General features: G+C 39.3%; 50 protein-coding genes, 10 tRNA genes and 1 pseudogene (1 of these 61 running past the window's edge). 33 read left to right on the top strand and 28 right to left on the bottom strand.

Annotated elements, in window-relative coordinates; all coding sequences use genetic code 11:
• Positions 1-608: the 3' portion of a M48 family metallopeptidase gene (locus A7967_RS18435; RefSeq protein ID WP_054206441.1), read on the top strand. The gene continues 430 nt to the left of window position 1, outside the view; the window shows 608 of its 1,038 coding nt (coding positions 431-1,038); the start codon falls outside the window, past its left edge; it ends in the stop codon at positions 606-608.
• Positions 605-898: a hypothetical protein gene (locus tag A7967_RS18430; protein ID WP_054206442.1), complete on the top strand. Its 294-nt coding sequence runs from the start codon at positions 605-607 to the stop codon at positions 896-898. Before A7967_RS18435 ends, A7967_RS18430 begins: the two co-directional genes overlap by 4 nt.
• Positions 899-1,002: 104 nt before the next feature.
• Here A7967_RS18430 and A7967_RS18425 read toward each other — a convergent pair whose 3' ends face one another.
• The 4 genes from A7967_RS18425 to A7967_RS18410 form a co-directional block, all read right to left on the bottom strand.
• A complete protein-coding gene (locus A7967_RS18425; RefSeq protein WP_054206443.1) occupies positions 1,003-1,374 on the bottom strand; it encodes a hypothetical protein in 372 nt (123 codons plus the stop codon).
• A 153-nt stretch (positions 1,375-1,527) separates the two neighbouring features.
• Entirely contained in the window at positions 1,528-2,451 is a 924-nt protein-coding gene (speB, locus tag A7967_RS18420) for an agmatinase (RefSeq protein ID WP_054206444.1), read from the bottom strand.
• A 1-nt stretch (position 2,452) separates the two neighbouring features.
• A complete protein-coding gene (speA, locus tag A7967_RS18415; protein WP_054206445.1) occupies positions 2,453-4,369 on the bottom strand; it encodes a biosynthetic arginine decarboxylase in 1,917 nt (638 codons plus the stop codon).
• A 621-nt stretch (positions 4,370-4,990) separates the two neighbouring features.
• Positions 4,991-5,458 (bottom strand): GNAT family N-acetyltransferase, encoded by a 468-nt coding sequence (locus A7967_RS18410; protein ID WP_054206446.1) that lies wholly within the window; start codon positions 5,456-5,458, stop codon positions 4,991-4,993.
• Positions 5,459-5,711: 253 nt separating this feature from the next.
• Between A7967_RS18410 and A7967_RS18405 the strand changes: the two genes are divergently transcribed.
• Positions 5,712-7,112: a hypothetical protein gene (locus A7967_RS18405; protein ID WP_054206447.1), complete on the top strand. Its 1,401-nt coding sequence runs from the start codon at positions 5,712-5,714 to the stop codon at positions 7,110-7,112.
• A gap of 6 nt (positions 7,113-7,118) precedes the next feature.
• On the opposite strand, the gene A7967_RS18400 is transcribed toward A7967_RS18405, so the two are convergent.
• Positions 7,119-7,748, bottom strand: a complete 630-nt coding sequence (locus A7967_RS18400) for a sulfotransferase (RefSeq protein ID WP_082379070.1) — start codon at positions 7,746-7,748, stop codon at positions 7,119-7,121.
• 75 nt (positions 7,749-7,823) lie between these two features.
• Positions 7,824-8,057 (bottom strand): hypothetical protein, encoded by a 234-nt coding sequence (locus A7967_RS18395; protein ID WP_099459000.1) that lies wholly within the window; start codon positions 8,055-8,057, stop codon positions 7,824-7,826.
• A gap of 244 nt (positions 8,058-8,301) precedes the next feature.
• On the opposite strand from A7967_RS18395, the gene cysZ reads away from it, so the two are divergent.
• Positions 8,302-9,009: a sulfate transporter CysZ gene (gene cysZ, locus A7967_RS18390; protein ID WP_211842031.1), complete on the top strand. Its 708-nt coding sequence runs from the start codon at positions 8,302-8,304 to the stop codon at positions 9,007-9,009.
• 44 nt (positions 9,010-9,053) lie between these two features.
• On the opposite strand, the gene A7967_RS18385 is transcribed toward cysZ, so the two are convergent.
• From A7967_RS18385 to hemA, 13 genes are all read right to left on the bottom strand, one after another.
• On the bottom strand, positions 9,054-9,407 hold the full coding sequence (locus A7967_RS18385) for a YkgJ family cysteine cluster protein (RefSeq protein ID WP_054206450.1): 354 nt from the start codon (positions 9,405-9,407) through the stop codon (positions 9,054-9,056).
• Between the two features lie 280 nt (positions 9,408-9,687).
• A complete protein-coding gene (gene rlmM / locus A7967_RS18380; protein ID WP_054206451.1) occupies positions 9,688-10,773 on the bottom strand; it encodes a 23S rRNA (cytidine(2498)-2'-O)-methyltransferase RlmM in 1,086 nt (361 codons plus the stop codon).
• A gap of 64 nt (positions 10,774-10,837) precedes the next feature.
• Complete coding sequence (locus A7967_RS18375) at positions 10,838-11,206, bottom strand: DUF423 domain-containing protein (protein ID WP_054206452.1); 369 nt, start codon at positions 11,204-11,206, stop codon at positions 10,838-10,840.
• Between the two features lie 33 nt (positions 11,207-11,239).
• Positions 11,240-11,875 (bottom strand): alpha/beta family hydrolase, encoded by a 636-nt coding sequence (locus tag A7967_RS18370; protein ID WP_054206453.1) that lies wholly within the window; start codon positions 11,873-11,875, stop codon positions 11,240-11,242.
• Between the two features lies 1 nt (position 11,876).
• Positions 11,877-12,773: a transcriptional regulator GcvA gene (locus A7967_RS18365; protein WP_054206454.1), complete on the bottom strand. Its 897-nt coding sequence runs from the start codon at positions 12,771-12,773 to the stop codon at positions 11,877-11,879.
• Between the two features lie 121 nt (positions 12,774-12,894).
• The gene (gene kdsA / locus A7967_RS18360; protein ID WP_054206455.1) at positions 12,895-13,749 is read right to left on the bottom strand and encodes a 3-deoxy-8-phosphooctulonate synthase; all 855 of its coding nucleotides are present in this window, start codon (positions 13,747-13,749) and stop codon (positions 12,895-12,897) included.
• A gap of 9 nt (positions 13,750-13,758) precedes the next feature.
• The gene (locus A7967_RS18355) at positions 13,759-15,012 is read right to left on the bottom strand and encodes a DUF819 family protein (protein WP_054206456.1); all 1,254 of its coding nucleotides are present in this window, start codon (positions 15,010-15,012) and stop codon (positions 13,759-13,761) included.
• Positions 15,013-15,027: 15 nt separating this feature from the next.
• Positions 15,028-15,855, bottom strand: a complete 828-nt coding sequence (locus tag A7967_RS18350; RefSeq protein WP_054206457.1) for a tetratricopeptide repeat protein — start codon at positions 15,853-15,855, stop codon at positions 15,028-15,030.
• 176 nt (positions 15,856-16,031) lie between these two features.
• The gene (locus tag A7967_RS18345) at positions 16,032-16,406 is read right to left on the bottom strand and encodes a SirB2 family protein (RefSeq protein ID WP_054206458.1); all 375 of its coding nucleotides are present in this window, start codon (positions 16,404-16,406) and stop codon (positions 16,032-16,034) included.
• A gap of 43 nt (positions 16,407-16,449) precedes the next feature.
• Entirely contained in the window at positions 16,450-17,988 is a 1,539-nt protein-coding gene (locus A7967_RS18340) for a response regulator (protein WP_054206459.1), read from the bottom strand.
• A 53-nt stretch (positions 17,989-18,041) separates the two neighbouring features.
• Positions 18,042-18,884: a peptide chain release factor N(5)-glutamine methyltransferase gene (prmC, locus tag A7967_RS18335; protein WP_054206460.1), complete on the bottom strand. Its 843-nt coding sequence runs from the start codon at positions 18,882-18,884 to the stop codon at positions 18,042-18,044.
• Positions 18,885-18,886: 2 nt separating this feature from the next.
• A complete protein-coding gene (prfA, locus tag A7967_RS18330; protein WP_054206461.1) occupies positions 18,887-19,972 on the bottom strand; it encodes a peptide chain release factor 1 in 1,086 nt (361 codons plus the stop codon).
• A 7-nt stretch (positions 19,973-19,979) separates the two neighbouring features.
• Positions 19,980-21,236 carry a glutamyl-tRNA reductase gene (gene hemA / locus A7967_RS18325; RefSeq protein ID WP_054206462.1) on the bottom strand — a complete coding sequence of 419 codons (1,257 nt, stop codon included), beginning with the start codon at positions 21,234-21,236 and terminating at the stop codon, positions 19,980-19,982.
• An 83-nt stretch (positions 21,237-21,319) separates the two neighbouring features.
• Between hemA and lolB the strand changes: the two genes are divergently transcribed.
• The 16 genes from lolB (at position 21,320) to A7967_RS18245 (ending at position 27,916) form a co-directional block, all read left to right on the top strand.
• Positions 21,320-21,907: a lipoprotein insertase outer membrane protein LolB gene (lolB, locus tag A7967_RS18320; RefSeq protein WP_054206463.1), complete on the top strand. Its 588-nt coding sequence runs from the start codon at positions 21,320-21,322 to the stop codon at positions 21,905-21,907.
• Between the two features lies 1 nt (position 21,908).
• A complete protein-coding gene (gene ispE / locus A7967_RS18315) occupies positions 21,909-22,766 on the top strand; it encodes a 4-(cytidine 5'-diphospho)-2-C-methyl-D-erythritol kinase (RefSeq protein ID WP_231659103.1) in 858 nt (285 codons plus the stop codon).
• A gap of 99 nt (positions 22,767-22,865) precedes the next feature.
• Positions 22,866-23,813: a ribose-phosphate pyrophosphokinase gene (locus tag A7967_RS18310; protein ID WP_054206464.1), complete on the top strand. Its 948-nt coding sequence runs from the start codon at positions 22,866-22,868 to the stop codon at positions 23,811-23,813.
• 160 nt (positions 23,814-23,973) lie between these two features.
• Complete coding sequence (locus A7967_RS18305) at positions 23,974-24,579, top strand: 50S ribosomal protein L25/general stress protein Ctc (RefSeq protein ID WP_054206465.1); 606 nt, start codon at positions 23,974-23,976, stop codon at positions 24,577-24,579.
• A 16-nt stretch (positions 24,580-24,595) separates the two neighbouring features.
• Positions 24,596-25,180: an aminoacyl-tRNA hydrolase gene (pth, locus tag A7967_RS18300; protein ID WP_054206466.1), complete on the top strand. Its 585-nt coding sequence runs from the start codon at positions 24,596-24,598 to the stop codon at positions 25,178-25,180.
• Positions 25,181-25,234: 54 nt separating this feature from the next.
• On the top strand, positions 25,235-26,326 hold the full coding sequence (gene ychF / locus A7967_RS18295) for a redox-regulated ATPase YchF (RefSeq protein ID WP_054206467.1): 1,092 nt from the start codon (positions 25,235-25,237) through the stop codon (positions 26,324-26,326).
• Between the two features lie 398 nt (positions 26,327-26,724).
• Positions 26,725-26,801, top strand: a tRNA-Met gene (locus tag A7967_RS18290).
• 64 nt (positions 26,802-26,865) lie between these two features.
• Positions 26,866-26,950: transfer RNA gene (locus tag A7967_RS18285), tRNA-Leu, on the top strand.
• A 38-nt stretch (positions 26,951-26,988) separates the two neighbouring features.
• Positions 26,989-27,063 (top strand) — tRNA-Gln (locus tag A7967_RS18280).
• A 5-nt stretch (positions 27,064-27,068) separates the two neighbouring features.
• Positions 27,069-27,145: transfer RNA gene (locus A7967_RS18275), tRNA-Met, on the top strand.
• Between the two features lie 87 nt (positions 27,146-27,232).
• Positions 27,233-27,317, top strand: a tRNA-Leu gene (locus A7967_RS18270).
• Between the two features lie 40 nt (positions 27,318-27,357).
• Positions 27,358-27,432 (top strand) — tRNA-Gln (locus A7967_RS18265).
• Between the two features lie 44 nt (positions 27,433-27,476).
• Positions 27,477-27,561 (top strand) — tRNA-Leu (locus tag A7967_RS18260).
• A 40-nt stretch (positions 27,562-27,601) separates the two neighbouring features.
• Positions 27,602-27,676, top strand: a tRNA-Gln gene (locus A7967_RS18255).
• A gap of 42 nt (positions 27,677-27,718) precedes the next feature.
• Positions 27,719-27,803 (top strand) — tRNA-Leu (locus A7967_RS18250).
• Positions 27,804-27,841: 38 nt separating this feature from the next.
• Positions 27,842-27,916 (top strand) — tRNA-Gln (locus A7967_RS18245).
• Between the two features lie 23 nt (positions 27,917-27,939).
• On the opposite strand, the gene A7967_RS18240 is transcribed toward A7967_RS18245, so the two are convergent.
• Together A7967_RS18240 and A7967_RS18235 are read right to left on the bottom strand one after the other, a co-directional pair.
• A complete protein-coding gene (locus A7967_RS18240) occupies positions 27,940-29,508 on the bottom strand; it encodes a putative bifunctional diguanylate cyclase/phosphodiesterase (RefSeq protein WP_054206468.1) in 1,569 nt (522 codons plus the stop codon).
• 226 nt (positions 29,509-29,734) lie between these two features.
• The gene (locus tag A7967_RS18235; protein ID WP_054206469.1) at positions 29,735-30,904 is read right to left on the bottom strand and encodes an FAD-dependent monooxygenase; all 1,170 of its coding nucleotides are present in this window, start codon (positions 30,902-30,904) and stop codon (positions 29,735-29,737) included.
• A 268-nt stretch (positions 30,905-31,172) separates the two neighbouring features.
• Between A7967_RS18235 and miaB the strand changes: the two genes are divergently transcribed.
• The 5 genes from miaB to lnt are packed head-to-tail and all read left to right on the top strand — an operon-like array spanning position 31,173 to position 36,639.
• The gene (gene miaB / locus A7967_RS18230; RefSeq protein WP_054206470.1) at positions 31,173-32,618 is read left to right on the top strand and encodes a tRNA (N6-isopentenyl adenosine(37)-C2)-methylthiotransferase MiaB; all 1,446 of its coding nucleotides are present in this window, start codon (positions 31,173-31,175) and stop codon (positions 32,616-32,618) included.
• A 49-nt stretch (positions 32,619-32,667) separates the two neighbouring features.
• Positions 32,668-33,729 carry a PhoH family protein gene (locus A7967_RS18225; RefSeq protein ID WP_054206471.1) on the top strand — a complete coding sequence of 354 codons (1,062 nt, stop codon included), beginning with the start codon at positions 32,668-32,670 and terminating at the stop codon, positions 33,727-33,729.
• 4 nt (positions 33,730-33,733) lie between these two features.
• Complete coding sequence (gene ybeY / locus A7967_RS18220; RefSeq protein WP_054206472.1) at positions 33,734-34,192, top strand: rRNA maturation RNase YbeY; 459 nt, start codon at positions 33,734-33,736, stop codon at positions 34,190-34,192.
• Between the two features lie 22 nt (positions 34,193-34,214).
• Positions 34,215-35,099 carry a CNNM family magnesium/cobalt transport protein CorC gene (corC, locus tag A7967_RS18215; RefSeq protein WP_054206473.1) on the top strand — a complete coding sequence of 295 codons (885 nt, stop codon included), beginning with the start codon at positions 34,215-34,217 and terminating at the stop codon, positions 35,097-35,099.
• On the top strand, positions 35,068-36,639 hold the full coding sequence (gene lnt / locus A7967_RS18210; RefSeq protein WP_439951188.1) for an apolipoprotein N-acyltransferase: 1,572 nt from the start codon (positions 35,068-35,070) through the stop codon (positions 36,637-36,639). Before corC ends, lnt begins: the two co-directional genes overlap by 32 nt.
• Before the next feature lie 100 nt (positions 36,640-36,739).
• Here the strand turns inward: lnt and A7967_RS18205 are convergent, their stop codons facing one another.
• Together A7967_RS18205 and A7967_RS18200 are read right to left on the bottom strand one after the other, a co-directional pair.
• Positions 36,740-37,636, bottom strand: coding sequence for a hypothetical protein (locus A7967_RS18205; RefSeq protein ID WP_054206474.1), 897 nt, complete (start codon positions 37,634-37,636; stop codon positions 36,740-36,742).
• A 206-nt stretch (positions 37,637-37,842) separates the two neighbouring features.
• On the bottom strand, positions 37,843-38,559 hold the full coding sequence (locus A7967_RS18200; protein WP_054206475.1) for an enoyl-CoA hydratase/isomerase family protein: 717 nt from the start codon (positions 38,557-38,559) through the stop codon (positions 37,843-37,845).
• Positions 38,560-38,791: 232 nt separating this feature from the next.
• On the opposite strand from A7967_RS18200, the gene A7967_RS18195 reads away from it, so the two are divergent.
• From A7967_RS18195 to A7967_RS18180, 4 genes are all read left to right on the top strand, one after another.
• Positions 38,792-39,376 (top strand): putative periplasmic lipoprotein, encoded by a 585-nt coding sequence (locus A7967_RS18195; RefSeq protein WP_054206476.1) that lies wholly within the window; start codon positions 38,792-38,794, stop codon positions 39,374-39,376.
• Between the two features lie 27 nt (positions 39,377-39,403).
• Positions 39,404-40,147, top strand: coding sequence for a hypothetical protein (locus A7967_RS18190; RefSeq protein ID WP_231659106.1), 744 nt, complete (start codon positions 39,404-39,406; stop codon positions 40,145-40,147).
• On the top strand, positions 40,144-40,812 hold the full coding sequence (locus A7967_RS18185) for a hypothetical protein (RefSeq protein WP_054206477.1): 669 nt from the start codon (positions 40,144-40,146) through the stop codon (positions 40,810-40,812). The genes A7967_RS18190 and A7967_RS18185 overlap by 4 nt, the downstream gene beginning before the upstream one ends.
• Positions 40,813-41,159: 347 nt before the next feature.
• Positions 41,160-41,480, top strand: coding sequence for a Rossmann-fold NAD(P)-binding domain-containing protein (locus A7967_RS18180; protein WP_197279088.1), 321 nt, complete (start codon positions 41,160-41,162; stop codon positions 41,478-41,480).
• A 208-nt stretch (positions 41,481-41,688) separates the two neighbouring features.
• On the opposite strand, the gene A7967_RS18175 is transcribed toward A7967_RS18180, so the two are convergent.
• Positions 41,689-44,874, bottom strand: coding sequence for a S41 family peptidase (locus A7967_RS18175; protein ID WP_439951189.1), 3,186 nt, complete (start codon positions 44,872-44,874; stop codon positions 41,689-41,691).
• 190 nt (positions 44,875-45,064) lie between these two features.
• A complete protein-coding gene (locus tag A7967_RS18170) occupies positions 45,065-45,802 on the bottom strand; it encodes a hypothetical protein (protein ID WP_064435950.1) in 738 nt (245 codons plus the stop codon).
• A gap of 98 nt (positions 45,803-45,900) precedes the next feature.
• On the opposite strand from A7967_RS18170, the gene A7967_RS18165 reads away from it, so the two are divergent.
• Complete coding sequence (locus A7967_RS18165) at positions 45,901-46,428, top strand: CIA30 family protein (RefSeq protein ID WP_054206480.1); 528 nt, start codon at positions 45,901-45,903, stop codon at positions 46,426-46,428.
• Between the two features lie 544 nt (positions 46,429-46,972).
• Here the strand turns inward: A7967_RS18165 and A7967_RS18160 are convergent.
• Both A7967_RS18160 and A7967_RS18155 read right to left on the bottom strand, forming a co-directional pair.
• Entirely contained in the window at positions 46,973-48,481 is a 1,509-nt protein-coding gene (locus A7967_RS18160) for a serine hydrolase domain-containing protein (protein WP_064435949.1), read from the bottom strand.
• Positions 48,482-48,534: 53 nt separating this feature from the next.
• Positions 48,535-49,368, bottom strand: a complete 834-nt coding sequence (locus A7967_RS18155) for a helix-turn-helix domain-containing protein (protein WP_054206482.1) — start codon at positions 49,366-49,368, stop codon at positions 48,535-48,537.
• Between the two features lie 775 nt (positions 49,369-50,143).
• Here A7967_RS18155 and A7967_RS18145 point away from each other — a divergent pair.
• The 3 genes from A7967_RS18145 to A7967_RS18135 all read left to right on the top strand — a co-directional run bounded on the left by A7967_RS18145 (position 50,144) and on the right by A7967_RS18135 (position 56,947).
• Positions 50,144-51,610 (top strand): basic secretory protein-like protein, encoded by a 1,467-nt coding sequence (locus A7967_RS18145; RefSeq protein WP_064435947.1) that lies wholly within the window; start codon positions 50,144-50,146, stop codon positions 51,608-51,610.
• A gap of 368 nt (positions 51,611-51,978) precedes the next feature.
• On the top strand, positions 51,979-54,810 hold the full coding sequence (locus A7967_RS18140; RefSeq protein WP_064435952.1) for a TonB-dependent receptor domain-containing protein: 2,832 nt from the start codon (positions 51,979-51,981) through the stop codon (positions 54,808-54,810).
• Between the two features lie 61 nt (positions 54,811-54,871).
• The gene (locus A7967_RS18135; protein WP_064435946.1) at positions 54,872-56,947 is read left to right on the top strand and encodes a basic secretory protein-like protein; all 2,076 of its coding nucleotides are present in this window, start codon (positions 54,872-54,874) and stop codon (positions 56,945-56,947) included.
• Positions 56,948-57,534: 587 nt separating this feature from the next.
• Here the strand turns inward: A7967_RS18135 and A7967_RS23440 are convergent.
• Positions 57,535-57,671, bottom strand: a pseudogene (locus tag A7967_RS23440) (transposase); the annotation flags it as partial.

The raw sequence follows: 57,671 nt of genomic DNA, 5'->3' as shown, positions 1-57,671 counted from the left end.
TTGAAAAAATAGCGCTAGAGCCAACTCAACTTTCAATAGATCAACAAGCTGATTTACAAAGTAAATGGGCCCAAATGCTCACAGCACTCGAATTGGACAACACAAAGTTCAGGCTGTCATTTTATCAATCTGATTATCTTGCAGCGAATGCATTTGCCCTACCACATGGCCGAGTAGTTGTTACTGATGAGCTCGTTACGTTACTGGCAGATAAACCCGATGCACTACGCGCTATTTTATTACATGAAATTGGCCATGTTGAGCATCATCATGGTGTGCGCCTATCTGCGCAAGCTGTTGCAAGTACCGTTGTCTTGGCTGTAATTTTTGGTGACTTGGAAGGTATTACAGAAGTAGTACTTGGCTCTGGTTCTTCATTTTTGCAACAAGCATTTTCACGCGATATGGAAAGAGAAGCCGATAATTATGCAATTGAAAAGCTGGTTAAATTGGGCTATTCCAATCACGATTTTGCAGATGCTATTGAAGCATTACAACAAAGCTTAGAAGAACAACATGCTGAACTTGAAGATAATTGGTTGAAGTATTTATCAACCCACCCAAGCAGCCAAGAACGAATTGAGCATGCAAGGCAATATAAACCATGACCCCTGAGCTCACTTTACTGATCTTAGCTGTCACGGTCATCAGCCTAGGATATGGTTTTATTTATCCACGCTTTGCTGGGAATGACTTTAAAAAAGTATCAATGCAAGACTTAATTGCAACGGGCATAACCTTAATGATTGCCGGCAGTCTTTATTATAATTCTGGTATTGAATTTAGTTGGTTAGCATTCAAGGTTAACTGGTTTTGGTTTACCTTTTTAACCTATGTAGTTATTGAGATCCCCGTATGCTTAGTTTATGCGAAAAAGCATAATATGAAATTTTCATAACACCATTTCATAAATAAACACTACTACGAATATATAAATGAATTTAAACATATAGAAGCACCAATGATAATTGGTGCTTCTTATCTGAGCATCACTTAATACTATTAATGGCCTGTTTCATAACTCATACGTGCAATATTTGTAGTCTCATATGTACCATCTTTATATAAAATCAGAGCTGAAGCGCTAGTTGATCGATAAGCTCTTACATTAACAGTACATGATGTTCCACCTGAACAAGATGCGTCACCTTGCCAAATTACTTGATTGATCGGTTTTGAGATATTCTGTAGGTAAAACTTACCTGTTGTACTATTTCCAAAACTAAAGTCGAATGCATCACATCGTGCTGTTCCATTACTACTATACCCATTACTACCTTTAGGGTAAACATCACACACTAAGTCAGTTGCAAAAACTGAATTTGTAGTTAGTGCAGCGCCAGAAAGTAATAATATTCTAAGTATCGTTTTCATATATCTTCCTTAATTATCATTATTGCTCACCAATAGAGCAAACAATAAATTAACATTTAACAACAAAAAATCAACAAAAATAACTAAAAAGAAGACAAAAAAATAAATGACAAAAAAGCGCCTAGATGGCGCTTTTTATTTTCCATGAAAATATCAGTACTTATGCTTTAACGTCCATAAGTGCAATAATTCACTGGCAATGGTTGCTGCAGCGATTGCTGTTAATTCACTTTGATCGTACGAGGGAGATACTTCAACCACGTCCATACCAATTATATTAATGCCCTTAAGCGCACGTAATATTTTAAGCACTTTGTCGCTGGTTAAACCGCCACACACAGGCGTACCAGTACCTGGGGCAAACGCGGGATCTAAACAATCTATATCAAAGGTGATATACACAGGTAAATCACCCACGCGCGCTAAAATTTGCTCAGCAATGCTTTGCGCTGATAAATCATTAGCCGCCATGGCATCAATCACGGCAAACTCATGTTTACTTTGATCAAAATCAGTACGTATACCAATTTGAATACTATGATCAACATCAATCAGTCCTTCCATCGGTGCATGATAAAACATGGTACCGTGGTCATAGCGTGAACCATTACTATAAGTGTCTGTATGAGCATCAAAATGTACTAGCGCCATTTTACCAAAGCGTTTAGCGTGCGCTCGTAATAACGGTAAGGTAACAAAATGATCGCCACCTAGACCTAAAATAGCATTACCTTGGTTTAAAATGCCCGCAGCTGCCTGTTCAAGCTTTGCAGTAAAGTATTCAGCATCGCCGACTGGGTACGTAAAATCACCAGCATCCGCTAACTTTAAACGTTCAAACAACTTGAACGTCCATGGGTATTTAGTCTCTTCCCATGCTAAATGTACTGATGCTCTGCGAATAGCATCTGGGCCTAAACGAGCGCCCGGGCGCCCTGAGGTTGCCATATCAAATGGCAATCCCAGTACGACAACATCAGCATTAATGTCTGTGATATTTTGTACCATTGGCTGACGTAAAAACGTCATGCCATTGGAATACAATGAGTGATCAGGGTGATCAAACAAAGTGGTCATATTAAAGCTCTTCTAAATAAGTATAACCGTCTAAACCCGCTTGTAATTCATCAAGCACGCTTTGTTGCTCAGCCTGTGGTAATTTTGCAGCCACCAGCTGTGCATATGAAGATTGAAAACCTTCTACATCAAGGTGAACATAACGCATCATGTCGGCTACCGTGTCACCTTGGTTTATTTCTACAATACTTGCCTCACCTTGCTCGTCCATGTGCACCATAGCGCTGTGAGTGTCGCCAAACAGGTTATGCATGTCACCTAAAATTTCTTGGTACGCACCCACTAAGAAAAAGCCCATCAAATAAGGTGTGTCAGCACTAAATTCAGGCACTGGTAACGTACTTTCAATACCTTGGCCATCAACATAATGATCAAGCGCGCCGTCTGAATCACACGTAATATCTAACAATACAGCACGCTTTTTAGGCGCCTCTGTTAAGCCGCTTAATGGCAATACCGGAAACACTTGATCAATACCCCATGCATCAGGCAATGACTGAAACAAAGAGAAATTAACAAAAAATTTATCCGCTAAACGAGCATTTAGTTCATCAATAATCGGGCGATGAAAACGATTTTTGTTATCCATGTGTTTATTAAGTTCATAACATACACGTAAATTTATTTGCTCAGCCCATGCGCGTTGCGTTAAATCGACTAGGCCCATTGCAAACTGGTTATGCGCTTCAGCTAAGTCACCTTGGCTGTCATGATAAATTTCAATTAATGCACGGTCATCCGTTAATACATGAAGTTGCTGCCACGACATCCACATATTTTTCAAAAGGATTGGTGCATCTTCTGCCGGTGCTTGAATATCTTCAGGCACGTAGCTTTCTGTACCAATAACATTTGAAATAAGCACTGCATGATGCGCAGTTAACGCACGCCCTGACTCTGAAATAATCGTCGGGAATGGCTGCTCGTATTGCTTACAAATATCACCAATGGTGTAAACAATATTATTTGCGTATTCTGCCAAGCTGTAATTCATTGAGTTATGTGATTGGCTGCGTGTGCCATCATAATCAACCGCTAAACCGCCGCCTACGTCAAGACAATCAATTTGTGCACCTAATTTACGTAACTCACAGTAAAAGCGCGCAGCTTCGCTTACACCTAGACGGACATCGCGAATATTAGCCATTTGCGAGCCTAAGTGAAAATGCACCAACTCAATTAAGTCAAGTTGATCGGTTTCTTTTAAACGATTTACTACATGTAATACTTGTGACGCTGATAAACCAAATTTTGACTTTTCGCCGCCACTCGCTTGCCATTTACCTTTACCTTGTGATGCTAAACGCACACGTATACCAATACGCGGTTTTACGTTTAGCTCTTTAGCTTGGCTAAGCACCATATCCAGCTCAGAGAGTTTCTCAAGCACGATATACACTTTATGACCTAGCTTTTCGCCAATAAGTGCTAAGCGCACATATTCTTTATCTTTATAGCCATTACAGACAATCACTGCACTGGTTTTTTCAGCTAATGCTAATACGGTCAATAACTCAGGTTTACTACCAGCTTCTAAGCCAAGCTGTTTCTTTTCTATATTAGCTTGGCTGGCAACTATCTCTTCTACAACTTCACGCTGTTGATTTACTTTAATTGGGTAGACTAATAAATAGTCTTTTGGATACCCATAGCTTTCTATTGCGGTATTAAATGCAGCACATAAACTGTGAACGCGATGATGCAATATTTGCGGAAAACGTACCAAAGCAGGTAAGCTCAAGCCTTTATCTTCAAGTTGTTTAGCGATATCTATAAGTGCGATGGTTTGCTCTGGGGCATCAGCCTTTGGCGCAACATACACATCACCTTGATCATTAATACCAAAAAAACCTTGGCTCCAATGACGAACATTGTAACTCGTACGAGCTTGTTCTAGTGATGATGTTGTCTCTTTCATTTATCTTTCTCTTTTATTTAATGAGTGCCGTATCGGCTAATTGCGCGCATTAAAAGAAAAATAAGCCCCTAAGTCCAACAAGTATTTTTACTCGTAACGAATAAATTTTAATATCAATAATTTTAGGTCGAGCAACATGGCATACAAGACGATAATTATGAGCTAAAAATCATTAATAATGCGGTGTTTTACTCATCGGTAGCGTGGTGATATTCGGTATTTGCAGGAAGTACCCAAACCACCTCAAGATACGAGTTTCAGTTGGAATTAAAAGCGATTTAGGCAAGGCATGGATTGCAGGTAATGGTTATTTCCTTATCAAAATCAATAACGCAGTATAAATCGCTTTTAAACCAACCCGTTGGGCGTTTCACAGGCACTTACTCTCTGCGTTGTTACTTCTTAAAAGGGACCGTTATTGCGAAGTAACGCCTTGATATTAAGCCCCTGTGGAACGCTGAATCCTGCATTTTGAGGTGGCTTGGGTAAATTTTTGTAGTTTTACAGATAAAATCAATGTCAGACTTATGAAACGTTTTCACTGCATCTTGTCGAGACGACCTATAATAGGGTAGATAGATCGTCTTTGTTATTAAGTTATCTTAATAACAATTTCATATTTTAGGAAGGTTGACTAAGCCCTAATTCCATAAATAAACTTTGTGGATTATCTTTATATTTACCAAAGCTTAAACAGCGTTGAAACCCTAGATTTTCATACAAGCTGATTGACTCAGCTTGTTTAGGGCCTGTTTCTAATCTGATCAATGGAATTTCTTCTTCTCCTGCATGATGCAATAAAATTTGCATAATACGACGAGATAAACCCTTTCCACGATAACTTGGTTTAACATATAAGCGTCTAATTTCACCATAAACCTTATCGTCAAATTGTTTTACAATGGCACCACACGCTACTATCCCGTCCTCGTTTTTTAATCCAATGGCATAAACATTGGGTTTATTTAAATCATTTACCGTAAGGGACTGAGCAGTTGCAATGGGGTACAAAGTGTTCATTAGTCGGTCGATATCAGCAAAAACATTAATCACATCCTGGTCATTTGGTTTTAAATCAACTAACTGCATAGAACATCTCAATTTATATTAATAATTTGTTGGCAAACTATACCGAATTGTAACAAATGAACAACCGCGTTTAGCCTATTTTTAATGTATTTAAACTTTTATATGCGTATCAGCCACTATTTTACAGGTAAAAATATTTTTAAAATTCACTCTTTATTTGTGTACTACCACTCACTTTGCTCTGTTTAGCCTAAAGATCTGTCATTACAGGTCGATATATAAACAAGTGCATTGGCAATGTTAAGGAGCAACAGTGAAAATACCAAGCCTACCCCAAGCTCAGCGTCTATTTACGCAACCGATAAAACCCCACCTTGGGGATAAATTTAAAGCCGCTATTGAGGTCTTTACCTCTTCACCTGTAAACAAAGAACTAAACACGATAGAAAATGCCCCTGTTATTGCTGTTGATGACCCATTTAAAGGTCGAAAGCTTAATCATGATGATCTCCCTCATTACTTTGGTATGGGCCTTTATGGGCTAAGCAGTAGTGCTATAGAAATGAATAAGCCATTTACAGAGCGAACCTATCGCTATGGCGAGTTTACTGATCCCGACGATATTAATGCTTTTTTGGATCAACTAGACAGGCTCGACGGCGAGCATCGAAGAATGTTTCAACATATAAAACCCACACAAGAGCTACTCGATTTAGCGCAAAAGATGAGTGATGAAGAATTAAGCCTGTTCGCCGAGTTTGCAGTCACAACATCAAGCCTACGGTTTGGTATGCAAAACAAAGATATTAGCGAGCAGTTAATTTCATCATTAAGTAAGCTCTCTGATGAGGCGTTAAGCAGTACCGTTAACACGATGGCGGCAATACTTAAACAAGGCGATGATTATAAAAAACCAACGTCCCCCATTGGCGATGACATCAATGGCAATGAGCTATTAGTAATGCAAAGCAGCGACGAAAATATCGATTGGTTTAAATCAAGCTATAAAGCCAATAATACAAAGACTGATTTAGCAATAAGCTACGCGAATTTATTGATGAATAAAAACCAAAGTGATGAACAACTAACGCAATTAAATTCCCATTTAGCTGATACAAACCTGCAACAAAGCAGCGGTATTATGGATATGATGAGCCTTATAAAAACACATCAAAACGATGAAATGTTAGCTATGTTGAGTGAAGTAGACAAAGATAATCAAAATGATGTATTTACTTACCTTGCACAACAAACTAATTACCAAGCAAATAAGCAGTATTATCAAATTGGTAATGGTAAACATGTTGCTCAACAAGACAATATTAGTGATCCATCAAGTCGCCGAATACTCTATGATAATATTTTAGAAGCATACAATGACATAGGCTTGGGCTGGATAAACGATACCCTAGACGAGATAAAAGAATCACCTGCCCAAATACAAAACCAAATATGGGAAAAGCTTTTAGCCGATAAAGAAAAATCACCTGATCAATTCATTCATTCTGACTCCGTACAAAAGTGGGTTACAACGAATGTACCGAGTATGCAAATGAACTTTCACACACAACAAATAAATAAAATTTATGATTATAATAGTGAACGATTAGTACCTGATTTATTGGGTAGACTCACCTTTTTTAGTAGTGGTAACAGTGCCCACTCATCAACAAAAAATGATGTGAGTTATATTAAAGAGCCTGCGGTTACTTAATGCTGGTTAATAATCAAAGTATTTACGATGCTCTACACCTGCTAAGTTAGAATTCACTTTATTCGGATGCTTATACTCACGCCAGTTAGCAACGTTTCGGCCAACATTTAACTTAGGGAAGTCGGCATCTCCTTCGATCGGTAAACCTAAAAATGCCTTTAACTCACGCAAACTTCCCGGCTCGCTAACGTCTATCGATAAAAAGTCATCTCGGTCTTTAAAATATGACAATACGCCCTGCTGATGCTGTAAGTAACAGTCAACTAATACACTCTGTGTTAATGGCTGTCTCAGGGGGGCGCTAATAGGAAAAACATCATGAAAACTGCGCTTTAAAACTGGGCTAAATCGCCCTGCTTTCAGTTCTAAATGAGGCATCATTTTTTCAAGCAGCATGGATATTGAGGGCACCCATTTATTTAAATCTCGACTTAAATAAACAAATTTAGAATTGGGGAATAACTTATCTAAGTGCATATAGTCACTAAAACAAGGCGCATCAGATATCGCATCAGCAACTTCAAACGCTTTTTTGGTAAACGCAGTATGAGCAACTAACAGCCCCATTTCTAATAACGCAACACTGATACTGGTCGTGCCGGTTCTTGGTAGGCCAATAATAAATAGCTTAGACATTAAAAGTGACTCATTATAAAAATGGCCGCTAGTATATACCCAACCGTCCTAAATTACAGACATTAACGATCAGCTTTAAAGATCATTTTCATTTACCTTATTTGATAAGTGCAATTGCAGGATCGGCACTAGTTCAGCTACTGACATAATAACAGTATCATTTGTTTTATCTAACTTTACCCAACCATCTGTACCCATAATTTCAATTGACGTTACGCTAAACACCTCTGCCTTTAATGAATCCCATAAACCTGACAGGCGAAAAACGCCCATTGTCGTATCAATACGCGTAATATTAAATTTATCCAATCGACCTCTCATTTGCTAAGCGCTATAAACGATCTCATAACTCTTTTACTTAATACCTGAATCCAAGTCGAGTAAAAGCAGAGCGGAGTCATTTTTAATTTAATTAGTTGATCAGCCCTATTTTCAACTGCACTCATTATTAAACACTTTGTTACCTAAAAATGCTGTTCAAAATACCTGAGCAATTTATACTAAAACCAATATAGCTAGGATCTGAGGTTTTAACGTGCAGTTTACGCAAGGTATGGAATATTTTTTTTCGGGTTTTAAATTGATCACGCAAAAAGGCTTAAAGCGCTTTGTATTTATTCCTTTGTTAATCAATATAGTGCTTTTTGGTAGTTCATTGTTTTTTTTATACGGCTGGCTGACTGATGGGTTTGCATATTTAAATAACCTATTACCTACATGGTTAAGTTGGCTCGAGTGGCTAATGTGGCCGATAGCAGTATTAGTCATTTTATTTAGTTACAGCATGCTCTTTACAGTAATAACTAATTTTATTGCAGCGCCCTTTAATGGTTTACTCAGTGAGAAAGTGGAACTGTACCTTACTGGCCAAACAGTCAATGATGATGGCTTAATGGATACACTAAAAGATGTTCCTCGTATGCTCTCTCGTGAATGGATTAAACTGTGTTACTTTTTACCCCGCGCAATTGGCTTTTTTATTCTTTTGTGGGTACTCCCAGTGATTGGGCAGCTAATCTGGGTGATGTTCACCTGTTGGATGTACGCAGTGCAATATAAAGATTATGCTTTTGATAATCATAAAATTTGTTTTAAACAAATGAGGCAAGATCTGAAGCAAAAACAAGGTCTGTCGTATGGGTTTGGTTTTGCGGTAATGTTACTGACGGCCATACCAGTGGTAAATCTAATCGTTATGCCTGTTGCTGTTTGTGGGGCAACCCGCTTATGGGTAGATAACTACCGCCCTAACTATCGCTAATACTCAATGGGGAGCTCAATACACACTGTTATTAACTCCCCTTTTTATACTAATACCTGGCGTGTATTGGCAATAAAATGATGTACTTCACGCTCAATCTTAGGATCTACAGGTTCTTCTGGCGCACGATCGTTCGGACAAGGCATTCGCGGAGTAGTACCAAAAAGGCGGCAAATCAATGGGCGCTCGTCATACACAGTGCAGCCCTTTGGACCAAGATGCACACAATTAAATTCATTTAACGCCGCTTCATGTTCTGCATCTGTTTTTACCGGTAACCGCGACATTTCTTCAGATGATGTTGTCACCGGGCCGCAGCAATCATGGCAACCTTCAACACATTTAAATGATGGAATATTAGCCCGCAATCGCAATATGACTTTTTGATTTTTATACATCTATATCTACTCTTTATTTTTCAGTGCGCTTATACAGCAACTTCACTCATTCCCTATTAACCGTATATTACGTGTTATACGCAGCAATCTGCAAGGTTACGTTAGTGCTTACTTACGCCATAGTAGCTAAAAGTAAAGCGTAAAATTAGTTAAATAATAAATAAAAGTAATTAATTATATTAAGTATCACCGCTCTAGCTATATAAATTAATTACACTTTGATACTTAGCAAAAAGCACAGTAAATACTGTGCTTTTTAATCACTGTAATTTACAAACTTTTAGCTATATAAGTTTTGCGGCACTTTAGTCACGTTTAAGTGCACCGTCACTTCTTCACGATCGTGGTATAAGTGCTTTGCTTGAAGCTCATAACTAATACCATACTTTGCAAGCTCTTCTCTGATCATGGTTAAACACTCATACACACTGTCAAAGCGTTTTTTCATCGGTAACTTTAGGTTGAAGATCAGCTCAGTTGCATAAGCATTAACCGCCCAATCAATCATTAGGCTAGTAACTTTAGTTGGTTTTTCAACCATGTCACAGACTAACCATTGAATATTGCGCTTTTCTGGGCGGTATTTAAAACCATCAGCTCTAAAGTGCTTAACTTGCCCCGTTTCCATTAAATCATCGTTCATTGGGCCATTATCAATCGCGCTTACAAACATACCGCGGCGAACTAATTGATACGTCCAACCACCTGGACACGCGCCAAGATCAACGCTGCGCATTCCAGCTTGAACACGGCTTTCGCGCTCTTTTTCTGGGATAAACACATTAAATGCTTCATCAAGTTTAAGTGTTGAACGACTCGGCGCATCGCTTGGCATACGTAAACGTAAAATACCCATAAAAAATGGCGAATTATTATAGCTATACGAGTGACCAACATAAGCCGTATTGTTGGTTAAAAACATGATATGCATTACTGGGCGATTTGCTTTTGGCTCACGTAAAACCGTATTTTGCTTTTCAAGTGCTTTTTTAAGCGGCGTTGATATTTTTTTGCAAAAGGTTAAAAGCTCTTTGCCTTCATTTGTATCTGGCGTTTCTACTCGTAGCTCTGAGCATAAAGGAAAATCGATAGCGGCTTTAACTATCTCACCGACGCGATCTTCAACGGGCATATTTTCAAGTAAAGTACCCGCAAACCATTGGCGAGCAAACACCATATTTTTAAAATCGACTTTTTTAATAATTTCGTCACTGTGTGATGCATCAAAGCATTCATAAATAACATAGCCAGTGTTAGGTTTTGCTTTTACATACCCTGCAAAACCTTGCTCTGCGGCATGGAAAGTTATTTCAGCAGCGGCATCATTTTCAAAACCACTACGACAGTAAATTACTACACTTGACATAAAAACCCTTTAATAGCTTACTTTTCATCCAAACTGAAGAACGCAAAGCTAAGCTTATTCATTATTAAAATTTAAATCGTGCAACTTGCACTAAAACAATAGCCCACGCGATGATAAAACACACGCCACCAATAGGTGTAATTGGTCCAAGCCACTTAAAGCCTGTTATTGCTAATAAATACAAACTACCACTGAATAACACCGTACCTGCGATAAAAAACCAACCAGCAACGGTTAAATTTAGACCCCATTTAATTAAAATGGCCGTGGCTATCAGTGCTAAGCCATGCATCATTTGATAATCAGCAGCTGTTTTAAACACCCCAAGCGCATACTCTGATAATCGGCTTTTTAAACCATGTGCTGCAAAAGCCCCCAGTACAACCGACAACATACAAAATAAACTGCCAGCCATTAAAAATAATTTAATCATGTATTCCCCTTAGAAAAACGACTACACCAAAATTTACTGTACAGCGAGTTTGATCATAAAGTTTGCAGCGTTTTCTGCCGCTTCACTTAAGTTTTGTTCAACAGTGAAACCGCTACGCTTACGCGGCTTTAAAGAATGATCTCCATCATTTAACCACACAAATTCTGGGCGCTTTGCAAGCTCAAGTGTTGCGAGCTCTTCACGTGTGCCAAAGGTGTCTCGCTCACCTTGCAGTACTATAAATGGGCATGCAATATCCCCAAAATGATCTATGCGTAACTTTTCAGGTTTACCTGGGGGATGAAATGGGTAACCAAATGCAACTACACCGAGAATTGGCTCTTTGCTTTGGCATGCAAGCATTGAAGCCATCCGTCCACCCATTGACTTGCCACCGATAAATAAAGGTAAGTTTGGCTGCGCTAGGGTCAGTATATGTGCATAATAATCGAGTAATTTAGGGGCGCGATCAGGTGGCCTGCGCTTATTCGTTTGCTTCGCTATTTGCATGTATTCAAAATCAAATAACCCAACATCAATCCCTTTTTTACCAAGTAATACCGCCATATGCTGCATAAACTCGGAGTCACTGCCAGCACCCGCTCCATGCGCAAATATAAATTGTGCCTGTGCAGGCTGCTGCGTACTTTTAAACCATTGTATTGTCATATTAGTATTCTTGCTCTTGTTCTACTAAGCTAAGCATCCACTGTTTAAAGGAGACAATTTTACCCAGTTCTGATTGTGACTCTCGGCTTACTAAATAATAAGCATTTTTACTCTCTAGGCTGTGGTTAAAAGGGATAACTAATCGCCCCGCATCAATATCTGGCTTTGCCAATACGCTGTTACCTATTGCCACGCCCTGCCCATGTACTGCCGCTTGTAAGACCATCGATGAGTGACTAAAAATAGGACCTTGGTTTACCTGTATATTACGCACGCCAGCTGTTTTCATCCATGTTTTCCAATTTTTTCGCGTTGTATCATGCAATAACGTGTGATTGGCTAAATCACTCGGCTGGTTAAGTGGTTTTAAACCCGTAAGTAACATGGGGCTGCATAACGGCACTAAGTATTCAGTATGAAGCTTATGTGTTTGCACACCACTCCAATGACCACGACCATAATAAATAGCAACATCAACGTCATCGGTAAGCGAGTTTTCATCTTGATCTTGGGCTTTTATTCGCACATCGATTTCAGGGTGTAACTCATTAAACAAACTTAATCGTGGCACAAGCCATTGAATTGCAAAACTTGGGGTTAAACTTACCGTTAATGAGCCCTTAGCACCTCGGGCTAATAGCTTTTCGGTTGCATCAATAAGCTGTGTAAAAATTTCTTTAATATCGAGGAAGTAACCTTGCCCTTCTTCGGTTAACAATAACGAGCGATTTTTACGTAAAAACAACTTCAACCCTAAGTGTTCTTCAAGTGTTTTTATTTGATGACTGACAGCCGCTTGCGTTACATAAAGCTCTTCTGCTGCTTTTGTAAAACTTAAATGACGCGCAGCCGCTTCAAAAGCTTTTAGTGCGTTTAATGGAGGTACCCGTCTTGACATGATAACCAAGCTTAGAATTAGTTTTTCTTATGCGGTGAATTATATACCTATGCTAAGAAAGAGTATATTTAAGGCGTAAAAAAAGCGACCTTAGTCGCTTTTTAAATATAGACGTCGCTAATTATAAATCGCTTGCACTGGTATCCAGTGGTGCAAAGCTTTTAATTAAATCATCAACCGCTTTCATTTGGCTCAAGTAGCCTTCAAGTTTACTCAATGCTAACGCACATGGGCCGTCACATCTGGCTTCGTTTGGATTAGGGTGAGCTTCAATAAATAGTCCAGCAAGTCCGAGCGCCATTCCACTGCGAGCAAGTTCAGCCGCTTGAGCACGGCGTCCATCAGCAGAGTCTGCACGTCCACCAGGGCGTTGTAATGCATGGGTTGCATCAAAAATAACAGGAGCCATTGGCTTCATGTCATCCATACCTAGCATATCGACAACAAGATTATTATAACCAAAACTAGAACCACGCTCACACAACGCTATGTTGTTATTACCCGCTTCATTAAATTTAGTAATGATATGGCGCATTTCGTGTGGAGCTAAAAACTGTGGTTTTTTAACATTAATAACAGCGCCCGTCTTAGCCATTGCTACAACGAGATCCGTTTGACGTGCTAAAAATGCAGGTAGTTGGATAACATCAACGACTTCAGCCACAGGCGCAGCTTGATGAGGTTCATGAACGTCTGTGATAAGCGGAACATTAAACGTTTTTTTGATCTCTTCAAAAATTCTCAACCCTTCTTCCATACCTGGTCCACGGTATGAATTTATTGATGATCGGTTTGCTTTATCAAATGACGCTTTAAATACATAAGGAATATTAAGCTTGCTGGTCACTTCCACGTAATGCTCAGCAATTCGCATCGCCAGATCGCGAGACTCAAGTACATTCATGCCACCGAACAACACAAACGGTTTATCATTGGCCAGTTCAATATTACTAATTTTAATCAAATGGTTATTCATTATTATTCCTTAAGGTGCAACTGCTTGCATCATTAATCCACAAATATACGCCATGTACGTACCTACTCCGTAGCCCATAACCGCCAATAGCACACCAACGGGCGCAAGCGATGGGTGAAAAGCAGATGCCACAACAGGGGCAGATGCGGCGCCGCCGACGTTAGCCTGAGAACCAACGGCCATATAAAATAGCGGCGCTTTTATAATTTTAGCCACAATTAGCATTAAACTAGCGTGCGTTAACATCCAGATTAAACCAATTACAAAATACATAGGCGACTCAAAAATAGCCGTTATATTCATATGTAAGCCAATCGATGCCACTAAGATATACAAGAAACTTGACGCAACCTTCGACGCGCCAAACGCTTCAATATGTCGCACTTTGGTAAATGACAGGCTAATGCCGATCGTGGTAGAAATAACGATTAACCAAAAAAACTTGCTGTTTAAGCTGTACTCTTGCGCCCATGGGAAATTAGCCCCAAAGAAAGGCCCTAAAAAGTCAGCGCAAAAATGCGCAAGGCCTGTAATACCAAAGGCGATTGCGATTATCATCATATAATCGTTTAACGTGGGTGTGCGCGCATGCTCAGCTTGGTATTTTTCAACACGATTTTTTAAGTCTTCGATTGCACTGGTATCTGCGCCCGTTTTTGCATCAATCGCTTTATGATTGGCGGCCATTAATAACAACACAGCCATCCACAAATTAGCGACAATCACATCAACGGTTACCATTGCAGAGAAAATATCACCGCCGACTTCAAACATTTCTTTCATAGACGCCTGATTTGCACCACCGCCAATCCAACTACCTGCGATTGTTGTCATTCCGCGCCATACGGCATCAGGGCCATGACCGCCGACAGCTTCTGGATACACCGCACTCATGATCAAAATAGCTAAAGGGCCACCAATTACAATACCCACTGTCCCCGTCAAAAACATAATGAGTGCTTTGGGGCCAAGATTAATAATGGCACGTAAATCAATGCTGATTGTCAGTAAAATTAAACACGCTGGTAGTAAATAGCGCGACGCCACATAATAAACATTAGAGGCGCTGCCATCGACAATACCAAATGTATTAAGCAGTGACGGTAAAAAATAGCAAAGGAGTAATGCGGGGACATATTTGTAAAACTTTTTTAGTGCACTGTGCTCACTATGAGATGTTTTAAAAATAAAACCTAATATTACAGCCAACAAACCAAATACAACGGCATCGTTGGTAATTAATGCGGTATTAGTATCAACCATTGGAATTCCTTAAAATTAATGGTGCGTTTTATTATTATCTTCGAGTTCTTCTAATTGGTGCTGAATTATTTCTATTGCTGGATCATCTGGACATTCATCAATAAAAAATTGTAAGTCGTCACGCGCCATTTGCGGGCAATCTAGCTGGTTTAATAAATAACCTCGATCACGTCTTTCATATGGATCATCACCAATGAGTTCCATGAGCATTTCGACGCAGTTCAAAGCATGACCAAATTTATTACCGCTGATAAATGCCCATTTTTGTTGCGCTAAATAAAGTTTATAAACATCTTCATCAAAAATAAGCTCTAACGGTTCTTGTTCGTCACCATTTTCTTCACTGGCGTTTTCAGGAATGATATACCAGCTTTGCTGACCAGTACTGGGTTCGAGTAAATACCCTTCCTCATCACTGATTGCAATATGTACGTTTACTTCACTATTGTTAATAGTCACATTAGCATCAAAATCAGCATGATTGAGTAAATGACATAATAATATTGCCAACGTCGTTTCTGAACCACTGCGCATACTGAGCATATAGCTAAAACTATTCAGAGTGTATTCTGGTACTTTTAGACTTGAGACACTAAATAGCCACTGCGTGAAAAACATATCAACTAATGCGTCAAAGCGCTCGTGAGTATCAATATGTTGCTGGCATAGCTCAGTTACCTGACTTTCAAAATCGCTCAATGTAGCAAAGCTATCGCTTAGATCTGCTTGAGGGTCCCACTTTGCTTCAGCGCTGATACAACGATACAACGCTTGGGGAACGAATGTGTCAAAAGCCTCATCTTGATAGGACTCATTTTGATCTTCAAACCAAGGGGTGGTCATTAATACTGCAACATCTTTTTTAGAAAACGAATCACTAGTTTACCTAGTTTTTAGGCGAGATACCAACGCCGCGCGTTAGTTTATACCCGCGTATTCTCAAATCACTTGATTCAATGTTTTGAGATCACGCGGATATTTAGTGCAAAGACTCAATATGTCTTTGCACATTCAGAGAGTTAAAGAAACAAAGCTGTCTTAGTAACTGCTAATTTACCTATTAATGCGATTACAGCTGTTGTAACAACCAATAGGACTACTTTAATGCTGGTTTTTTGCTGCTTACTTGCAATAACGCCCAGTACAATATAAGCCACAACTAAAATAATTTTTTCAAGTAGCCACATCTGCTCCAATGGGTTCATTTTTGCAATGGCCATTAACGCAAACGCTGAAATAAGTAAGAATGTATCTGTAGCGTGGCTACCAATAAATACCACCTTATTCTTTGCGATTGTGCCACTTCCCATTCGTGAAAATGAACGTACATAAAATAAAACGATGCTTAAAACGGCGATTGCCATGTGAGTGTGTTTTACTGCTAAATATTCCATATGCCCCTGTACTACTTTGTTTTATAAAATTAAACCGCGCCCCCTAGTCAGGATAACGCGCTAATACTTGCTCTAATTCATCAAGATTGTCATTAAATATATCAACTAATTTAGGCTCAAAGTGTTTACCTTTTTGTTGATTAATTTCTTCGACTACTTTCTCACATGTCCACGCCTCTTTATAACAACGCTTGTGGCGTAGTGCATCATAAACGTCAGCAAGTGCGACTATTCTGCCAAAAATGTGGATGTTTTTTTCTTTTAGCCCCAGAGGATACCCAGAGCCATCCCATTTTTCATGATGATCACGGGCAATTAATGCACCTGCATTCACAATTTCACGTGTTGAATCTTTTAAAATTGCATGCCCTTTTTGAGTATGCGTTTTCATGACTTCCCATTCAGCATCTGTCAGTTTAGATGGCTTATTAAGTATCGCATCTGGAATACCGACTTTACCTACATCATGTAAAGGCGATGCTAAACGAATAAGTTCTGCTTCACGTTTTGATAAACCATAACCCAGCGCTAAAATATGACAAATATGAGAAACCCGTTTTACATGGTTTCCCGTTTCTGTTGAGCGTTGTTCAAGCGCTTCACTTAAACGAAGCATCAATTCTTGTTGTGTCGCTTCTATTTCTGATTGTAATTGCACATTTTCATACGCTAGTTGCACGTTTTGTGAAAAAATCTTAATTAGATGACGTTGTGTATCCGTCAAATGTTGCGGAATACCTGAAATGAACAACATTGAATTATGGTTATACTCACTACAACAATACGCAAATAAATAATTATCTTTATAAATAATTGTTTTACCTTGTAATGCTTCTTTGCATGCGAGTAATTGATCAGTACTTAATACTTCTTCAATCGCTTTACCCTCACTGCGTTCAAAATCGCCGCGACCAGAAAAAACAACCAGCTTTTTTTGGTTATCTTGTGGGTTACCTGCAACTAAACTGGTTGCATACATTGCTTGATCTACGGTGCCTATCAAAGAAGTTAATTGTTGCATAACGCCCTCAATAAAACTCTCAATTGAGTGAGCTGAAAAAATATCTCGCGATGCTTTAATTATTTTTTCAAGACCTTGGCGAGATTGCTCAATCGATAATATATCGCGATAAGAACGTAAGCTCGACATCACAACGGTGAATAGCTTTTGTGCCGTCAGTTCAGTCTTCGATTTATAATCGTTGATATCATAATTAACGATAACTTGACGCTCTGGTGCTTGCCCTGGTTGACCTGTACGCAGAATAATACGGATATGATTATTTTTAGCGACTTCACGAATATACTGTGCAACTTTAAGCCCGGCGTCATCCGTTTCCATCACTACATCTAGAAGTACAATTGCGGCATCTGGATTATTGTCTATTACTTTTTTTGCTTCCGCACCTGAATAAGCACTAATAAACTCTAAGCGCTTATTTTGAAATTCAAAATCACTCAACGCTAATTTAGTTACTGCATGAACTTCAGATTCATCATCAACAATGATGACTTTCCAGGTCCCCTTAATTACTTCTACTTCTTCTTCTTGCGGTTCATCCGAAAATAAAAAATCATCCATTCACTTAGTCCTCAAAGGCGGTTTTCGTTGCTCTCGCACTGCAATTTTTATAATTATCCAGGCCACTGTGCAAGCGTTACACGATCGTTATTTGCTAAATCTTTAACTGTAAGTATATTTGTATACGCCATTTGTGCAAAAAAACTATGCACTTTAGTACTTTGTTGATAACCATGCTCTATCAGAAGATAGCCATTTGTCGTTAAATAATCACGCGCTTGAGTAATAATGTACTTGATATCGGCCATACCGTCATCGTCAGCTACTAATGCTGACAGCGGTTCAAAACGAACATCACCTTGATTTAAGTGGATATCATCTTGTTCAATATAAGGCGGATTACTAACAATTAAATCAAACTGTTGCATTGCTACTTCACTAAACCAATCACTTTGCACAAAGCCTACATTCGTAAACCCTAAGCGCTGCTTATTCGTATTAGCAAGTGCGACAGCCTCGCTCACTCTATCAACACCCGTTATCTGCCAATGTGGCATTTCGCTGGCAAGCGCAAGTGCAATTGCACCTGTGCCCGTGCCCAAATCAAGCACATTAGCAACTGTCGGTAACTGTAAACCTAAGGCATGTTCAACCAATGTTTCTGTATCTGGGCGTGGGATCAAAGTGCTTGCATTAACTTGTAATGGTAAACTCCAAAACTCTCGCAAACCTGTTATATGGGCAACAGGTTCACCATTTAAACGTCGCTGACAATACTCATCAAATTGCAACTGTTGAGCTGCACTAAGCTGCTTTTCAGGCCAACTAAATAAATAGCTATGTGGTTTTTGGAGCACATCAAGTAATAAAACTTGTGCATCTAGTTTTGCACTGTCGGTGCTACTTTGCAATAGCAAAGCAGCCCGTTTAATTGCTGAGTCAACCGTGTCTGTCACGATTATTCATCACCCATTGCGGCTAATAAATCTGCTTGATATTCTTGCATAAGCGGCTCAACTACACAGCCTAAATCACCTGCTACTACTTCATTTAAGCGATATAAAGTGAGATTGATACGATGATCTGTAATACGTCCTTGCGGGTAGTTGTAAGTACGAATTCGCTCTGAACGATCACCGCTTCCCACTAAGTTACGACGCTCTGATGCTTCTGCTGCATGGCGTTTCTCATCTTCGGCTTGCTGTAATCTAGCTGCAAGTACTGACATCGCTTTAGCGCGGTTTTTATGCTGTGAACGTTGATCCTGACACTCAACCACAACGCCAGTAGGTATATGCGTAAGTCGAATAGCTGAATCTGTTTTATTAACGTGCTGACCACCGGCACCTGATGCACGAAAGGTATCAACTTTTAAATCCGCGGTGTTAATTTGTATCGCTTCGGCCTCTGGTACTTCCGCCATCACCGCTACAGTACACGCTGACGTATGCACGCGCCCCTGAGACTCAGTTTCTGGCACACGTTGTACGCGATGTACACCTGATTCAAACTTTAATTGCCCGTAAACACCTTCACCACTGATATTCGCAATCACTTCTTTGTAACCACCGTGCTCACCTTCATTGGTGCTCACAACTTCTACTTTCCATTTTTTAGTTTCTGCGTAACGGCTGTACATACGGAATAAGTCACCTGCAAAAATAGCCGCTTCATCACCGCCCGTCCCAGCGCGTACTTCAACAAACACGTTGTTATTATCTCGCGGGTCTTTTGGCAACATTAATACTTGTATTTGATCTTCAATTACCAGAATTTGTGCTTTTGCTTCTTTATATTCTTCTTGCGCCATTTCACGCATATCTGGGTCTGAATCTTTCAGCATTTCTTCTGCAGCAACAACATCATTTTGTGTTTCTTGATAGCCTAAAAATGCTTTAACGATTTCTTCCAGCTCAGAATATTCTTTAGAAAGAGCACGAAAGCGGTTTTGATCGCTAATAACCGACGGGTCACTTAGTAACGCTTGGACTTCTTCATAACGCTCAACTAAGGTTTCTAATTTATGATAAACGGACTCTTTCATGTAACTGTTATTCCTGATCAATACCTAACATTTTCTTTAATTGGCTTAACTGAGCAACTTCACCTTTTTTAGCCGCATCTTGAATTGCACGGGTAGGCGCGTGCATCAAACGGTTGGTTAATTTGTTGGCCAGCTCTAAAATAATTTTTTCTGCGTCTTTACCAGTATTTAATTGGCTAATTGCCTTATCAACCAATTCAGACTTTATATCATGTACATCTTGACGATATGTACGAATCAAATCGACTGAGTCGAGTGAACGCATCCACATTACAAATTCAGCACAGCGCTGAGTAATAATAACTTGCGCCTCGTCAGCGGCTTGTTCTCTTGAGGCGATATTTTCGCTTACTATTGCCTGTAAGTCATCAACCGAATACAAATAGGCGGCATCTAATTCACCAACTTGACTTTCAATATCACGCGGCACAGCAATATCAATAAATAACATTGGCTTATTACGACGTTGTTTTAGTGCTTGTTCAACCACACCTTTACCAATAATAGGGAGTGTACTCGCAGTCGAACTAATAACGATATCTGCTTGATGTAACCGCTCAGGTAACTGTGCTAATGCAATAACATCCGCATTAACGTCTTGTGCTAATAATTTAGCGCGTTCAATAGTACGGTTTGCGACTGTAATTTGCTGTGGCTCATTTTGGTATAAATGTTTAGCGACTAGCTCTATTGTTTCCCCTGCACCTATTAATAGCACATTTGTTTTATCTAACTTTCCATAAATATGCTTTGCTAAATTAACTGCAGCGTATGCAACTGAAACAGCGCTTGCGCCTATCTCGGTCTCTGTTCTGACTTGCTTTGCCACTGAAAATGTTTTTTGAAATAAACGATCAAAAATCAAGTTAACCGAATTATGGTTTTTAGCGCTGTTATAAGCCTGCTTAATTTGCCCTAAAATTTGCGGCTCCCCCAACACCAGTGAATCGAGCCCACACGATACGCGCATTAAATGATTGATAGCGTCTTGGTCTTCATGACAATATATATTGTCACTCAGCTCTTGTTCATCTAAACCATGGAAACTTGCAAGCCACTGTAACAGTGTTTGGGAATTTTGCTGAGCAAGGCTACAATAGATTTCGGTGCGGTTACAGGTTGATACTATAACGGCTTCATTAAACTGTTCATGATCACTTAGTTGCTGTAACGCCTCTGATAATTGCTCAGGCGAAAAGGCGACCTTTTCTCGTAATTCTACGGATGCGGTTTTGTGATTAATACCAAGTGCTACTATGGTCATATTTGCCAAATATTGCTAAGCCATGCTCGAAAGGCAATAATTTTACCAAAAATCAGCTGAATATGGAAAGTAAGGAACGACATTTGATTCGACTATATTTGATTTTACTCACATTTTTTTTATTTTTAAGCGGTTGCGCTCACCGAATTGATCAACAAACAGCCCTTTATGCCAATTGGAAGGACCAATTATCGCAACAAAGTAACTGGCAAGTTGAAGGTAAGATGGCATTTATCAGCTCACAAGAACGTCAATCTGCTAATTTAAACTGGCAGCAAAAGGAAGAGTTAAATCAACTTATTCTCACAACGTTTATTGGAACACGAGTATTAGCGTTAAAACAATCGGCTGAAGGGGCTGAGCTTGAGTATGACGACCAAGTTTTTTATGATCAAAACGCCTCAGCGTTATTGCATCGATTAACTGGCTTTACTATTCCTCTTGAAAATGCTGAGCACTGGCTAAAAGGAACGGCTACAGATGAGTCACTACAAGTAGATGAATTAGGTCGAGCGAAAAGTATTACCTGGCAAGATACCGATGGCAGCCAATGGGATATTAGCTACGGCGATTATCAACAACATGCTGGGTTTTGGTTACCAAAAAAATTAACATTAAAACATCGAGACATTAAAATAAAAATTCAACTCTACGAGTGGCACTTTAATTAATATGACTAAGCAAACTATGACTTCTTTTTCATTATTGGCACCAGCCAAACTTAACTTATTTTTACACATTAATGGTCGCCGTGAAGATGGCTACCATGAACTGGAAACCCTATTTACTTTTTTAAATTATGGCGACGAACTCACCTTCACTTTAACAAATACAGCAAGCATTGAAGTCACAGGTGACACCCAAGGAATCCCCTTAAATGATAATTTGATCTATAAAGCAGCCATTTTGTTACAAAACCACTGTCAAATATCGTTTGGTGTAAAAATAAATTTAATTAAAATATTGCCTATGGGGGGCGGAGTCGGTGGCGGTTCATCCGATGCTGCAAGCACGCTTTTAGCACTTAATAAATTATGGAAATGTCACTTATCACTGGATGAATTAGCCCAATTAGGTATAAAACTTGGAGCCGATGTGCCCGTGTTCATAAATGGTAGAAGCGCCTTAGCACAAGGCATTGGTGAGAAGTTAGTCGATGTTGAGCTAGAAAAAAAGTGGTTTTGCGTCGTTCATCCAAACGAACATATAAGTACGGCTAAAATATTTACTCACCCCGATTTAAAACGTGATACTCCTAAGCTCAAAGGCGATTGGCAGCAACAGACTTTACGCAACGATTGTGAGTCATTAGTTAAAAAGCTTTGTCCTGAGGTTGAAAAGACCCTCCAGTGGTTGCTAAAATACGCTCCGTCAAAGATGACTGGCACAGGTTCATGTTGTTTTGCTGAATTTGCAACGCAAAAAGAAGCGCAACTTGTTCTTGAAAACCTCCCCAATACATGGAGTGGTTTTATTGCCAGTAGCGTTAATATCTCTCCTGCCCATACGCAGTTGAACGCTATACATTGAAGCAATGAAGTAACGTACAAGTAAATAAAATTAAAGTTAACATGCGACGCGTTTGCATCGCTTGTTAGTCCAAAAATTCAGTGCCTGAGGAACCCTACCGTGCCTGACATGAAGCTCTTCGCTGGTAACGCAACACCTGACTTAGCTCAAAAAGTTGCAAAACGTTTATATATTGAAGTTGGCGATGCTGTTGTTGGCCGTTTTAGCGACGGTGAGATCAGTGTTCAAATTAATGAAAATGTTCGTGGCTCGGATGTTTTTATTGTGCAATCAACCTGCGCCCCTACTAACGATAACTTAATGGAGCTTATTGTTATGGTTGATGCATTACGTCGTGCATCAGCAGGTCGTATTACAGCCGTCATTCCTTATTTTGGTTATGCGCGTCAAGACCGTCGTGTACGTTCTGCCCGTGTTCCAATCACAGCTAAAGTTGTTGCAGACTTCTTATCAAGTGTTGGTGTTGACCGCGTTCTTACGGTTGACTTACATGCTGAGCAAATTCAAGGTTTCTTTGATGTGCCAGTAGATAACGTATTCGGTAGCCCTGTATTACTAGAAGACATGAAAGAACGTAAGTTTGATGATGTTGTTGTAGTATCACCTGATATTGGTGGTGTAGTACGTGCTCGCGCAATTGCAAAATTATTAAACGACACAGATTTAGCTATCATCGATAAACGTCGCCCACAAGCGAACGTTTCTCAAGTAATGCATATCATTGGTGATGTTGAAGGCCGTGACTGTATTATTGTTGATGACATGATCGACACCGGTGGTACATTGTGCAAAGCTGCAGAAGCACTTAAAGAACATGGCGCAAAACGCGTGTTTGCTTATGCAACCCATCCTGTATTATCAGGACAAGCGGTAGAAAACATCCGCAATTCTGTCATTGATGAAGTCATTGTTACTGACTCAATTCCACTGTCTGCTGAATTACAAGCAATTGATAAAATCAAAGTGTTAACTCTTGCAGACATGCTAGCTGAAACAATTCGCCGTATCAGCAACGAAGAATCTATTTCAGCAATGTTTGAACACTAAACTTATTAGTTACAGACACACTGATTATAATAAAGCACCTTTAAGGTGCTTTTTTTATACCCGTTGTTTATTTTAGTTAGGGGTGGTGTTATGATAGCGCGCCTTTTGGCTAGGGACCTTGGTCGCAAAGGCCCTAACTCTTTTAATTATTGGAGACATCATGTCTAACGAAACATATACATTTAATGCAGAACTACGCACAGAAACTGGTACAGGTGCGAGCCGCCGCCTACGTCGCGAAGACAAAGTTCCTGCTATCCTTTACGGTGCAGATAAAGAAGCTACGACTCTTACTTTTGAACATAAAGATATGATCAAAGCACAAGAAAGTGAAGGTTTCTACACTCACATTCTTACTCTTGATATCGCTGGTGAAAAAGTTGAAGCTATCCTTAAAGATATTCAACGTCACCCGTTCAAGCCTAAGATCACTCACCTTGATTTCCAACGTGTAGATGCTGCTCACAAACTTCACACTAAAGTGCCTGTTCACTTTATCGGTGAAGACGTAGTAACTAAAGCTGGTAACACGGTTGTTCACCAATTAACTGAAATCGAAATCACGTGTCTTCCAAAAGCACTTCCTGAGTTCGTTGAAGTTAACGTTGCTGCTTTAGTAGCCGGTGATTCAATCCACATCTCTGACGTTAAACTTCCTGCAGGTGTTTCATCTGTTGATTTAGCGAAAGGTGCTGATCACGACCAGTCTATCGTAACTATCAAAGCTAACAAAGCTGCGCCAGTTGAAGACGAAGCTGCAGAATAATTTCTAGGTTTGCACCTTGAATTCTATTCAAATGCTTGTGGGCCTGGCTAATCCAGGCCCCGAATACGCAAACACACGCCACAATGCAGGTGCTTGGTTCATTGAGCAACTCGCTGCACGCTATAACTGCACGCTAAAACACGATCCTAAGTATCACGGCCTTACAGGTAAAGTGATCATCCAAGGTCAAGAATTCAAATTACTGATCCCCACTACTTATATGAATTTAAGTGGTAAAGCAGTCGGTAGTTTAGCCAACTTTTTCAAAATCCCCGTTGAGAGCATTTTAGTTGCTCACGATGAATTGGATCTCGATCCCGGTGTTGCCAAATTAAAAAAAGGTGGCGGACACGGCGGCCATAATGGGTTAAAAGACATTATTGCAAAGATGGCAAATCAAAAAGATTTCATGCGTTTACGAATAGGTGTAGGTCATCCTGGACATCGTGAAATGGTGACTGGTTGGGTGCTTGGAAAAGCAGCCAAAGCAGACCAAGAAAAAATGGATGCCGCAGTTGATGAAGCAGTTCGCTGTATGGAAATACTTGCAAAAGACGGTGTGTTAAAAGCACAAAACAGACTACATTCGTTTAAACCCTAGTAGCTTAGGTATTAAGTAAAACCGTTTAAACGAATCTAAACAAGGTATCTTACTATGGGTTTCAAATGTGGCATCGTCGGTTTGCCTAATGTTGGTAAATCAACACTTTTCAATGCATTAACCAAAGCGGGTATTGAAGCCGCTAACTTTCCTTTTTGTACCATTGAGCCTAATACGGGTGTGGTACCGGTGCCAGATCCTCGCCTAGACGAACTTGCAAAAATTGTAAATCCACAGCGCATCCTTACAACAAGTATGGAATTTGTGGATATTGCAGGTCTTGTAAAAGGCGCTTCAAAAGGTGAAGGTTTAGGTAACCAATTTTTAGCTAACATTCGTGAAACCGATGCTATTGGCCACGTAGTTCGCTGCTTTGAAGATGAAAACATTATTCACGTTGCAGGTACTATTGATCCTGCAGATGATATTGATGTGATCAACACCGAGTTAGTACTTGCTGATATGGATAGCGCTGATAAAGCACTTTTCCGTAATGCGAAAAAAGCCAAAGGTGGCGATAAAGACGCTAAAGAACAAAATGCCGTACTTGAAAAAGTAAAAGTACACCTTGATGAAGGCCTAACTTTACGTTCTTTAGCATTAACTAAAGAAGAAAAAGCAGCTATTGCCTCAATTAACTTCTTAACCATCAAACCAACGATGTATATTGCAAACGTTGCTGAAGATGGGTTTGAAAATAATCCATATCTTGATCGCGTTCGTGAAATTGCCGCAGCAGAAGATGCTGTCGTGGTTCCTGTATGTGCCGCAATCGAATCTGAGCTTTCTGAACTTGATGACGAAGACAAGCTTGAGTTTATGGCCGATCTAGGTCTTGATGAGCCTGGTTTGAATTTAGTGATCCGTGGTGGCTATGAACTACTGCATTTACAAACCTACTTTACTGCAGGTGTAAAAGAAGTACGTGCATGGACAATCCCTGTAGGCGCAACAGCACCACAAGCCGCAGGTAAAATTCATACTGACTTTGAACGTGGCTTTATCCGTGCACAAACTATCGCTTTTGATGACTTTGTTGCCTTCAAGGGTGAAAGTGGTGCAAAAGAAGCAGGTAAAATGCGTCAAGAAGGTAAAGAATACATAGTTAAAGATGGCGACGTAATGAACTTCTTGTTCAACGTTTAATAATCTCTTCTTTTATTAGTATTTAAAAGGCTCATTTACGAGCCTTTTTTATTTTTAGCCCCAAAATTCTATTTAATACTTTCAATATCGATTACATCATTACACTCTTAGTCGATGAAACAAGCCCAAACGTCTATTTTATTCACCAACACAGCAAACTCTTTATATAAGATCCAACTAAAAGATATTCTTTTCTCAACCTAGTTCCTAAAAAATGCAAAATGAACTTAATACAGCAGTCAAAAAACCATCATTTTTATTAAATTTTAGCCGCTTAGCTTATTTTTCCTGCAAACAAACAAAGATACGTGTTTTTTTGCAAAAAAGGTGTTGACGAATTTGGGTCATATCAGCATAATACGCCCCGCACTCAACGATGAAGTGCAAACAAAAAAGATGGCTAAGTAGCTCAGCTGGTTAGAGCACATCACTCATAATGATGGGGTCACAGGTTCAAATCCCGTCTTAGCCACCATTTATTTTTTGTTGCTCAATGAAGAGTTTAAAATAACTACCAAGTGTTTAATTACACAAAGTATGCGGGAGTGGCGGAATTGGTAGACGCGCTGGATTTAGGTTCCAGTAACTTAGGTTGTGAGAGTTCAAGTCTCTCCTTCCGCACCATGTTCTGATAAGAACTAAAATTATCACTTGTTTATTGTTGGGATATCGCCAAGCGGTAAGGCACCAGGTTTTGATCCTGGCATTCCCAGGTTCAAATCCTGGTATCCCAGCCAACAATGGCTAAGTAGCTCAGCTGGTTAGAGCACATCACTCATAATGATGGGGTCACAGGTTCAAATCCCGTCTTAGCCACCATTTCTTTTGAAATGGCTCTGCAAGAGTTAAATTGCGGCTCAATAAAGAGTTTAAAATAACTACCAAGTGTTTTATAACACAAAGTATGCGGGAGTGGCGGAATTGGTAGACGCGCTGGATTTAGGTTCCAGTAACTTAGGTTGTGAGAGTTCAAGTCTCTCCTTCCGCACCATGTTCTTGATAGGAACTGAAATTATCAAATAATTCTTTGTTGGGATATCGCCAAGCGGTAAGGCACCAGGTTTTGATCCTGGCATTCCCAGGTTCAAATCCTGGTATCCCAGCCAACTTTCTCTACCAAGGAAAGTTGTTAAAGAATGAAAAATAGTATGCGGGAGTGGCGGAATTGGTAGACGCGCTGGATTTAGGTTCCAGTAACTTAGGTTGTGAGAGTTCAAGTCTCTCCTTCCGCACCATGTTCTTGATAAGAACTAAAATTATCAAATAATTCTTTGTTGGGATATCGCCAAGCGGTAAGGCACCAGGTTTTGATCCTGGCATTCCCAGGTTCAAATCCTGGTATCCCAGCCAACTTCTTATACCAAAGTAAGTTGTTAAAGAATGAATTAGTATGCGGGAGTGGCGGAATTGGTAGACGCGCTGGATTTAGGTTCCAGTAACTTAGGTTGTGAGAGTTCAAGTCTCTCCTTCCGCACCATGTTCTTACTTAGAACTAAAACTAGTAAAATTTAGAGTTGGGATATCGCCAAGCGGTAAGGCACCAGGTTTTGATCCTGGCATTCCCAGGTTCAAATCCTGGTATCCCAGCCAATTTTATATCTTCTTAGTATTACCTATCTTAAATACCTCTTTCTAAAGCAATCTATACTCAATGCTTTACTGTAGAAAAAACCTTGAACATAATCACAGTTTAACTTAATTAATGCCTGTTCAACTTTCTTTTCTTCGATACCTTCAGCAACCACATTACAATTAAGCCTACTCGCTAAAAATATTGTAGATTCAACGATTGCATATGCAGCTGGCTCATTGAGCATGTTTTTTATAAATGATTGATCTATTTTTATTTGGTCTATTGGCAATTCTCTTAATAAGACCAGTGAAGAGAAACCAGTACCGAAATCGTCCACACTGAACTTAAAACCCATCTTACTCAATTTAGACATCATTTTACGCGCAGCATTTAAATTCGTCATCATCGCGTTTTCAGTGATCTCAAAAATAATTGATTTACTCACACTTGGATCCAATTCAACAAGCATTTCAATAAAATAATAAAACTCCTCGCTTTCCAAATCTTTAGGTGACAGATTTATATGAAGAAAACCATAAAACCCGTGCGCCTTTAGCTTTTTCAACTGTTTGAACGAATTTAATACAATCCATTGAGATAAAGGTAAAATCAACCCTGTTTGTTCTGCCACAGATATCAATTTATTTGGTGGTATAAACTCCCCATTTTTTTGAGGCCAGCGTATAAGGACTTCAGCACCATGTAACTGCCCACCAAAAGCCGATAATATAGGCTGCAAGTGCAACTCAAATTCATTATCTTGCAATGCTTTTTCAATCCGTGTAGACATCTGACTTAATTCACGCGCCCTGTGTCCTAATTCCGGAAAGTAAGCAACAACTTGCTGAGCCGTCCTTTTTGCTTCATACATAGCCAAATCAGCTTGTATCAGCAGCTCATGCTGGTGTTGGCTATTATCTGGAAACCGACTCACACCAATACTCAGCATGACCGTTATTTTTTGCTCCCTGATTGAAAAAGGTAGACTGATTGCTGTATTAATAGCAGTGACACAATTGACATATTTTTTTTCTGTTCGTGAAAATAAAATAAGCGCGAATTCGTCGCCACCGATTCTATATACCTTAGCAATTCCGGATAAGTGCTGGCGCAAGCTTTGAGAGAGTAAACTTAATAGCTCATCACCGTATTGATGGCCGAACCTGTCATTTACCTGCTTAAATCCATTCAAATCTATGAAAAATAGCGTAAATGAATTCTTGAGACTGATTTGCTTTTTAAGAATGCGGAAAAACTTATTTCTATTTGGTAGGCGAGTGAGGACATCATGCTCAGCTAAAAAACGTTGCTGTGCGCTTACTCTTTCTATTTTAATAATACTGCTTAAACTTAATCGAGTAACTAGTACAACAAAACCACTGCCACCAAATAAGATCAATGACACACTAGAAGCAACAAAGGTATCCACACCCTGAGTAAAGAAATAATAAATCACCCACCAATAAGCCATTATAAAAAATATAATTAACAGCAATAGTAAGCCCCACTGCGAGCTATTTGTCTTTTTATAAATCAAAAAGGTAGGCTTTAAACTCACACCTAAAAGAAAAGTACCTGCTAAAATTATGAAAATAAAAAAATCATTCACATTTGCGCTTCTATAGTCAGGTTGCGTGCAATTTAAAGATGATTAATGAACTCGTAAATTTCCGAACGCTTTAAAATGCAAACAAGTGGCAAAAGTTAGCAAAAAAGCTTTGTATGCTCGGGTATGAGAAGGTCAATTTTTTGTGTCTATAATAAAATGCACGAAGTGATTCGTGCATTTATAAAATTGAAGTTCAGACTAAAGCTTTCTTACCGATAACTTTAATCTAGTTCAATTGTCCACTTATTGCGTATTTTAAAAGCTGATTTTTTAAAAAGCCTGAGTCATTCGCCATTTTTAAAAATTGGCTACGTGCCCATTTTAATGGCGCAACTTGATTTGAAAAACCAAAGTAGCACGCGTCCATCATGCTCATCATGAGTAAATTTGCCTTTCTACGTGTTTGCTCATAATGCTTTAATTGTATTTTAGCTCCAACATCATTGCAGTTGTGCAGGATTTTTGCCAAGGCAACAACATCTTGAAAACCTAAATTAACCCCCTGCCCAGCTAATGGGTTTATGGTATGTGCCGCATCACCCACTAAAACAATTCGCCCGTGCGAATAGCTATTTGCATGTTGACGCGCTAACGGAAAAACAGCGTGGTCAATCACGTCAAAATCCCCAGCTAAAGGTGGAAAATGTTTAAGGATTTGTTGCTTTAGTTCGACCGCTGAAAGTTGTTGCCATTGTTTGAGTTGCTTTGCATCGTGGTAACAAATTAAATTAGCGTAAGGTGCTTGCATGGGTAAAAATGCGACGGGGCCAGAGGGTTTAAATTGCTGCCATGTTTTAACTTGCTGGGGGGCATCTAACTTTATTAAAACCCCCATACAATGCTGCCCATACTGCCAACCTGTTACACCTATACCTGCTTTTTTACGTAGTAATGATTGCCCGCCATCGGCTGCAACCACTAAATCAGCACTAAATTGCTGCTCGCCATAATGTAACGTGACGTACTGATCCGTTTCTTCAATTTTTGACAGTGGCTGGGTTATTTCAATCACCTCAATATTATGCTCAGCAAACTGTTGCCAAATGCTTGCTTGAATTAAATTATTTTCAATCAAATGACCTAAATGCGTGGTATTGATATCGTGACAATCAAACAATAAGTTATCGCCTGAACGCTCAAATGCTTCTAATTGTTGATAAGGGGCATGACGATGCGCTTTTAAAATAGGCATTGCACCTAATTCATCTAATAAATGCTCTGAAAAGCGATTGATTGCAGAAACACGAATATCAACCTTTGCACTTGCTAAAACAGCAACAGGGTTTATTACACGGTGCTCAATTACTTTAACCTGACACCCTTGTTTAGCAAGCTTAACAGCCGTGGCAGCACCAACCATGCCGCCGCCGACAACAATAACCTTATTTTTCATCATTTTTAAATCGCTAATTTGGCTATTTTCAGTACGTTTGATTGTATCGTATTTCTATTTACAAGTGCCAATGAGTTTACTGTTAATACATCGCAAATAAGGCTTTGTTTGATTTCAAATCACAAAGATAAAAACTATACTTGGATCTGGGCGGGTATCCAGATAAAATACGCGTCCTTTAAGTTCGCGAACAGTAAAATTTCGCATCACTTAATCCTGTTTCTAGCACATTTTTGTGCCACTACCGAATTGAAAACGAGGCTATATTTCAATGAGTAAAAAGCTGCATATTAAAACCTGGGGTTGTCAGATGAATGAATACGACTCTCAGAAAATGGCTGATCTTCTCGATGCAACTAACGGTTACCAGTTAACCGATGAAGCTAAAGACGCAGATGTAATCTTACTCAATACCTGTTCAATTCGCGAAAAAGCACAGGAAAAAGTATTTCATCAGCTTGGCCGCTGGAAATTATTAAAAGATGATAAACCTGATCTTATTATCGGCGTTGGTGGCTGTGTTGCATCGCAAGAAGGTGATTCAATTCGCCAACGTGCGCCATTTGTCGACGTTATTTTTGGCCCGCAAACTCTGCACCGTTTACCTGAAATGATCAAACAAGTGCAAGGTAACAAAGGCAGCTCAGTGGTTGATATTTCATTTCCAGAAATTGAGAAGTTTGACCGTTTACCAGAGCCAAAAGCGGATGGCCCGTCAGCGTTTGTATCTATCATGGAAGGCTGCTCTAAATACTGTACCTTTTGCGTAGTACCTTATACTCGTGGCGAAGAAGTAAGCCGCCCGCTTGATGATGTATTATTAGAAATAGCCCAATTAGCAGAACAAAACGTACGTGAAGTAAACTTACTGGGTCAAAACGTAAATGCATATCGCGGTGAAACTCACGATGGCGAAATTTGTTACTTCTCTGATTTAATTCGTTATGTTGCAGCGATTGATGGTATTGACCGTATTCGTTACACCACATCGCACCCGGTAGAATTTACACCAGATATCATTGAAGTTTATGCCGATGTACCTGAACTTGTCGATCACTTACATTTACCAGTACAAAGTGGCTCGGATCGTATTCTTAATCTAATGAAGCGTGGACATACCGCGCTTGAGTACAAATCGACAATTCGTAAATTACGTAAAATTCGTCCTAATTTAAGTATGTCATCTGACTTTATCATTGGGTTCCCTGGTGAAAGCAAAATGGATTTTGAAGCGACAATGAACCTTATCAACGATATTGGTTTTGATATGAGCTTTAGCTTTATCTACAGTGCGCGCCCAGGTACACCTGCCGCGGACTTGCCTGATGATGTATCTGAGCAAGAGAAAAAAGAACGTTTATACTTGTTACAAAACCGTATTACTCAAATGGCGCAGCAAATTAGCCGTCAAATGTTTGATACCGAACAACGTATTTTAGTGGAAGGCCCATCAAAGAAAAACCCGATGGAATTGCGTGGACGTACTGAAAATAACCGCGTTGTTAACTTTGTTGGCCCACACACGGTGATCGGCCAGTTCGTTGATGTACGTATCACAGAGGCGCTGCCTAACTCTTTACGTGGTGACCTAATTCGAACAGAATCAGAAATGAACTTGCGCCGCGATGTTGCACCTGCTGATATTTTAAGCAAAGCTGCACAACCTGAACCGCAAATAACACCTGACGAATTAGGTGTCGCAACTTTCGTTCCTTAGGCGATATTGACGTGCCAGCCTCGCTGGCACATTAAAATAGGAAGCAATTTTGAGTAATCAATTAAAAAAATTAGAGATTTATTTAGAACCCTCCGACAACAAGCGTCTTTGTGCTTTATGTGGCCCGTTTGACGAAAATATCAAACATATTGAGCGCCGTTTAGGTGTTGAAATTACTCACCGCGACAACTACTTTAAAATCACAGGTAAAACAACCAGTGCCTTTGCAGCCATGGAAATCGTTAAAGATTTGTATGTCGATACCCAGCCTGTGCGCGGTGTTATTACTGACATTGAAGCTAACGCAGTACATCTAGCAATTAGTGAATCAAAAGCATTAGAGCAAGACGAGTTAAGTGAATATGGCAAAGAAGTTGTCATCAAAACGCGTCGTGGCGTTATAAAACCACGCAATGATAACCAAGGTCATTACGTCTCAAATATTTTTCGTCACGATATCACTTTTGGTATTGGTCCGGCAGGAACGGGGAAAACCTATTTAGCCGTAGCCGCCGCCGTTGATGCCTTAGAACGTCAAGAAATTCGCCGTATTTTACTAACCCGCCCTGCTGTTGAAGCAGGTGAGAAATTGGGGTTTTTACCGGGTGATTTAAGTCAAAAAATAGACCCATACCTGCGCCCGCTTTACGATGCACTATTTGAAATGCTTGGTTTTGAAAAAGTAGAAAAACTACTTGAGCAAAACATCATTGAAGTTGCACCACTGGCTTTTATGCGCGGTCGTACACTTAACGATGCCTTTATTATTTTAGACGAGAGCCAAAATACCACGGTTGAACAAATGAAAATGTTCTTAACTCGTATTGGCTTTAATTCAAAGGCAGTGATCACCGGCGATATCACTCAAGTAGATTTACCTCGTGGGGCACGTTCAGGACTTCGCCACGCCATTGAAGTACTTAGCGATGTAGAAGAAATAAGCTTTAACTTTTTCCAGTCCCATGATGTAGTTCGCCATCCTGTTGTTGCGCGCATCGTTGAAGCGTATGAGCGTAATGATGAAGCGGATCGCCTAAAGCGTGCAGAAAAACAGCGCGCCAAAGATTTGCTAGCAAATAAAGAGCAAGATCAACTTGCTACTAAAGAGTAATGCCGTGAACACTGAACTTGATTTACAAATAGCCTGTGAGTTTGACAACTTGCCTACCCTTGAGCAATTTGCGCTATGGGCGAATAAAGCATTAAGCCAATACCGTGATGAATCAGAACTAAGCATTGTTATTGCTGATGAAGCACAAAGCCAGCAACTCAATAATGACTACCGTGGTAAAGATAAACCAACCAATGTGTTGTCGTTTGAATTTGAAGCACCACCTGGCATAGATATACCTTTAGTCGGTGATTTAATTATTTGCCCAGCCATCGTATTGGCTGAAGCAATTGAGCAAGAAAAGACATTTCATGACCATTTTGCCCATATGGTGATCCACGGATGCTTGCATTTACTTGGATTTGACCATATAAAGGATGAAGATGCGAATGAGATGGAAAGCATAGAAAAGCAATTACTAGCTGATCTAGGCATAGCAGACCCATATCGGGACGATATTTAAATTTACGGAGCAAATAGACGCAATGAGCGACGATAACTCGCAGACTAGCCAGGGTTCTTCTGGCAAGACCTGGTTGGGTAAAATTACCCAAATGTTGCAAGGGGAACCCCAGAATAGAGAAGAGCTGGTTGAGGTAATTGCCGACGCGCAAGAACGGGATGTAATTGATCCTGAAACCAAAGAGATGATTGAAGGTGTGCTTGGCGTGTCTGAGCTTAAAGTGCGAGACATCATGATCCCGCGCTCACAAATGATCACCCTTGAAGTTGACGCTCCACTGGAAGAACTAATTCCAATGATGGTTCATTCAACACATTCACGCTTTCCGGTGGTATGTGAAGATAAAGATCATATAGAAGGTATTTTACTAGCAAAAGATTTACTGCCGTTAATTTTAAATAAAGATGATCAACTGCCATCACTGCGCGATTATTTACGCCCAGCGGTAGTTGTACCTGAAAGTAAACGTGTTGATACATTGCTTAATGAATTTCGCCAACAACGCTATCATATGGCACTTGTTATTGATGAATATGGCGGTGTATCCGGTTTAGTTACCATTGAAGATATTCTTGAACTCATCGTTGGTGAGATTGAAGATGAACATGATGAAGAAGAAGAGCAACAAGATATTCGTCAAGTTGCAAAACATGTGTTTATTGTTCAAGCGCTAACACCCGTTGATGACTTTAATGAAAAATTTAAAAGTGGCTATAGCAGTCAAGACGCCGACACAATAGGTGGTACAGTGCTACATGCCTTTGGTCATATGCCTGGACGCGGCGAAACCATTTTAATCGATGGTCTACAATTTAAAGTCACTAATGCAGATAGCCGACGCTTACTGCAATTACAAGTGACCGTACCAAAGGCTGATGACAGCGATAGTGAAGACAATACTGACTAATTGCCTAAACTTAGCAAAAGATAAAAAAGCATGGCTCGCATTATTTGCGGGCCTCTTTTTAACGCTAAGCTATGCTCCTTTTGAGATTTGGCCCCTCACCTTTGCCTGCATAGCAGTAGCAATCCATAGTACACATACATCAAAAAACCAATATGGTAAATTAGCCAGCAAACATGCCGCTAAATATGGGTTTATATTCGGCCTTGGCTGGTTTGGTGCAGGAATAAGCTGGGTGCATGTATCTATCGCCACCTTTGGCGGAATGCCATTAGTAGCCTCATTGCTATTGATGGTGCTGTTATGCGCCTATTTAGCTATATATCCGGCACTTGCCTTTGCGCTCTCTGCACGCTTTGCCAGTGGGCCTAATAGCTATGGTTTATTACTTATTAGCACCTTTGCTATAACTGAGTACCTACGTGGTGTAGTACTTACCGGTTTTCCTTGGTTAAGTTTTGGCTATACCCAAACCGACAGCCCACTTAATTATTTAGCCCCTATAGTTGGTGAGTTTGGCTTAACATTAATATGTATAACCATTGGTTTTTCGCTGTTTCGCTTAATCTTTGATAAAGAAATAAAAACCACGTTGATCAGCACTGCGATCATTGGACTTATCAGCGTTATAGGTGTTGTAGGGCATGATAATAAATACAGTGATAAAACGATTAACACACTGCTCGTACAAGGTAATATCAAACAAAACCTACGTTTTGAACCCAGTGAATTTTGGGCCACCATGAGCAAATATCAAGACATGACTCGGCCAAATTGGAATGCTGATTTAATCGTTTGGCCAGAGGCCGCAGTCCCCGAAATAGAAGCCCTCGCTGATAGTTTTTTAGCGGGTCTGGATAGTGCTGCATCCTTTAATAATACAGCGCTCATAACGGGTATTGTTGACTATCAGCGCCATACTCGCGCTATTTTCAACACTCTTATAGTACTTGGTAATAAAGAGCGTGATGATGAGCATGGCCATTATCAATACCTAGGCAATAACCGCTATCAAAAGCATCAATTACTCCCTATTGGTGAATTCGTGCCATTTGAAGAGATATTGCGCCCTATCGCACCATTATTTGATTTACCCATGTCATCATTCACTCGCGGCGATGAAGTGCAAAATAACCTACGTGCTAACGGTTTAAATATCCTGCCAGCCATTTGCTACGAGATAGCCTTTGCCAATTTAGTCCGGGGTAATTATCATAATGACTCTGATATTTTATTTACCGTCAGCAATGATGCATGGTTTGGCGCCTCACACGGCCCCCACCAGCATATGCAAATAGCACGAATGCGTGCCCTTGAGTTACAACGCCCACTTATTCGTGTTACTAACAACGGCATCAGCGGCGTGTACGATCCTATTAGTAACACTCAATTAAACATGCCACAGTTTAAAGCTGACGTACTTAAAGCTGAAATTAAATTAATCGAAGGCGACAGTATTTATAGCCAATATGGTAATTTGCCAGTGTGGATTGCAGTGGTATTGATGGGGGTTGGTGGGATTACTAGAGGTGCTAGGCGCTAGGCCAGGTTAAAGGTTCAGCCTTATGCCTGTTTGCGTAATTATTTAATTAACATAAAGGGTAACTTTTAGATTCAACCTAAAAGTTACTCTGCCAAACAAATTAACAGCGGTAGGTATAAACGACTCTATTACCTATAACTTCCGTTTTAGTCACAGAGCAACCGCCACCAAAAGGATTGATATACAATTCAAACTTAGCTTTTTCCTTAAGGCCATCAGCAGCCCCTGAGAATTTGAATTGTCGACCATCTACATCAGCACGGGTAAGAGGGATTGAATTATTAAACCCATCTCGTCCACCTAATATATCAAAAGACTGAGTCACTAATTTTAAAGTTACACTAATAAATCCGTTAGGAACGTTGCCTAGATCATCACTGTAAAACTCAACTTTAATATAAACTTCTGGTTTATTCATACTAGGAAACTTAATCGTTTTCATGGTATTTGATAAAATTTTTGCTAGGCCACTCGTTGAACCTCCAAAATGTGAATTATAAATACTATTTCTAAAGGAACTATTATTCATAAAATCATAGGGACTACCTTTAACTTTAATTACTTTTCCAATTACATAATCATCAGTTGAGCCGCTTGAAGAAGCAGTATTTAAACTATTTTTATTAAAAGCGTTCGTCTCTGACCCAAACATACTTTTATTCGCAGCTAGTGTAACAACACGCACTAACTCTTTACGGTACTGATAAAGCAAATCCAAATCATGGAGTTCATCACTATTCAAAGATGTCTGAGATACATTTATCGACGGCTCACCAAACCGATCTTCAGAGTAGAAAGTGTCAAACTTTTTTGCTGTTTCATTTTTCATATCAACAACGACAATAGACCTAGTGTTATATTCTGCACTGAATTTCGCGACTCTTTCTTGTTTATTTTGTGAGCAGTCATTGCAAATAACAACCTCCGATTGACCAAACGCGGAGACAGAGCAAGCAAGGAGAAATATAGAAATAAACAGATGTGTAATTTTTAACATTGCAAATCCTTTTTTAATATAGCAAATTATTAGCATAGACAATAAACAACAGGCAATAGGAAAATTCTGAAAAATACAACTTCGTCTATTTTATCTTCATCAACTTAAGTTTGATTATCCATAATCCGATCCAAATTTTAAGCTATGTATTATTAAAAATAACAATCAACAATTAGCGCTTAAACACGAAAATGGCGATTTATAACTTAAACCATCAAGGCTAGCTTATCGATGAATGGCTTATTTTCTTCATCAATGATCTGAATAATGTCTTTGTGTAAGCGCTTTTTGTGCTCGGCAAAAATAGTGCGCTTTTTATCAAACGTGGCTGCAAACGCCATTGCATCGGCTAATAAGTTTTCTTGGTCAGTTGAGGCTTTCTCAATAACGTGATCAATAGCCAGCTCGGCTCCAGATACTCGGCGCCCTGTTAGCTTCATTTCGTTAAAACGATAATAAGGTATCGCTTTTTTTACAAAAGCTATCATCCCCGGTAAAAATGGAATAGATAAATCCACTTCAGGGAAACAAAAGAACCCACGATCGCCGCGCATAAATCTAAAATCGCAGGCGCAAGCTAAAATTGCACCGTTACCAAAAGCATGGCCATTAATAGCAGCAATCACTGGCATTGGGAAAAGTAGTAACGTTTTAAATACATCGTCCATATCGTACATAAAAGTACGAATTTCATCGGCGTTTTTTGCCTTCATTGCAGGTAATAGCCAGTCAGTGTCAATACCTAAGCTCCAGCACTTTTCATCGTTTGAAGTGATCACGAGCGCTTTGTGGTTTTGATTTTCAACAACCTTTGCAAGCATCTGTTTGAGTTGCTGCGCAAATTGTGGGTTCTGACGATTTTCACCATTTGTTAAAGTTAAAATCGCAATATTATTGTGAGTCGTTAAAGTTATGATACTCATAAAGTGCCTTTTCAATTTTATAGTTATTTTTAAATACGTTTATCCATATTTGCAAGTATGCTTAACTTTGTTTCTTGTGTAGTTAAATACCACCGATTATTTGGAGTAACACAGCTTCCCCCCATAATTTGTTTAATTTCATTTACATTGTGTCACATATTCAAGTTTTATATATTTTATGTCTTGTTCCAGATTAGGTATTATTTACACATAAATAATAATAATAAAAGTTATGAAAAAATTAGCGACCGCATTGATCTTACCTCTGTTCTTATCTTCTTGCGCTAATTCGCCTGAAAGTGATCTAATCAAGTTAAATAACCGTACTGCATGCTGCTCGGACTTAAAATCGATTAAATTTGTAGCCCAACAACCAAAGCAGCTTACTTACTTTGATTTAGAAAAGCAGCCAGTCAGGCTTTTTAACGAGGCTAAAAGCCCATTCATTGCAATTGAAAAACCACACAATAGTCGCTTTGCCCAAGTTTTTAGTCACGCCAATGGTGCTTTTATTCAAACTGCAACACTGGTTTATCCACAGTTACTGATTTTAGATAAATCAAAGCAGGTTATTAAACACCTTAAACCTTATGAAGCATGGGGATATAGCTTACCAACAACCTTAGACTTGGATGGTAATCTATATTACAAAACACAATTTACTCTACCAGAGGAAGCCAAATACTTAATTTTTTATACTGATAGCAGCTTGAATAATAAAAAAGTCACAATCAATTGGCGCTCACAAGTCGGAGGAAGTGAATACAGGCACCTTACCCTCACTTCGTTCGCTAAAATTGGTATCAAGTTACTTTAATTTTACACTCATTTTTCAGGAATTATTATGAGATATATTTTTACTATTATTATCCTTATCACATTAAGTGGCTGTAACTCTTCACCTAATTACATGAATACGGCACAATTAAAATCAAACCATCAGGTACTCGGATTTGGCGGTTTTTATGTTGAAGAAGATCTCACTTACTTTAAACAACAATTAGAAAGTCATTATAAGACACCTATAAAAAAAGCACTTGAAGAGCGTGGGTTTAAAGTAGTAGATGCCAGCGAAGTTTATACTGTATTTCATCAATTATTAGACAACGCTGACAACTTATATGACCCGCTTACTGGTCAAGAAAATGAAAACCTACGTAATGAACTCTGGAAAAAAGCCCTTTTCACAACAAAAACTAAGCTAGGTATAAATGCATTTGTATTTGCAGGTGTTGATACCGTACGCGCACATTTTACTAACAGTATTTTATTAGGCCACGTAGCCAAATGGTATGGCCAAGAAGAGTCTTACCTTGAAGGTGGTGCCGATGGTGGTGATATATTTGTATCACTATTTCAAAACGAACAAGGTTATGTGCCAGGCAGCAGAGTGTATATCCGCATTCGAGATGAGTATGACACACTTTTAACTATGGGCTCTGGAGGCATTGAGTTAGTAGCGCAATTTAATAGCGATGAAGAAATTATTGTTAAAGATGCCGACAAATTATTTAAAGACCCTGCAAAATTGGATAGCGCGTTACAATTCGCATTAGAGACAATTGACACTTGGAAGACGAAAAAATGATTAAACACATTTTTATCATTATCGCTTTGCTAAATTTAGTCGGTTGCAAACTAGTTCAATACAATAGCGACCCCAAAGTGACAGCGAATACAATTACATTCGCCAAGCCCGCAACCCATAGCAATCTAGCCTATATATGGTTACCAACAGCAAATACCGGTAACAAAGTACTCTACCGAGAAGCATTTGATAATAACGTTGCCAATTTCTCAAAAAAACATACATTGACCAACTTAAACCCTCAAGCACAAACAGTGTTTAATGACTTTATTATTGAGCAAGGCGGCGCTTTTGATACCAACACAGGTAAGCTCAACGCTGAGTTAATACAAACAGCAATGCAGCACACGTTTAATAACATTACAGCGGAATACCCAAGCGTTGACACTCTGTTAGTTATTCATCCAAAAGAAATCTCTATCAAAGTGGTTGATGGCACTGCTAATTGGCATGGGGTTGAACAACATATCGCGACTATAAAATCAGTTGAATTCAGGTCTGTTATAAGCCTTGCCATACAATATTATGTTCCAGATAGTAAAACTTACAATCTCGAGATTGGCTTAGATCTGCATACGCCAGATTTATCCGACAAGAGTAAATATGAGCAAGTCCTCACACATATTTTAGAACCTATCGTTATTTTAAATACAGCAACAAAATAGCTAACCTGAACTCGGGTTAAGATATTTACTAACGTATTGATTTAACAGTATAAAAACTTACTCAACTCTCCTGTCGGTGATTTTCAGGGATAACAAGGCGAATTTACGCGTCGAAGCTTGTCTATTGCAAGTAAATTCAACGTAGTTAGCGTTGCAAATAGCCACTGGAAATAGGTTTATTATTCCGGGTTTGGGTTAGCTAATAACCTGCGAGTAAGCTAAATAGTTAGCTTACTCTCATCGTTGTTACTTCTTAAAAGGGACTGCCATTGTTGCAAAGTAACGCCTTGATATTAAGCCCCTGTGAAACGCTGAATCCTGCATCTTGAGGTGATTTGGGTATATTAGTGTCATCAAGCGGAGCAAATGCTCACAGTAATAGCGCCTATTTAAAAATGAAAGGCGAGCTTGAAGATGCAGTAAAAACGCTGACTTTTAAGCGTATTAGTATTATTCAACCTTCGTTGTTATTAGGGAAGCGTGACAACGACTTTCGCATTGGTGAAAAGCTAGGCAGCGTGCTTTTACCTATATTATGCATGCTACCGGGGCTTAAAAAGTTTAAGCCAATTGCAGGCCAACAAGTCGCAAAAAGGATGAGTAATATCAGCAAACAATCCGGTGATGGTGTTGAATATTTTAAATTAGATGAGCTGTTTAAACGTTAGCAGATATTTATACGTCCTTTTCGCCATAAAAAGCGTTCTACAATATTTAATATCAGTTCCTCTAAGCTTGAGTTTAACTCGCACTTGTATTGTAAAACCTCATATTTGCTTGGCATAAAGCCCCGCCTACAGTAAATTTAAACACGCCCTACCGTAAAAACATAAAAAAGCCAGCAAATGCTGGCTCAATTATTAATGCCTATTAACCTTACGACTTGCCAAACTCAGTTGGTGCCGGTGGCACAACAAGTGGCTTTTTCGGGTTCGCTTTAAGCTCTTTTAATAGCTCTTTAACGGCGCGCTCAATCGATGGATCTTGGCCTGCCTGAATAAGCTCTGGACGATCAATCACTTCGATATCAGGGCTAACACCTTCATCTTCGATTATCCAGTTACCGTCGTTATCAAGTATTCTAAAGGTCGCTGCAATTACAGAGCCACCATCAACAAGACTTGGATTACCTGAAATACCAATTAAGCCGCCCCACGTACGTGTACCAATCAATTTACCTAAGCCTGCTTGGCGGAAGTAATACGGTAACGCATCACCACCTGAGCTTGAGTAGCCATTGATCAACATCGCTTTTGGACCATCGTGAGCAAATTGTGGTGTTTTAGTTGGCTCAACACCACGGCGCTTCCAATAGTTTAGCGGTTTACGCGCCAGCCAAGTGATCATGTGCTCTGGAATAAATCCGCCACCGTTATAACGATCATCGATGATCATTGCATCTTTGGTTGTTTGCGGTAAAAAGTTTTTAAATAACGAACGATTTCCCTCGTAATGCGTGTTTGGCAAGTGTACATAGCCAATACGCCCATTTGAGAGTTTATTAACGTAATCAGCACGTGATTGCGCCCATTGTAAATAACGCAGGTCTGTTTCGCTTGCGATTGGTTCTACGGTTACTTTCCAGCTTTTTTTCAAACTTGGTGACTTACTAAGCAATAACTCAACCGGTTTGCCTTGCGTGTTTTCGAGTAATTCATAAAAGTTGACAACATCTTTTACTGAACGACCATTCACCTCAACAATATAGTCACCAACGCTTGCGTTAATACCTGTTTCGTTAAGTGGTGAACGGAAGTTTTCGTGCCAGTTTTCACCTTTAAAAATGTTTTCTATTTTTACAAAACCCGATTTATGCGCACTAATTTCAGCACCTAATAAACCATGTTGTAAACGTGTTGCTCTTGGCATATCCCCAGAGTTTACATAGATATGACCAGAGTTAATTTCACCAGCTATTTCACTTAATACGTGATCAAGGTCTGCACGGTGTGCAACGGCATCTGCCATTGGTTGATAGCGTTTTAAAATTGCGTCCCAATCTTGGCCATGATGGTTTTCATCATAGAACCAATCGCGCAAAGTACGCCAACCTTCACGGTACATTTGCGCCCACTCTGTTTGTGGATCAATTTTAAGTACCATGTCTTGCAGGTTTAACGCGGTGGCTTTTAAGTCTTGCTTAGGCGCTGGTTTTATAACACTAAAACTATCACCTGCTCGCGCAATAATATGCTCTGCGTTGGCTGATATTTTATAACTATTAACACCCGCTGCAACGCTCGCTATTTCACCGTCAACCGCAATCGGGATTAATTTAAGCTCACCGGATGAAAGTGTTAGTACGCCTTCTTTAACACCGGTTAGTGCGCGGTAATTGCCAGCAGGCGCATTTAGTGCAACAACACGGTCCATAAAGCCGTCACTTTCAATGTGATTGCTTGGCGTGTTTGCTGATTTTTCATCGTCTTTATCCGCTTTAGGATCAACGATGCTTGTTTCATCAGTAAGTGGGGCATTAAGTGGCTTAATGTTACTGTTTACCGCAACCGAATAAAGGCGCGTTGCGTTGTTAAACATGTAATCAAATTCGTAGCTACTAAAGGTTAAATTAAAGTCTCGCTCTGAGGTAAAATATAGCTGTTGTCCATCAGGCGAAAACGCCGGATTTGTTTCACTGCTCATATCGTCTGTTAGGCGAGTAACTCGCTTACCTTTAATATTGTAATGCCAAAGCGACGCATAGCGGTTTTCATTATTTTTAACAAAAACAATGTCTTTACTATTAGGTGACCAAATATACGTGGTTAAGCTATCTTCTTCATATTTTGCGGTATCAATTTTGTGCTGTTTACCCGTTTTGATATCAAGCCACCAAAGCGTATGATTTTGATCAGCAAACAATAGCTTTTTATTATCTGGCGACCAAATAGGGTCAAAACGCCAAATACTGCCATTACTGGTAAGTTGCTTAACCTTATTGTTGTTGGCTCTGTCTTGTATGTAAATTTCATACTCGCCGCTTTCATCACTCATATATGCAATGTAACGGCCATTTGGTGACCAAGATGCCGCTATTTCACGTCCTTTAGGCGTATGGCTTAAATTACGTGTTGGGCCATTTTTAACTGGCACAGAGAATAATTCGCCACGCGCACTAAACACTACACGCTTACCATCATGAGATACATCCATTGAATCAATGAAATCGCTGACATTTTTGCTGTAAGGCATGGCATATTCACGACTACCTTGTACATTGATGGTCAGTTTTTCTTCGCGCTGGGTTGCATCATCAAAGCGATACAAGTAACCGCCATTTTCATACACTATGGCGTCAGGCCCAGCTGATGGCCAAAGTACGTCAAAATCTTTGTGATGGGTGACTTTTACTGGCTTTTTACCGTCTTGATGCTTGTACAAGTTTAACGTGTACTCTCGATCCGACACATAATAAATGTTGTCGTTCACCCATGTAGGTTGTTGATCGGTTGCCCTGTCAGTGGTCAATTGCGTTGATTTATTATTTTCTAAATCGTATACCCATACATCTTGAGCACGCCCGCCACGCGAACGTTTCCACGTACGAAATTCACGATCAATTGGGGTATATACATACTGTTTTCCATCTGGCGATAACATACCACCGCCAGTTTCAGGAATTGCTAATGGTTGTTCTAAGCCTCCCTCAGCGGGTACCATATATGGGCGACCCACACGTTTGCCATGCGGTGTACGATTCGCTCTAAATACGATATGTTTCCCATCGGGTGTCCAATCAAGTACACGGTAGTCAAACCCACCTCGAGGTGGCATAACACCTACGTCGTTATAGTAAGTCAGCTGCTTTAGTTCGCTGCCATCGCGGTTCATAACATACACTTGGCGGCTGCCATTGTATTGCGCCGAAAAAGCAATTTTTGACCCATCAGGAGAAAATTTAGGAAAGGTTTCAAAACCAATATGATCAGTTAAACGCGTGCTTTTACCGGTTTTTGTATTGGCGATATAAATGTCACCGGCATAAACAAACGTCACTGACTCTTTATGAATATCAGGAAAACGTAATAAACGCGTATCTTGTGTGTCATAAGCAAAAGCCATTGGCGATATTGCAGGTGCAACTGCGACGGCTACTGCTGTTAATAAAGTGCGTAATTTCAACTTTACTATCCTTATGCTGTTATTTTATATCATCATAACAACATAAATACGGATTGCAGCTTTGTTCGAAAAATTACTGTAACAGAGTGTAAATAATAATCACGCACTTTAATTTATCATACTGTAATTATTATATTCCCCCGACTTTAGGAAGTTGCTTTTTATTCGTTATTTTAAACGTTGTTAAATCAACTAGCATTGAAAACACGTCACTATTATCTATAAATAGTACAAATAAATTGCCATCTTCATTTACATCATACTCAAGGACACTATCGTAGCCTGTAATAATCTCGTTATAGTCACTCCCATCCGTTTTACTTAATGCAAAAGTGCTTTTGTCATCGCTGTTTAAAAGGCCATCGTTATTTGTGTCGTTTTTAATAACGTCATAGGCAATACCAGCCGCACTTGATTGCGAGTCAAATTCAGATAAATAAAGTGGCTGAATATCAAGAATCAATTGATCTGTCGTACTAAAAAGCCAATTTGAATGGTTTGTTTTGCCATTTATAAACATCACATTTTTTGAGCGTGTTGCGTTATATTTATAATAAGAAGAACCATTAAAATTTTCTGTAACCTGGCCAAACTCACGTTCTGTTTCCGCTTCAATCGTTAACTTTTCAGATTCAAGCTCTATAAAGTAAAAGTCCGTTTTTCCTATTCTTTGCGGGTAGCCCAGGCGCCATTTTTCTTCTTCGTTTTTGTCATCGGCTAAATTTAACGTCGGTGGCTCAATATAATTATCGCTAAATATTGTTTGAGCGAGTTGATATGAGATTAACAAAGTTCCTATTACAATTCCTAACAATAAAATTAGCCCATTTAAGTTCCATACCCATTTAAAAAATGTCTCTGATTTCATGTTTTTCCCAACATATTAAAAAATAATTGAACAATTTTAGTAAACATACGTATTGATAGGTTTGTATACCTAAACCACTATACCGCTGAGGCGTACCAATGAAAATACATAATATTGCATCCGTAGTTGCCGTAAGTTTGCTTTTGCCGTCGGGGTTTGTAAGCGCAAATCAAAGTTGGTATATAGTCAATGACTCTGTAATGGGTGGATTATCAACAAGCCAAGTGTATGAAAAAGATGACGCATTAGTTTTTTCAGGTACTGTATCACTTGAAAACAACGGCGGGTTTGCATCGGTTCGCACAGCCATTAACACCAATGAGCAAGCCGCTAACCAAATTTCATTACGCGTTAAAGGTGATGGCCAAACTTACCAACTTAGATTAAGAACAACACAATATTTAGATGGTCCAGCCTATACAACTTCATTTAAAACCACCAAAGATGAATGGCACCTAGTGAACTTTACACCTTCGGATTTTAGCCTAACTTTTCGCGGGCGCATACTTGAGCAAAACCCTAACTTTTACTTTAAAGATATTAGGCAGCTAGGCATCATGATAGCTAAAAAACAACAAGGCGACTTTAAACTCGAAATAAACCAAATAGCCTTTAATAATAGTTAATCACAACAAAATTCTATCCCTGAAAAGTGTGTGGGAGTAATTCAATTAAGCATGGGCTAAAACGTATTACATATCACACTAACAGGCTTTATTAATCACTTGTTAGCGATTTGTGTAATCACCCACAACCTCCAAAATAGATCTGAGATAACTCGTAGTTTTATCTGCTATTTTCTGTCTAAATATAAATAAAATAAAAAAGGACTGGCATATATTTTGTCAGAAAATCCCTGCACGAACTTAAGCGTATTAACAGTAAATACGGGCTAGTCACTATGTGTACAAGCGGCAGGCAAGGCATAGCTGCTACTTTTGAAGCACTTTAATTTATAGAGTGTTTTTGGAGCATTGGCCAAAAGTAGCAGCGTAATAGTTGAGCTAACCAAAATAAGGAACATGGCGCTTAAAAGTGTGTTCCTTTTCTTGATTTTAATCTTAAGTCCCTGCTTTAAAATATATTTCAACTTAAAGTTTAATACACTCAGAGCTTCAATTATTTAAGGTATTGATTTACTTTAAATAAAGTGACTTTAGATAAGTAAGGTCAGAGTTTATTTTCTACGGTTTTGTTAAAAACTATCCCGCCATAAGACAATGAATTTACATTTTCAGTCACATCAAAACGAATCACTGTTCCTGAAGTCGGCTCCATTTGAACCCTTATTTGCTCTACTTTATCCATCCCTGTAGATCTAGAGTGCATAACACCCCACGTGACATCAAACCGACCCTCAATGTTCAATTTAACCGTCATTGTGCCAAGCAAACGATGAGTATATTCTCCGACATAATTTTCTTTTGGTAGGCTAAGTAAAAACTCTCTTTTATTTAATTTACTTTGCTGATTCGCTAACATTGTATCTATTGCGCTTAGTTTACCTTTGAGCGATGCAATTCTTTGCACTATAGACTCTTTAATGCCTGCCTCTTGTAAAAGTGAGCCATATACATAATCAGCAATAACACTGGTTAAACGACTACTTAAAAAATCTTCATTATTTAAAATTACAAGGCCAATTTTCTTTTCAGGCATAAATGAAACATGTGCATGGGCTCCTGCAAAGCCACCAAAATGATGTAACATTCTCTGGTTTTTATAATCACCAGTGTACCAGCCCCATGCATAGCCATCGCGCTTAAAATCTAAAAAAGCAGTATCTGTAGTTACTTGCTGAGTATGGGATTTTGCAATTACCTCTGACGGAAAAACGCCTTTACCATCAATATACCCCTGATTTAATTGAGCAATTAAAAACCGCCCTAGATTTTTAGAGGTCGCGTACATCCCCCCAGCAGCATGCATAGTGCTATCTTGCTTTTCTAAATAAAGTGGTTCACTACTTTTGGGGTTAGTTAAAGAATAGGGTTTAGCAATGCGCGATTTATCTTTAATGTGGGAGGATTTAGCACTGGTTGAAAGCATTTTAGCGGGCTCAAAAATTTGATTTTGTAACTTTTCCTGCCAGCTTTGCTTAAAATAACGATCTGCAAAAACACTGTAAATATTGTAACCAACATTTGTATATTTAAACTCACCCACCGCTTCTTTTGATAAGCTTGACTCTTGTATTACCAGCTGTTCAATAGACTGCGCTGTGTGCTCACCGCTAAAAGCCGTTGCTAATACCAACGGTAGATTATTAATTGAAGCCGTATGAGTCAGTAAGTCTTTAGCCACAATATTTTCTCGCCCTGGTAATATTAACTCAGGAAACATCGCCTCTAAGGTAGTGCTCTTTAACGTTGTATTACTCGAAGCATCAAGTAGATGATTAAGTGCTAGAAATGGCTTGGTTACAGATGCAATGTAAAAGCGAGTATCAGCATCAGTTTTTAACCCTTCTTGAATATTACGATAACCCCAATAGCCTTCATATATTATTTTATCTTCATAAACAACAGCAACCGCAGTCCCTGACGGTAATTGTGCTGTTTCTTTAATATTATTTACAAATGAGTTTAAAAACTCACTATCAAATTGATTTTGCTTTGCCTCTATACCAAATGACGATATTAAAATAATAAAACTTAACGCCTGTATTATATAATTCATTTATTTATCTACCTTGATTAGTTTTGTTTATTTCATCATGGATATAAGCCTATTTATAGAATAGATGTAACATCACCTCGCTTTGATGAAAAAAGTTTTGCTAGCTGGCGTGGTGTTATATTAAATTGGTTTTTAAGTGTTCGCGTAAAGTGACTTTGATCTGAAAAACCGCCAAAAGCACTCGCTGAACTAATACTATTTTGGTCACATAAAATAGCCGAAATGCTTTTTTGCAAGGCTAATCGTTGTCGATATTGTGAAATTGACATACCAAAATAGGTTTGAAAAATACGACTCAGGTGTACTCTGTGCACCCCCACACTCACTGCTATTTGCTCGATGCTCATATCACTTTCGTTTAAGGCCTGCTCTGCGAGTTTTAGCCACGTAGGCGGATACCTTAACTTTTTGGCGTAAGGGATGGTGGCGCTAAAAATGCCAAGCACACGCTCTTCATAATCAATGTGTTGTGAACAACTTGGTTGCATCAACATACCGCTCATACCATGCCATTGCGCTGACATTTGACTTAGTTCACTAAAGCGATGATTTAACGCGCCATATTCATCAAAAAAAGCCGATTGCTCCGAGTCAATATTGACTGATAGAAAAAAAGCGCCATAGGGACCAATAACGTTACTGTGCCTATGCGACAACGGTTTATACTCAACAACACCTATTTGGTTTTCTACTTCTGATGATCTACTTTTTTCTATTGCTTGACCTGATACAAGCGAAGAAAATTGGCTCACTTTATGGCTATGCATAGGCATAAAAACATGAGGAAAATAATACACCAATTTGACTGTTTTAATTACCTCACTGTTGGCAGGAACAACTGTAATAGCACGATGTTCTTCATCTTCGCTAAATTTAAACGTATTCATTATTAATATTCCCATACAAAACTCGCAGCTTGACAAAAACAGCATTATTGGTGCTATTTAAGAGTCAGTAATACGTTATACAATGAGCGGTCATTTATTGGTTCAGAGCCACCAGCATTTTAAATAACTGTTAATAAGAAATGCATGATGCGTTGTGTAAGAGGCTTAAGGTTAAAAGGCTCATACTACCCAACTATAGGTCGATGTCGAGAGCAATAGTATCACCCTTATTACCCGACAAGATCCTAAATAAACGACCAAGTGTACGGAAAAACCATATGATAAATTCAATAAGAAACTCAACGATAAGTTCAAGTATATCAATTTTGGAGTTTTCTGAATCACGCTTTCCACGTTTTTTACTTGACCAAATTGGATAGGCGAATAGATAAAAAAGAAAACCTGCAAGTATGTATTTCCAGTCGAACTGAACGAGAAACATATCCATAATTAATAATGTCATGCTATGAATCCCAAAGTAGCCAAAGTTATTCTTAAAAACCATATATATTTAGTCCTATAAGAGGTCAATAAACTGGACAGCCACTTTAATTGAGTAAATAAAGCTGTGCTACCAAACATTAGGATGGGTGTTATCTTTGTTATTTGTTATCCCATCTTTGTTATCATCTTTTATCTTCATCTATAAAGGTCAACACGCCCTAATACTTTCAGTAAAGTTTAATTGTAAAAGGAATATTCTGAGGTCAATTAACCTTGCTATTTTTGGAACGTTGCAATAAATTACTACAAAAACCACACTAAATTTAAAATAATGATGAAAAAACGACTTTCTATACTGCCTATTTTTTTACTAACTGGCTGTAGCTTCACACCTACAATAAATAATAATGACCTTGTACTGATTGATATCACTGATCCCCTTTCAACGACAAGTAAAGTGTCTAGTCAATACCCTGATGAAATAGCCGGTGAAGGGTTAACCCAATTATTTGATGATTCAAAAAGTAGTAAATACCTATCAAAACAAAGTAGCACTTGGGTTCAGTTTGATTATGGCAAACCTATCTCAGTAAAAAAATACCGATTAACCTCAGCGCAAGATGCACCAATGCGCGACCCAAGCAATTGGACGCTACGTGGCTCAAATAATCAGACTGACTGGCAAACACTGCAAACAATCAGTGATTTTAAATTTGCACAGAGGGGTTTTACCGCAGAATTTGAGCTTGATAATGAAAGTAGCTATCAGTTTTACCGCCTTGAAATGACCCAACGCGGTAAAACACAATGGGGAGACAATTATCTTCAGTTGGCGGACTTACAGCTTTTAGCCCCTACCAAGTTACCTGTTGTTGACTTTTTGGTATCAAAACAGATTGTAAAACCAAATGAAAATGTACAACTACAAAGCAATACGCTCAACAAACCAACCAGTTATGTATGGCGCGCCAATAAAACCATACTCTCTAAAAATACACCATCCCCAACAGTGAGTTTTGCTGAACCTGGCAGTTATAATTTATCTTTAAAAGCGATTAATAATTATGGTTCAGACACCTTAACCAAATATAATGCAATTAAAGTACTCGATAAAAGTAAACCATGGCAAGGGTTTAAAACTCCAACTGTAAAGTTGAATTTTATTGATAAAAAATCACCGGGTTATCATCGTCTAATTGCACTATTTCCTGATTTATCCCAAACAATTGATGATGTTACACATCAATTAGTTAAAGAATTATATAAAAATTTTGCAGAAGTACCAGAGTTTCGCCAAGTAGAATTTAAATTAGAGTGGATGGATACATTAGCGTATCGCAGCGGTGATGAAACCAATATGGTTATCGCCTTTAGCTCAAAATATATTACTGAAAAACTCAAAGAACAACCGGATGAAGTCGTCAAATATGAGCTACTTGGTGTGCTTTGGCATGAGCTTACCCATGGTTACCAGCTGTTTCCTGCAAACACCAGTTATGCATCTGACGACACTCACGCCTTTATTGAAGGCATGGCCGACTTGATCAGAATTGAAGCTGGCTATCATAAAACACGCTCACCTAAAACCTCACAAACATGGCTTGGTGGTTACACTAATACAGGGTTTTTCTTAAAGTGGTTATCTGACAACAAAGTGGATGATTTTGCATACCGATTTAATCAAACTGCAAAAAATATTGAACCGTGGTCGTTTCAAACTGCCATAGAATCACTCACTGACGAGCCTCTTTCTTCACTTTGGGAACAATACCAGCAGAGCCTAATCACTGCTCAATAAACTAAATAATAAAAAGCATATAGCCAATTATATGCTTTTTACTAATAAATATGCATATCCCCACCCTCTTTGTTCGCCAAGTAGCCCTCCAACCCCCTCTAAATTACTGCCTCAAAGTTACCTGTCCTTACATTTTAAATCGACCTTAAAATAGAAAACTTTGTGAACTAAATGTAATTTTTGTTTGACATTGTTTATTTTCTAGCTGATTATTGGATCGTTCCTATTTCTGGGTTTGTTTTTAATAAATAAAATTGATATACGAATAAAATATAAATATTTATTAGCCTGTAGCTATGTAAATTTAGTTTTTTTTAGCTTTAAATTGGAACGTTCTAAACTATATAAATAATAAAATGGGTGGGGATATGAATAAGTTACCAAAAAGATATTTTTTTTCTAAAATCTGCATAGCGCTGTCATGCGCCTTGTCAATTCCGGTTATTGCGGCTGAACAAAATACTGAAAATAACGTCGCAGAGACTGAAATTGAACGTATAGTAACAACTGGTTCGCGTATTAAACGTACCGAACTTGAAGGGGTTGTGAACGTATTTTCGATCACCTCTGATGATATGATCAAAAATGGATTTTCATCTGTTTATGATGCGCTGGCAAATAATACAGCAGCAACGGGCGCTGTTTTAGGTGAAGTTAACACAGGCTCTTATACACCTGGTGCAAAAGAGCTCAACCTACGAGGTTTAGGCCCTGAGTACACTTTGATCCTCGTTAACGGTAAGCGTCTAGCATATTACCCTATGCCTTTTGGCGGCCAAACAAACTTTGTTAACCTAGATATGATACCAACTGCAATGGTTGATCGTATTGATATTCAAACGGGCGGCGCGTCAGCTATTTACGGCTCAGAAGCAATGGGTGGCGTTGTTAATATCATCACCAAAAAAGGAATTGAAGGTCAATATATCGATATTGACGGTGGTGTAGATACGTATGGCTCAAATCGCCGTAAAAGCGTTAGTTTTGTAGGTGGCTATAGCAAAGATGCATGGACCCTTGATTACGCATTAGAATACAAAGATAACGCGGGGCTTTTTTCAAGTGATCGTCCTTATCACGACAGTCTGTGGGATAACCCTGCGCCAAATGGAAACCGCGAATTAAACCGATCTATTACTGTTTACTCGCTTGATACACCAACAATCAATAACTACAGTACACAATATTGCAACACCGAAACTAACCCTCACCCAAAGGCTGTGCAACACTTTATTCAGCGTAATAATTATGGCATGAGCTGTGGCTGGGATGAAACAGGCGACAACCATTTAATAAATAAAAATCAAACATTTAGTGGTTACTTAAATTCAGAATATGAATTAAGTAATGACCTTACCTTATTTGCAAATGGCTTTTATATCAGCCAAGAAAAGAAAGGTAGCCGTGGCACATTATTCTTTAACGATACTGAGTTTTGGGATCCTGATCTAGCAAACAAAGACGGCAGTCAAGGCGCTAGTGTAAAATACATGTGGCGTAAAGTGCTCGACAATGAGTACACCAATGATGGTTATGGTCGTACATTTAAAGACACTTCTTATTCATTTAACTTTGGTGTTATGGGCCAAGTTGCTGACTTAGATTACTCACTAGGCTTTTCACGCTCAGAGTATGACTTTTCTGACCGCTATTTGCATAACACCAAAACAGGTCTGTCATCTGTTCTTGGTGCGAAACTCGGCGAAGTTAATAACCTACCAATACACCGCCCAAATTACGGGTTGTGGTTTGGTGAGCTAACCCCTGATTCAGCACTGCAAATTGCCGATTGGGCCACATATCAAGGTAACTCATTTAATAATACATTTACCGCAGATATTACTGGTGATTTATTTGAACTTCCAGCTGGGCCAGTGGCGTTTTCAGCCTATATAGAATTTATGAATGAAGGGACAGAAGCAATCCCTGATGAACGAGTTCTAAATAAAGAGTTTGAAGGTCTGACAGGGGTAACAACAAAAGGCGAGCGGGATCGTTATGCCGCGGCAATTGAAGTGTTAGTTCCTGTGACTGATACGCTTGATATCGAATCCGCTGTACGTTATGACTATTATGATGATGACTCTAACGTAGGCGGCGCATTTTCCACACAATTAGGTTTAAGCTACCGCCCTGTTGAAGAAGTCGTTTTTAGAACAGCAATGGGCACAACATTCCGTGGGCCTGATTTAGCGGCTGTTTATAAAGGCTTTAGTGGTAACTTTGGCGCAGGCAACGACCGCATCCTTGCAGATGCATGTAAACAATTAGCCAACTCAGACGAAGCACTAGAATATGACGCCAGTGCTCTGGCAACTAGTTGCGCAAACGCAGACCTTCAAAGCAACCCTGATCAACCCAGCTTACAAGTAAACTTTGAAAGTGTATCAACTGGTGATAAAAGCTTAAAAGAAGAAACCGGAAGCACCTTTACTGCGGGTATCGTCTATGAGTTTAACGAATACCTTTCGTTTAATATCGACTACTACGACATTACAATCAAAGACAAAATTCAAGTCCTTAGTGCAGGCTACATTATGTCGATTGACTATGACTGCCAAACAGGCGTATTTGATAGTAACTCTGAGCGCTGTAAAAACATGGCTTCGCGCATTCAACGCTACGACGGCGCAGGCAATGGCACTGACCGATTAGGTAACCCAATCTCTGGCGACCCTTACACACCGCATACAATTACTGAAGGCTATATTAATGCATCTGAACGTCAAGATGCTGGTGTTGATATTGGCGTTAAAGGCCTAGCTGAAACTGACCTTGGCTCGTTCAAGTATCAGTTTAACTTAACTCGCACACTGAAAAAGAAAGAGCGTTTGCGTGCTGGCGATGAGTTACTTGATTTACTTGATGACCAAAACAACATGGATTTTCGCACCTTAGCGAATGCGAGCGTTACCTGGGAGCACGATAATACTGCTATTTCTGTATTAGCGAATTACAAAGGCGCCCTGTGGAATAACGCCAATTATGGTGATCGCGTAAAATTGCCCGCATGGACCCGCTACAACCTAACTTTAGGTCAACAGCTAAATGAAGATGCACGCGTTATTTTCACTATTAATAACCTATTTAATGCGATGCCTCCACAAGATGAAACGTTTACAGGCTACCCATTTTATCGCATGGGCGCATACGACACACTTGGCCGCCAATTCTCGCTGCGCTTAACTTACGCCTTTTAAAATACCACAGGTGCTTAATATTAATTAAGCACCTAATAATAATTAAAAATCAGGTAATATCATGAAAAAATTACATTTATCAACAATCGCTTTGTGTGTAACAAGTCTGCTAGTCGGGTGCAATGACGGCTCTGGGTTTGTTTCAACAGCAAAACCAAAAACAGATACCCCTGCGGTTGTAACAGAAACCGCGGTTAGAAACATGAGCACTGATGCAGGCCGTGAAATCTCAGCGATTGATGCAGACTCGCCACCAGCTGAAACAGTTAGCAATTTATTTGATGGTAATAAAGGCACTAAATTTTTAACGTTTTCAAAAAATGCGACCGTCATATTTAAAGCCAGCCAAGCTTATGAGCTCGTGTCGTATAACTTCATTTCAGCAGATGACGAACCCAACAGAGATCCAAAAAACTGGGTACTCAAAGCCTCAAACGATGCTAACGAATGGCTTGAAATTGATAGCCAAGCTAACCAAGTATTTGCTAAACGTGGGCAATTAAATAGTTATGAGATTGAAGGCGAATTAAGTGCTTATCAATATTATAAATTTGAACTCGTTCACGGTGGCACTGATAGCTATGGGAACGATATTTTGCAACTTGCTGAAATTGAGCTTCAAGTAAAAGCAAAAGCCCCGATAGTTAGCTATAACGTCAATGATAAAACGCCAGAAGTTGACCAATTTATCATTTTTAAAGACACCTCTTTAGCTGGCGCTACAAGCTGGGAATGGCAATTTGAAGATGGAACACCAGCAACAAGTACAGCGCTAAGCCCTCTAGTCAAATTTAGTTCGTTAGGGCCTAAAACAGTTACACTCACGGCAAGTAATGATAAAGGCAGCACGACGTTAGTAGATAAAAATGCGATTCGTGTTTGGGACCCTGCTACACCATGGGCTGGCTTTCCAAAACCTGCGGTTAGTTATACTAAAAACTTAGCAGATCACCCTGGGCAACTCGCATTAGAGCGTGTAATGCCTGACTTAACAGACATTATCCATCAAATTTCATTAGGCGTTGCGCAAATTCTTTATACTAACGTAACTGAAATCAATGTATTCGAAACACTGAATTTTGAAACAGGTGAATATGACTTTCCCGCAGCAAAAAGCGGCACAGATAAAAATATGATTTTATATTTTGATCTAAACCACTTAGCTAACCTAGAAAGTAAAGGCGATGAAGCATTACGTCAAGAGATCATGGGTATACTGTGGCACGAATTAACCCATGGCTACAATAACACGCCAGCAAACGGCGAATATAAACCCGGTGCAGAGCTTCACAGCTACCTGGAAGGCTTAGCTAATTATGTGCGTATTAAAGCAGGCTTTTTAGAACATCAACGCCCACAAATTAGCTGGATCGATAGCTGGAATGAAGATGCCTACAATCAAACATCGTTCTTTTTAGAATGGGTGGCGAATACAAATCAAAATACTGATTTTATACGTTTATTTAATGCCTCAGCCAATGAAATTGAAGAATGGAGTTTTGACGCTGCATTTAAATCAATTTTTTCAGCGCAACGCGGTATAGATATTGTTTTCGCGCAGTATCAGCAGTATTTAAAAAATGACTTAGGGTTAACTCCCTCTTACCCAACACCGGTAGAAGGTTACCGTAACTTTGCACAAGATGCCGGCATGACAGTAACGGGCTACGCCACTGATGTAGGTATTTGGGGAGAAGGGGTTGATAAAACAACGGATAATAACGTTAAAAATAAATATAACGCGATCATTGAAGCGCCGTGGTGGGTAGCAGAGCACGCCCCTACACTACTGCCAATACAAGTCGTCTCCAGTGTTGATGTTGATTTTAGTTTTGAACAAACTCAGCTACTTAACCGCTACAGTATTGCAACGGGTAACGATAACCCACAACGCGATCCTACTAGCTGGCAAGTATTTGGCTCAACCGATGGTGCCAACTGGCAACTTATTGATACCGCCATGTTCCCCGATAATCCTGCACGCTTAGTTACCTATCAATTTGAAGTACCGAGTAATACAACTGCTTATGCATATTACCGGTTCAGCTTTTTAAATGAGCAAACAGGCGATGGTGTTGGAGGCGATGAAGGCCGCCTAGTTCAACTTGGCGAAATTGCATTACTAACTAAAGAATAAATTTTTGTGAAACCCCGGGTAAACAAAAAGCCTTAACGTCAATGTTAAGGCTTTTTTATTTTAAAGCTAAAGTAACCACTTCAATAAAAAGGAAAGTAAAAATAAGACCAAGTTGATACAAATGATTATTAATAATAATTTGTAAAAGAAAGATCGCTCTCAGTAGCACCTGACCAACGCCATCCTACACAGCAAAATACCTTACCAATTATTATCAACATCTTATGTTGTCGAGTGGCTGGTGAGTGACATGAGCGGACGGTCAGGAATTATAATATCTGAAGTCAAAATTTGATCCCATTGGCTTTAATCGAGTGATTTTCGTGATCAAAGCTTAATGAGAATATGCAAGTTGGTCTGCATTCAAGACAACACCTACAGCAATGAAATAAACTAGACAGCCACTTTAATTGAGTAAATAAAACTGTGCTACTAAGTTTACTCTTTTAGGCTAAAAACTTATCTCTTTTTATATCATCACTTGCACATCGTTCATTAAGCGAGCGCCTATACTGTGAAACCTAAATTACGCGCATGAAAATAACTGCATAATTGCAGTTTTAACTTTTTACTGAGGACTTTTAACTTTATGCCAGTAGCTTTTCGCTGTTACTGACGTTGCTACGCCGTTTTCTGCTCAAGTGTTCACAGTAACTCTCTTGTGAGGTCGTCCTACCTACTGCGCCATGAAATACGCGTGTAAATTGCGTGGTCAGTTTTAACC

Origin of the sequence: Pseudoalteromonas neustonica, from assembly GCF_001653135.1 — a bacterium.
Taxonomy (GTDB): domain Bacteria; phylum Pseudomonadota; class Gammaproteobacteria; order Enterobacterales; family Alteromonadaceae; genus Pseudoalteromonas; species Pseudoalteromonas neustonica.
The sequence above is the reverse complement of the archived record's forward strand: the minus strand, read 5'-3'. Positions and strand labels throughout refer to the sequence as shown.

Excerpts from the sequence above, each read along its gene's own strand:
- A7967_RS18430 (WP_054206442.1), top strand. The coding sequence starts at position 605 with ATGACCCCTGAGCTCACTTTACTGATCTTAGCTGTCACGGTCATCAGC.
- A7967_RS18425 (WP_054206443.1), bottom strand. The coding sequence starts at position 1,374 with ATGAAAACGATACTTAGAATATTATTACTTTCTGGCGCTGCACTAACT.
- speB (WP_054206444.1), bottom strand. The coding sequence starts at position 2,451 with ATGACCACTTTGTTTGATCACCCTGATCACTCATTGTATTCCAATGGC.
- speA (WP_054206445.1), bottom strand. The coding sequence starts at position 4,369 with ATGAAAGAGACAACATCATCACTAGAACAAGCTCGTACGAGTTACAAT.
- A7967_RS18410 (WP_054206446.1), bottom strand. The coding sequence starts at position 5,458 with ATGCAGTTAGTTGATTTAAAACCAAATGACCAGGATGTGATTAATGTT.
- A7967_RS18400 (WP_082379070.1), bottom strand. The coding sequence starts at position 7,748 with ATGTCTAAGCTATTTATTATTGGCCTACCAAGAACCGGCACGACCAGT.
- cysZ (WP_211842031.1), top strand. The coding sequence starts at position 8,302 with ATGGAATATTTTTTTTCGGGTTTTAAATTGATCACGCAAAAAGGCTTA.
- A7967_RS18385 (WP_054206450.1), bottom strand. The coding sequence starts at position 9,407 with ATGTATAAAAATCAAAAAGTCATATTGCGATTGCGGGCTAATATTCCA.
- rlmM (WP_054206451.1), bottom strand. The coding sequence starts at position 10,773 with ATGTCAAGTGTAGTAATTTACTGTCGTAGTGGTTTTGAAAATGATGCC.
- A7967_RS18375 (WP_054206452.1), bottom strand. The coding sequence starts at position 11,206 with ATGATTAAATTATTTTTAATGGCTGGCAGTTTATTTTGTATGTTGTCG.
- A7967_RS18370 (WP_054206453.1), bottom strand. The coding sequence starts at position 11,875 with ATGACAATACAATGGTTTAAAAGTACGCAGCAGCCTGCACAGGCACAA.
- A7967_RS18365 (WP_054206454.1), bottom strand. The coding sequence starts at position 12,773 with ATGTCAAGACGGGTACCTCCATTAAACGCACTAAAAGCTTTTGAAGCG.
- kdsA (WP_054206455.1), bottom strand. The coding sequence starts at position 13,749 with ATGAATAACCATTTGATTAAAATTAGTAATATTGAACTGGCCAATGAT.
- A7967_RS18355 (WP_054206456.1), bottom strand. The coding sequence starts at position 15,012 with ATGGTTGATACTAATACCGCATTAATTACCAACGATGCCGTTGTATTT.
- A7967_RS18350 (WP_054206457.1), bottom strand. The coding sequence starts at position 15,855 with ATGACCACCCCTTGGTTTGAAGATCAAAATGAGTCCTATCAAGATGAG.
- A7967_RS18345 (WP_054206458.1), bottom strand. The coding sequence starts at position 16,406 with ATGGAATATTTAGCAGTAAAACACACTCACATGGCAATCGCCGTTTTA.
- A7967_RS18340 (WP_054206459.1), bottom strand. The coding sequence starts at position 17,988 with ATGGATGATTTTTTATTTTCGGATGAACCGCAAGAAGAAGAAGTAGAA.
- prfA (WP_054206461.1), bottom strand. The coding sequence starts at position 19,972 with ATGAAAGAGTCCGTTTATCATAAATTAGAAACCTTAGTTGAGCGTTAT.
- hemA (WP_054206462.1), bottom strand. The coding sequence starts at position 21,236 with ATGACCATAGTAGCACTTGGTATTAATCACAAAACCGCATCCGTAGAA.
- ispE (WP_231659103.1), top strand. The coding sequence starts at position 21,909 with ATGACTAAGCAAACTATGACTTCTTTTTCATTATTGGCACCAGCCAAA.
- A7967_RS18305 (WP_054206465.1), top strand. The coding sequence starts at position 23,974 with ATGTCTAACGAAACATATACATTTAATGCAGAACTACGCACAGAAACT.
- ychF (WP_054206467.1), top strand. The coding sequence starts at position 25,235 with ATGGGTTTCAAATGTGGCATCGTCGGTTTGCCTAATGTTGGTAAATCA.
- A7967_RS18235 (WP_054206469.1), bottom strand. The coding sequence starts at position 30,904 with ATGATGAAAAATAAGGTTATTGTTGTCGGCGGCGGCATGGTTGGTGCT.
- miaB (WP_054206470.1), top strand. The coding sequence starts at position 31,173 with ATGAGTAAAAAGCTGCATATTAAAACCTGGGGTTGTCAGATGAATGAA.
- corC (WP_054206473.1), top strand. The coding sequence starts at position 34,215 with ATGAGCGACGATAACTCGCAGACTAGCCAGGGTTCTTCTGGCAAGACC.
- lnt (WP_439951188.1), top strand. The coding sequence starts at position 35,068 with ATGACAGCGATAGTGAAGACAATACTGACTAATTGCCTAAACTTAGCA.
- A7967_RS18205 (WP_054206474.1), bottom strand. The coding sequence starts at position 37,636 with ATGTTAAAAATTACACATCTGTTTATTTCTATATTTCTCCTTGCTTGC.
- A7967_RS18200 (WP_054206475.1), bottom strand. The coding sequence starts at position 38,559 with ATGAGTATCATAACTTTAACGACTCACAATAATATTGCGATTTTAACT.
- A7967_RS18195 (WP_054206476.1), top strand. The coding sequence starts at position 38,792 with ATGAAAAAATTAGCGACCGCATTGATCTTACCTCTGTTCTTATCTTCT.
- A7967_RS18190 (WP_231659106.1), top strand. The coding sequence starts at position 39,404 with ATGAGATATATTTTTACTATTATTATCCTTATCACATTAAGTGGCTGT.
- A7967_RS18185 (WP_054206477.1), top strand. The coding sequence starts at position 40,144 with ATGATTAAACACATTTTTATCATTATCGCTTTGCTAAATTTAGTCGGT.
- A7967_RS18175 (WP_439951189.1), bottom strand. The coding sequence starts at position 44,874 with ATGGCTTTTGCTTATGACACACAAGATACGCGTTTATTACGTTTTCCT.
- A7967_RS18170 (WP_064435950.1), bottom strand. The coding sequence starts at position 45,802 with ATGAAATCAGAGACATTTTTTAAATGGGTATGGAACTTAAATGGGCTA.
- A7967_RS18165 (WP_054206480.1), top strand. The coding sequence starts at position 45,901 with ATGAAAATACATAATATTGCATCCGTAGTTGCCGTAAGTTTGCTTTTG.
- A7967_RS18160 (WP_064435949.1), bottom strand. The coding sequence starts at position 48,481 with ATGAATTATATAATACAGGCGTTAAGTTTTATTATTTTAATATCGTCA.
- A7967_RS18155 (WP_054206482.1), bottom strand. The coding sequence starts at position 49,368 with ATGAATACGTTTAAATTTAGCGAAGATGAAGAACATCGTGCTATTACA.
- A7967_RS18145 (WP_064435947.1), top strand. The coding sequence starts at position 50,144 with ATGATGAAAAAACGACTTTCTATACTGCCTATTTTTTTACTAACTGGC.
- A7967_RS18140 (WP_064435952.1), top strand. The coding sequence starts at position 51,979 with ATGAATAAGTTACCAAAAAGATATTTTTTTTCTAAAATCTGCATAGCG.
- A7967_RS18135 (WP_064435946.1), top strand. The coding sequence starts at position 54,872 with ATGAAAAAATTACATTTATCAACAATCGCTTTGTGTGTAACAAGTCTG.